60 protein-coding genes, 1 tRNA gene and 1 pseudogene (1 of these 62 running past the window's edge) are annotated in these 54231 nt (G+C 62.9%); 35 read left to right on the plus strand and 27 right to left on the minus strand.

Translation table 11 applies throughout. The features are described 5' to 3' along the window. Positions 1–124 precede the first annotated feature (124 nt). The 4 genes from ACNQOP_RS06390 to ACNQOP_RS06405 are packed head-to-tail and all read left to right on the plus strand — an operon-like array spanning position 125 to position 3911. The gene (locus ACNQOP_RS06390) at positions 125–1069 is read left to right on the plus strand and encodes an ABC transporter ATP-binding protein (protein ID WP_235518154.1); all 945 of its coding nucleotides are present in this window, start codon (positions 125–127) and stop codon (positions 1067–1069) included. 2 nt (positions 1070–1071) lie between these two features. After that, positions 1072–1923, plus strand: coding sequence for an ABC transporter permease (locus ACNQOP_RS06395; RefSeq protein WP_416403697.1), 852 nt, complete (start codon positions 1072–1074; stop codon positions 1921–1923). A 9-nt stretch (positions 1924–1932) separates the two neighbouring features. After that, positions 1933–3222, plus strand: a complete 1290-nt coding sequence (locus ACNQOP_RS06400) for a sensor histidine kinase (RefSeq protein ID WP_416403698.1) — start codon at positions 1933–1935, stop codon at positions 3220–3222. Next, positions 3219–3911, plus strand: coding sequence for a response regulator (locus ACNQOP_RS06405; protein ID WP_416403699.1), 693 nt, complete (start codon positions 3219–3221; stop codon positions 3909–3911). The genes ACNQOP_RS06400 and ACNQOP_RS06405 overlap by 4 nt, the downstream gene beginning before the upstream one ends. On the opposite strand, the gene ACNQOP_RS06410 is transcribed toward ACNQOP_RS06405, so the two are convergent. Further along, positions 3905–4564: an HAD hydrolase-like protein gene (locus ACNQOP_RS06410; RefSeq protein WP_416403700.1), complete on the minus strand. Its 660-nt coding sequence runs from the start codon at positions 4562–4564 to the stop codon at positions 3905–3907. The genes ACNQOP_RS06405 and ACNQOP_RS06410 overlap by 7 nt on opposite strands. A 123-nt stretch (positions 4565–4687) precedes the next feature. Between ACNQOP_RS06410 and ACNQOP_RS06415 the strand changes: the two genes are divergently transcribed. Further along, positions 4688–5137, plus strand: coding sequence for an Lrp/AsnC family transcriptional regulator (locus tag ACNQOP_RS06415; RefSeq protein ID WP_235518158.1), 450 nt, complete (start codon positions 4688–4690; stop codon positions 5135–5137). A 1-nt stretch (position 5138) separates the two neighbouring features. Here the strand turns inward: ACNQOP_RS06415 and ACNQOP_RS06420 are convergent, their stop codons facing one another. From ACNQOP_RS06420 to ACNQOP_RS06430, 3 genes are read right to left on the minus strand one after another with little or no spacing between them, the layout of a single operon-like run. After that, positions 5139–6527, minus strand: coding sequence for an aspartate ammonia-lyase (locus ACNQOP_RS06420; protein WP_416403701.1), 1389 nt, complete (start codon positions 6525–6527; stop codon positions 5139–5141). After that, positions 6524–7954: an aldehyde dehydrogenase family protein gene (locus ACNQOP_RS06425; RefSeq protein ID WP_416403702.1), complete on the minus strand. Its 1431-nt coding sequence runs from the start codon at positions 7952–7954 to the stop codon at positions 6524–6526. The genes ACNQOP_RS06420 and ACNQOP_RS06425 overlap by 4 nt, the downstream gene beginning before the upstream one ends. Beyond that, a complete protein-coding gene (locus tag ACNQOP_RS06430) occupies positions 7947–8993 on the minus strand; it encodes a homoserine dehydrogenase (protein ID WP_416403703.1) in 1047 nt (348 codons plus the stop codon). Before ACNQOP_RS06430 ends, ACNQOP_RS06425 begins: the two co-directional genes overlap by 8 nt. A gap of 287 nt (positions 8994–9280) precedes the next feature. Here ACNQOP_RS06430 and ACNQOP_RS06435 point away from each other — a divergent pair, with 287 nt between their 5' ends. From ACNQOP_RS06435 to ACNQOP_RS06445, 3 genes and pseudogenes are all read left to right on the plus strand, one after another. Then, positions 9281–10723: an amino acid permease gene (locus ACNQOP_RS06435; protein ID WP_416403704.1), complete on the plus strand. Its 1443-nt coding sequence runs from the start codon at positions 9281–9283 to the stop codon at positions 10721–10723. 71 nt (positions 10724–10794) lie between these two features. Next, a pseudogene (gene alr, locus ACNQOP_RS06440) lies at positions 10795–11946 on the plus strand (alanine racemase). A gap of 35 nt (positions 11947–11981) precedes the next feature. Then, complete coding sequence (locus tag ACNQOP_RS06445; protein WP_416403705.1) at positions 11982–12752, plus strand: IclR family transcriptional regulator; 771 nt, start codon at positions 11982–11984, stop codon at positions 12750–12752. Here ACNQOP_RS06445 and ACNQOP_RS06450 read toward each other — a convergent pair. The 3 genes from ACNQOP_RS06450 to ACNQOP_RS06460 are packed head-to-tail and all read right to left on the minus strand — an operon-like array spanning position 12749 to position 14740. Continuing rightward, positions 12749–13528 carry an IclR family transcriptional regulator gene (locus ACNQOP_RS06450; protein WP_416403706.1) on the minus strand — a complete coding sequence of 260 codons (780 nt, stop codon included), beginning with the start codon at positions 13526–13528 and terminating at the stop codon, positions 12749–12751. The genes ACNQOP_RS06445 and ACNQOP_RS06450 overlap by 4 nt on opposite strands. A gap of 25 nt (positions 13529–13553) precedes the next feature. Further along, positions 13554–14294, minus strand: a complete 741-nt coding sequence (locus tag ACNQOP_RS06455) for a cyclase family protein (protein ID WP_416403707.1) — start codon at positions 14292–14294, stop codon at positions 13554–13556. After that, a complete protein-coding gene (locus tag ACNQOP_RS06460) occupies positions 14291–14740 on the minus strand; it encodes a hypothetical protein (RefSeq protein WP_416403708.1) in 450 nt (149 codons plus the stop codon). Before ACNQOP_RS06460 ends, ACNQOP_RS06455 begins: the two co-directional genes overlap by 4 nt. 176 nt (positions 14741–14916) lie before the next feature. On the opposite strand from ACNQOP_RS06460, the gene ACNQOP_RS06465 reads away from it, so the two are divergent. Both ACNQOP_RS06465 and ACNQOP_RS06470 read left to right on the plus strand, forming a co-directional pair. Further along, positions 14917–16224 (plus strand): M18 family aminopeptidase, encoded by a 1308-nt coding sequence (locus tag ACNQOP_RS06465; protein WP_416403709.1) that lies wholly within the window; start codon positions 14917–14919, stop codon positions 16222–16224. A gap of 225 nt (positions 16225–16449) precedes the next feature. Beyond that, complete coding sequence (locus ACNQOP_RS06470; RefSeq protein ID WP_257369929.1) at positions 16450–17865, plus strand: amino acid permease; 1416 nt, start codon at positions 16450–16452, stop codon at positions 17863–17865. A gap of 84 nt (positions 17866–17949) precedes the next feature. On the opposite strand, the gene ACNQOP_RS06475 is transcribed toward ACNQOP_RS06470, so the two are convergent. After that, positions 17950–18609 (minus strand): DUF1345 domain-containing protein, encoded by a 660-nt coding sequence (locus ACNQOP_RS06475; protein WP_416403710.1) that lies wholly within the window; start codon positions 18607–18609, stop codon positions 17950–17952. Between the two features lie 157 nt (positions 18610–18766). On the opposite strand from ACNQOP_RS06475, the gene ACNQOP_RS06480 reads away from it, so the two are divergent. Further along, positions 18767–18849 (plus strand) — tRNA-Leu (locus ACNQOP_RS06480). A gap of 96 nt (positions 18850–18945) precedes the next feature. Here the strand turns inward: ACNQOP_RS06480 and ACNQOP_RS06485 are convergent. Next, entirely contained in the window at positions 18946–19284 is a 339-nt protein-coding gene (locus ACNQOP_RS06485; protein ID WP_284987340.1) for a YnfA family protein, read from the minus strand. A 230-nt stretch (positions 19285–19514) separates the two neighbouring features. Here ACNQOP_RS06485 and rpsF point away from each other — a divergent pair, with 230 nt between their 5' ends. From rpsF to rplI, 4 genes are all read left to right on the plus strand, one after another. Continuing rightward, positions 19515–19820 carry a 30S ribosomal protein S6 gene (gene rpsF, locus ACNQOP_RS06490; protein WP_416403711.1) on the plus strand — a complete coding sequence of 102 codons (306 nt, stop codon included), beginning with the start codon at positions 19515–19517 and terminating at the stop codon, positions 19818–19820. A gap of 50 nt (positions 19821–19870) precedes the next feature. Continuing rightward, positions 19871–20455 (plus strand): single-stranded DNA-binding protein, encoded by a 585-nt coding sequence (locus tag ACNQOP_RS06495; protein WP_211710216.1) that lies wholly within the window; start codon positions 19871–19873, stop codon positions 20453–20455. 128 nt (positions 20456–20583) lie between these two features. Continuing rightward, positions 20584–20823, plus strand: a complete 240-nt coding sequence (gene rpsR, locus ACNQOP_RS06500) for a 30S ribosomal protein S18 (RefSeq protein ID WP_003800144.1) — start codon at positions 20584–20586, stop codon at positions 20821–20823. Positions 20824–20841: 18 nt separating this feature from the next. Continuing rightward, positions 20842–21294 carry a 50S ribosomal protein L9 gene (gene rplI, locus ACNQOP_RS06505; protein ID WP_211710215.1) on the plus strand — a complete coding sequence of 151 codons (453 nt, stop codon included), beginning with the start codon at positions 20842–20844 and terminating at the stop codon, positions 21292–21294. A gap of 100 nt (positions 21295–21394) precedes the next feature. Here the strand turns inward: rplI and ACNQOP_RS06510 are convergent, their stop codons facing one another. Further along, positions 21395–21817, minus strand: coding sequence for a DUF1801 domain-containing protein (locus ACNQOP_RS06510; protein WP_416403712.1), 423 nt, complete (start codon positions 21815–21817; stop codon positions 21395–21397). 57 nt (positions 21818–21874) lie between these two features. On the opposite strand from ACNQOP_RS06510, the gene ACNQOP_RS06515 reads away from it, so the two are divergent. Then, positions 21875–22726 (plus strand): PhzF family phenazine biosynthesis protein, encoded by an 852-nt coding sequence (locus ACNQOP_RS06515; protein WP_257369912.1) that lies wholly within the window; start codon positions 21875–21877, stop codon positions 22724–22726. An 8-nt stretch (positions 22727–22734) separates the two neighbouring features. Here the strand turns inward: ACNQOP_RS06515 and ACNQOP_RS06520 are convergent, their stop codons facing one another. Genes ACNQOP_RS06520 through ACNQOP_RS06530 form a run of 3 tightly spaced genes read right to left on the minus strand, consistent with a single transcriptional unit; the run spans position 22735 to position 25196 of the window. Beyond that, a complete protein-coding gene (locus tag ACNQOP_RS06520) occupies positions 22735–24264 on the minus strand; it encodes a DUF6297 family protein (RefSeq protein WP_284987343.1) in 1530 nt (509 codons plus the stop codon). 4 nt (positions 24265–24268) lie between these two features. Then, positions 24269–24946: an ABC transporter ATP-binding protein gene (locus ACNQOP_RS06525; RefSeq protein ID WP_284987344.1), complete on the minus strand. Its 678-nt coding sequence runs from the start codon at positions 24944–24946 to the stop codon at positions 24269–24271. A gap of 40 nt (positions 24947–24986) precedes the next feature. After that, a complete protein-coding gene (locus tag ACNQOP_RS06530) occupies positions 24987–25196 on the minus strand; it encodes a hypothetical protein (RefSeq protein ID WP_235518190.1) in 210 nt (69 codons plus the stop codon). Positions 25197–25367: 171 nt separating this feature from the next. On the opposite strand from ACNQOP_RS06530, the gene ACNQOP_RS06535 reads away from it, so the two are divergent. Together ACNQOP_RS06535 and ACNQOP_RS06540 are read left to right on the plus strand one after the other, a co-directional pair. Further along, on the plus strand, positions 25368–26285 hold the full coding sequence (locus tag ACNQOP_RS06535; RefSeq protein ID WP_257369908.1) for a diacylglycerol/lipid kinase family protein: 918 nt from the start codon (positions 25368–25370) through the stop codon (positions 26283–26285). A 56-nt stretch (positions 26286–26341) separates the two neighbouring features. Continuing rightward, complete coding sequence (locus tag ACNQOP_RS06540; RefSeq protein ID WP_309993230.1) at positions 26342–27079, plus strand: GAF and ANTAR domain-containing protein; 738 nt, start codon at positions 26342–26344, stop codon at positions 27077–27079. A 7-nt stretch (positions 27080–27086) separates the two neighbouring features. On the opposite strand, the gene ACNQOP_RS06545 is transcribed toward ACNQOP_RS06540, so the two are convergent. Continuing rightward, on the minus strand, positions 27087–27992 hold the full coding sequence (locus ACNQOP_RS06545) for a hypothetical protein (RefSeq protein WP_416403713.1): 906 nt from the start codon (positions 27990–27992) through the stop codon (positions 27087–27089). Positions 27993–28137: 145 nt separating this feature from the next. On the opposite strand from ACNQOP_RS06545, the gene ACNQOP_RS06550 reads away from it, so the two are divergent. Further along, positions 28138–28431: a DUF4287 domain-containing protein gene (locus ACNQOP_RS06550; RefSeq protein ID WP_416403714.1), complete on the plus strand. Its 294-nt coding sequence runs from the start codon at positions 28138–28140 to the stop codon at positions 28429–28431. Between the two features lie 83 nt (positions 28432–28514). Next, positions 28515–28964: an SRPBCC family protein gene (locus ACNQOP_RS06555; protein WP_416403715.1), complete on the plus strand. Its 450-nt coding sequence runs from the start codon at positions 28515–28517 to the stop codon at positions 28962–28964. Here ACNQOP_RS06555 and ACNQOP_RS06560 read toward each other — a convergent pair. Continuing rightward, complete coding sequence (locus ACNQOP_RS06560; protein WP_416403716.1) at positions 28961–29902, minus strand: hydroxymethylglutaryl-CoA lyase; 942 nt, start codon at positions 29900–29902, stop codon at positions 28961–28963. The two genes, ACNQOP_RS06555 and ACNQOP_RS06560, sit on opposite strands and share 4 nt — an antisense overlap. After that, on the minus strand, positions 29899–31149 hold the full coding sequence (locus ACNQOP_RS06565) for a CaiB/BaiF CoA transferase family protein (protein ID WP_416403717.1): 1251 nt from the start codon (positions 31147–31149) through the stop codon (positions 29899–29901). Before ACNQOP_RS06565 ends, ACNQOP_RS06560 begins: the two co-directional genes overlap by 4 nt. 60 nt (positions 31150–31209) lie before the next feature. Between ACNQOP_RS06565 and ACNQOP_RS06570 the strand changes: the two genes are divergently transcribed. The 5 genes from ACNQOP_RS06570 (at position 31210) to ACNQOP_RS06590 (ending at position 35057) form a co-directional block, all read left to right on the plus strand. After that, positions 31210–31722: a GNAT family N-acetyltransferase gene (locus ACNQOP_RS06570; protein WP_416403718.1), complete on the plus strand. Its 513-nt coding sequence runs from the start codon at positions 31210–31212 to the stop codon at positions 31720–31722. A gap of 83 nt (positions 31723–31805) precedes the next feature. Further along, on the plus strand, positions 31806–32885 hold the full coding sequence (locus ACNQOP_RS06575; RefSeq protein ID WP_416403719.1) for an alpha/beta hydrolase: 1080 nt from the start codon (positions 31806–31808) through the stop codon (positions 32883–32885). 58 nt (positions 32886–32943) lie between these two features. Continuing rightward, positions 32944–33906 (plus strand): alpha/beta hydrolase, encoded by a 963-nt coding sequence (locus ACNQOP_RS06580; protein ID WP_416403720.1) that lies wholly within the window; start codon positions 32944–32946, stop codon positions 33904–33906. A gap of 91 nt (positions 33907–33997) precedes the next feature. Next, positions 33998–34624: an FMN reductase gene (locus ACNQOP_RS06585; protein WP_416404075.1), complete on the plus strand. Its 627-nt coding sequence runs from the start codon at positions 33998–34000 to the stop codon at positions 34622–34624. 82 nt (positions 34625–34706) lie between these two features. Next, complete coding sequence (locus ACNQOP_RS06590; RefSeq protein WP_416403721.1) at positions 34707–35057, plus strand: zf-TFIIB domain-containing protein; 351 nt, start codon at positions 34707–34709, stop codon at positions 35055–35057. Positions 35058–35063: 6 nt separating this feature from the next. On the opposite strand, the gene ACNQOP_RS06595 is transcribed toward ACNQOP_RS06590, so the two are convergent. Next, entirely contained in the window at positions 35064–35639 is a 576-nt protein-coding gene (locus tag ACNQOP_RS06595) for a hypothetical protein (RefSeq protein WP_284987355.1), read from the minus strand. Between the two features lie 7 nt (positions 35640–35646). After that, the gene (locus tag ACNQOP_RS06600) at positions 35647–36120 is read right to left on the minus strand and encodes a hypothetical protein (RefSeq protein WP_416404077.1); all 474 of its coding nucleotides are present in this window, start codon (positions 36118–36120) and stop codon (positions 35647–35649) included. A gap of 592 nt (positions 36121–36712) precedes the next feature. On the opposite strand from ACNQOP_RS06600, the gene dnaB reads away from it, so the two are divergent. Next, positions 36713–38098 (plus strand): replicative DNA helicase, encoded by a 1386-nt coding sequence (dnaB, locus tag ACNQOP_RS06605; protein ID WP_235518206.1) that lies wholly within the window; start codon positions 36713–36715, stop codon positions 38096–38098. A gap of 12 nt (positions 38099–38110) precedes the next feature. On the opposite strand, the gene ACNQOP_RS06610 is transcribed toward dnaB, so the two are convergent. From ACNQOP_RS06610 to ACNQOP_RS06630, 5 genes are all read right to left on the minus strand, one after another. Continuing rightward, a complete protein-coding gene (locus ACNQOP_RS06610) occupies positions 38111–38494 on the minus strand; it encodes a VOC family protein (RefSeq protein WP_416403722.1) in 384 nt (127 codons plus the stop codon). A gap of 90 nt (positions 38495–38584) precedes the next feature. Continuing rightward, positions 38585–39043: a ribose-5-phosphate isomerase gene (locus ACNQOP_RS06615; protein ID WP_416403723.1), complete on the minus strand. Its 459-nt coding sequence runs from the start codon at positions 39041–39043 to the stop codon at positions 38585–38587. A gap of 9 nt (positions 39044–39052) precedes the next feature. Beyond that, a complete protein-coding gene (locus ACNQOP_RS06620) occupies positions 39053–40795 on the minus strand; it encodes a dihydroxyacetone kinase family protein (protein WP_416403724.1) in 1743 nt (580 codons plus the stop codon). 36 nt (positions 40796–40831) lie between these two features. After that, complete coding sequence (locus tag ACNQOP_RS06625; protein ID WP_416403725.1) at positions 40832–41605, minus strand: SDR family NAD(P)-dependent oxidoreductase; 774 nt, start codon at positions 41603–41605, stop codon at positions 40832–40834. A gap of 28 nt (positions 41606–41633) precedes the next feature. Beyond that, positions 41634–42476 (minus strand): sugar phosphate isomerase/epimerase family protein, encoded by an 843-nt coding sequence (locus ACNQOP_RS06630; protein WP_416403726.1) that lies wholly within the window; start codon positions 42474–42476, stop codon positions 41634–41636. 203 nt (positions 42477–42679) lie between these two features. Here ACNQOP_RS06630 and ACNQOP_RS06635 point away from each other — a divergent pair, with 203 nt between their 5' ends. From ACNQOP_RS06635 to ACNQOP_RS06650, 4 genes are all read left to right on the plus strand, one after another. Continuing rightward, the gene (locus tag ACNQOP_RS06635; protein WP_416403727.1) at positions 42680–44017 is read left to right on the plus strand and encodes an MFS transporter; all 1338 of its coding nucleotides are present in this window, start codon (positions 42680–42682) and stop codon (positions 44015–44017) included. Positions 44018–44079: 62 nt separating this feature from the next. Then, the gene (locus tag ACNQOP_RS06640) at positions 44080–44973 is read left to right on the plus strand and encodes a transketolase (RefSeq protein ID WP_416403728.1); all 894 of its coding nucleotides are present in this window, start codon (positions 44080–44082) and stop codon (positions 44971–44973) included. Further along, positions 44970–45989: a transketolase family protein gene (locus ACNQOP_RS06645; protein WP_416403729.1), complete on the plus strand. Its 1020-nt coding sequence runs from the start codon at positions 44970–44972 to the stop codon at positions 45987–45989. The genes ACNQOP_RS06640 and ACNQOP_RS06645 overlap by 4 nt, the downstream gene beginning before the upstream one ends. A gap of 111 nt (positions 45990–46100) precedes the next feature. Further along, entirely contained in the window at positions 46101–46754 is a 654-nt protein-coding gene (locus ACNQOP_RS06650) for a GntR family transcriptional regulator (protein ID WP_235518223.1), read from the plus strand. 68 nt (positions 46755–46822) lie between these two features. Here ACNQOP_RS06650 and ACNQOP_RS06655 read toward each other — a convergent pair whose 3' ends face one another. After that, positions 46823–47797: an acyl-CoA thioesterase gene (locus tag ACNQOP_RS06655; RefSeq protein WP_416403730.1), complete on the minus strand. Its 975-nt coding sequence runs from the start codon at positions 47795–47797 to the stop codon at positions 46823–46825. Between the two features lie 157 nt (positions 47798–47954). Between ACNQOP_RS06655 and aztD the strand changes: the two genes are divergently transcribed. Beyond that, complete coding sequence (gene aztD, locus ACNQOP_RS06660; RefSeq protein WP_416403731.1) at positions 47955–49259, plus strand: zinc metallochaperone AztD; 1305 nt, start codon at positions 47955–47957, stop codon at positions 49257–49259. A 206-nt stretch (positions 49260–49465) separates the two neighbouring features. Here aztD and ACNQOP_RS06665 read toward each other — a convergent pair whose 3' ends face one another. Beyond that, complete coding sequence (locus ACNQOP_RS06665) at positions 49466–49900, minus strand: DoxX family protein (protein ID WP_416403732.1); 435 nt, start codon at positions 49898–49900, stop codon at positions 49466–49468. Between the two features lie 69 nt (positions 49901–49969). Beyond that, a complete protein-coding gene (locus ACNQOP_RS06670) occupies positions 49970–50557 on the minus strand; it encodes an antibiotic biosynthesis monooxygenase (protein ID WP_416403733.1) in 588 nt (195 codons plus the stop codon). A 42-nt stretch (positions 50558–50599) separates the two neighbouring features. Between ACNQOP_RS06670 and ACNQOP_RS06675 the strand changes: the two genes are divergently transcribed. The 4 genes from ACNQOP_RS06675 to ACNQOP_RS06690 all read left to right on the plus strand — a co-directional run bounded on the left by ACNQOP_RS06675 (position 50600) and on the right by ACNQOP_RS06690 (position 53581). After that, positions 50600–51940: an MATE family efflux transporter gene (locus ACNQOP_RS06675; protein ID WP_416403734.1), complete on the plus strand. Its 1341-nt coding sequence runs from the start codon at positions 50600–50602 to the stop codon at positions 51938–51940. Between the two features lie 9 nt (positions 51941–51949). After that, on the plus strand, positions 51950–52534 hold the full coding sequence (locus ACNQOP_RS06680; protein ID WP_416403735.1) for a DUF308 domain-containing protein: 585 nt from the start codon (positions 51950–51952) through the stop codon (positions 52532–52534). A gap of 69 nt (positions 52535–52603) precedes the next feature. Continuing rightward, on the plus strand, positions 52604–52951 hold the full coding sequence (locus ACNQOP_RS06685; RefSeq protein ID WP_257369880.1) for a hypothetical protein: 348 nt from the start codon (positions 52604–52606) through the stop codon (positions 52949–52951). A 180-nt stretch (positions 52952–53131) separates the two neighbouring features. Beyond that, on the plus strand, positions 53132–53581 hold the full coding sequence (locus ACNQOP_RS06690) for a hypothetical protein (protein WP_257369879.1): 450 nt from the start codon (positions 53132–53134) through the stop codon (positions 53579–53581). Here the strand turns inward: ACNQOP_RS06690 and ACNQOP_RS06695 are convergent. Beyond that, on the minus strand, positions 53578–54231 hold the 3' portion of the coding sequence (locus tag ACNQOP_RS06695; protein ID WP_416403736.1) for a class C sortase. The gene runs 303 nt beyond the window's last position; the window shows 654 of its 957 coding nt (coding positions 304–957); its start codon lies beyond the right edge, outside the window; the stop codon is at positions 53578–53580. The genes ACNQOP_RS06690 and ACNQOP_RS06695 overlap by 4 nt on opposite strands.

Here is a 54231-nt window from a genome sequence, read left to right on the forward strand (position 1 = left end):
ACCCTGACTGGACCCTGAATCATCCCTGAGACAGGCGATTTGCGTTCCCTCCGTGAGTAGCGTGGTGAGTACATTCAAAACTCACCTGCACACAGATGGTGTGCTCCGAGGAGGGAACGCTTCCATGATCGAAGCAAAAGGCCTGACCAAGGTCTACGGCGAGAAGACCGCCGTCGGCGGTGTCAGTTTCACTGTCCAGGCCGGACGTGTGACGGGCTTCCTGGGCCCGAACGGTGCCGGCAAGTCCACCACCATGCGCATGATCATGGGACTGGATGCTCCGACGTCGGGTTCCGTGACGGTGAACGGTGAGCCGTTCGTACAGCACAAGGCACCATTGCGCGAGATCGGTGCCCTCCTGGACGCCAAGGCAGTCCACACCAGCCGCACCGCCTACAACCACCTGCTTGCGATGGCCGCGACGCACAGCATTCCGAAAAGCCGGGTGCGCGAAGTCATCGAAATGACCGGTTTGGGTGACGTTGCCAAGAAGAAGGTCAAAGGCTTCTCGCTCGGAATGGGTCAGCGCCTCGGGATCGCCGCCGCGCTGCTGGGCGATCCGCAGACCATCATCCTGGATGAGCCGGTGAATGGCCTCGATCCTGAAGGTGTGGTCTGGGTCCGCAATCTGGTCAAGTACCTGGCCTCGGAAGGCCGCACAGTCTTCCTGTCCAGCCACCTCATGAGTGAAATGGCGCTCACGGCAGACCACCTGATCGTCATCGGCCGCGGCAAAATCATTGCCGACGCCCCCATCGCGGACATTATCTCGGGCAAGGGCCAGGTACGGACACGTGTCCGCACCGACCAGCCGGAACGGCTCATGCAGCTGCTCGCCGGAACCGGAGTCTCCGTGGAAGTCCACGAACGCGAGCTCCTGGAAGTTTCCGGCCTGGATCCCCGTGGGATCGCCCGGGCGGCCCTGGACAACCAGGTCATGGTCTATGAGCTGACCCCGCTCCAGGCGAGCCTGGAAGAGGCTTACATGGAACTGACCAAGGACGAGGTCGAATACCACTCGCACATCACCACCGGGGCCTCGGTTCCCGCTCAGGCCGGAGGGAAATAGACATGAGCACCACCACTTTGGACCGTAAGTCCATCCGCAACTCCGTGGGTCCGGGACCGGCCTTCCACCGGGTCCTGAACTCCGAATTCATCAAGTTCCGTACCCTGATGTCCACGCTGATCCTGCTGGCTTCCACCGCCGTGGTGATGGTGGGCTTCTCCGCCCTCGGCGCGTGGGGAACCGGCCAAATCACCAGGCAGGCGACGGAGGATCCCCAGGCCGCTGCAGCGATAGCCGCGCAGGGTGGGGACCTGGCTGTCACGGTACCTACGTCCGGCATCGTGTTTGCCCAGCTGATTCTTGGTTCCCTGGGCGTGCTGCTCATGAGCTCCGAATTCACCACGGGCATGGCCCGCTCCACGTTCGCTGCCGTACCCCGGCGGTTGTCGCCGTTCCTGGCAAAGCTCATTGTGGTGATGGTGAGCGCTTTCGTCCTCACCGCAGTGGCGACCTACGTTGCCGGACTTGTGGCGCTGCCCATCCTGAACAACTACGATCTCAAACTTGACCTCGGCAGCTCGCAATCGGTCAAGCTCCTGCTGGTCAACAGCATCTACGTGGCGGCCGTGGCAGCCATCGGCATGGCCCTTGGCACCCTGGTCCGGAACTCCGCCGGCGGCATCATGAGCCTGGTGGGACTGTTCTTCGTGGCGCCCATCGCCTTCCAGCTGATCCCCGGCGATTTCTTCAAAGAGGCCAGCAAGTACCTTCCCGGCAACACCATCAGCCCGCTGACCGCCGTCGAGCACGTCCCGGACACGCTTGAGGCGTGGCAGGCCGGACTGGTCCTGGGCGCTTGGGTAGTGGTGCCGGTGGCCTTGGCCATGATCCTGCTGAAGAAGCGGGACGTCTAGGCTCGATCCATGACTGAAGCTCTGCAGGCGAAGGACGCGTCGGCCACCCTGGCTGACGCGTCCTTCGCTGAAATCGCCCAGCGCCGCAGGGGCAGGCTCCGCCGGTACTTCTACAAGCACCCACTGGCGATGGATGCCGTGGTGGTGCTCTGCTACGTGTTGCTTGCCCTGCCCACCATCATCACCTCGGTCATCGACTCCAAATGGTTCGTGGTGGCGCTGCTGCTGATGATCGCCGTGGCCTTGGTCTTCAGGCGCCGTTACCCCATGCCGGTGGTAGCCGCCGTCGCGCTCCTGGAAGTTGCGGCAGCCATCGTGAACCCGTGGGGCTCGAACGTCTCGGTGGGGCTATGGTTTGCCCTTTATGCGCTGGCATCGCTCAAGCGCCGGGCGGTTGCGCTGGTGGTTTTTGCCGTTGCCAGCCTGCCGCTCAGCCTGCTTTACCTGTTCATGTGGACAAGTCCGAGCCAGATGAACACGCTGCAGGAAGTCCCCGAGAACTTCCACCTGATCAACAACATTGCCACGGCAATAACCATCATGCTCTCCAACCTCCTGGCTACCGGGATCGGCATTTCAGTGCGCCAACGCAGGGAACATGAGGGAGAGATTGCCGCCTGGGCTGCAAGGACCACCCAGCTGGGCAAAGTTACTGAACGAAACCGGATAGCGCGCGAGATGCACGACGTCGTGGCCCACTCCCTGACGGTGATGATCAGCCTGTCCGACGGCGCAGCCGTAGTGGTCAAGAAAGACCCGGAACGGGCGGGCGAAGTCCTGAACGAACTGTCGCGGACCGGTCGGGCGGCCCTGGCTGACATGCGTCGCGTGTTGGGTGTACTGCGTGACGATTCGGGACGGCCGGCGCCCCTCTCGCCACTGGAGTCGGGTCATAACCTGGCCAACCTCCTGGAGGGATTCCGGACCGCCGGGCTCCCGCTGCATTACGCGCACACGGGTCCGGGATTGCCGTCCGATCCGGCGTTCCAGATCACCGTCTACAGGATCGTGCAGGAGTCGCTCACCAACGTCCTGCGATACGGCCGCTCGCTCAGCCGGGTTGACGTGCAGGTGGCGCGCGACGGCGATTTGGTCACCATCGACGTCAACGACGACGGCCGCGGAACCCGCGACGGCGGCAGCGAACCCGCGGGCAGCCTGGGCACTGGGCAGGGAATCGCCGGAATGAATGAACGCGCCGGAATCTATGCTGGAATCGTTACTGCCGGTCCAGGAAAAAGGGGTGGCTGGGCGGTCCACGCCGAGCTCCGCTGGAACGGCGACAAGGGGGAATCATGACAGGTGACGTCATCAAAGTGCTGCTGGTGGACGATCAGCCGCTGCTGCGGATGGGCTTCCGGCTCATCCTGGAAGGCGAAGCCGACTTCACGGTAGTGGGCGAGGCTTCGGATGGCTTGGAGGCCGTCCGGCAGGTTGAGGCGCTTCAGCCCGACGTTGTGCTGATGGATGTCCGCATGCCCGCCATGGACGGGATTGAGGCGACGCGTCGCATCTCCAGTTCGGGGTCGGATGCACGGGTCATCATCCTCACCACTTTCGATCTCGACGAATACGCCTTCAGCGGCCTGCAGGCCGGGGCATCGGCATTCCTGCTCAAGGACGTGGCCCCGGCTGAGTTGGTTCACGCTGTGCGCCTCGTAGCCAGCGGCGATGCCGTGGTGGCCCCGCGGGTGACCCAGAGACTCCTGGAGACGTACGTCCGTGGAGGAGCCCTGCCCGGCCATTCAGCCAGCCCGCACCGTGACCCGCTCCTGGACGAGCTCACCCCGCGCGAAACCGAGATCCTCACTACCATCGCCGAGGGCCTGTCCAACGCGGAGATCGCCCACAAGTTCTTCCTCTCCGAGGCCACGGTCAAAACCCACGTCCGCCGGATCCTGAGCAAGCTGCAACTGCGGGATCGGGTCCAGGTCGTGGTCTATGCCTACGAAACCGGCCTTGTGGTGCCGAGCAACCCGGACTACTGACCCGTCGTCGAATGCTGCATGGTTCCTTGGAGCAACGGTATGAGCCCGCTGGGAGACGAAGCTGCAGCAATGGCGTTCGCGGATTCGTGTGGCTCACCGTAGCCCCAGAGCGCAAAAACGGTTGGCATCCCGAGTGTGGCCGCTCCCTCGACGTCGTATATGCGGTCGCCCACCATGACGGGCCGCGAGGTGTCGACGCCGCGTGAGCGGAGCCTCCGCAGCGACTCCGCGATCACAGCGTCCTTCCGAGACCGCTCCAAGGCATCCGAGGCGCCGCAGACATCCGTAAAGTAATGGTCCACACCGAAATGCCGGGTTAGTCGGATGGCTTGATCTTCCACTTTTGACGTAGCCACGGCCATCGGCATGCCCAGTGAGTGCAACTGCTGAAGGAGTCCCTCAACGCCTTCATAGAGCCGGGCCTGGAGCGCTCCGGCCTTGGCGTAGGCGACCCGATAGTGTTGCAGCGCTGCGTTCGCCCGGTCCTCGTCCAGCCCCACAACGGTCCGGAAAGAGTCGATCATGGGTGGGCCAACGAACCGGCGCAACTGGTCCGGACCCGGGACGGTTGCTCCTACGGACGCCAGCGCTTCCGCCGCACTTGTCGTGACGCCCCTGGCCGAGTCCACCAGTGTTCCATCCATGTCGAACAAGACGCATGAGTAGCGTTCCGGGAGTGGTTTGTGGTGCTCGGGACGTATCATCTTCTTCGTGGCCTTTCGGTCAAAAGACAGGAGCCTCGGGGCTCCTGGCGGGTTATTTTTTGGAAGGGATTCATGGAGCGAGCGGGCCTCGACGGCATCGATCAGAGGATCCTTTCAGAACTCACCAGGAACGCCCGCGTACCGCACGCGGAGCTGGCAGGGAAGGTCCTGCTTTCCAGGAACGCTGTCCGTCAGCGGATCGAGCGCATGGAGCGGCAGGGTTACATCCAGGGCTATACCATCGTCGCCGGAGCCGAGACCCAGGATCTTGTGTCCGCCTTCCTGATGGTTTACCGCAAGGACCGCATGCGGGGGGCCGATGTCCTGAGTGAGCTCAGGGCGATCCCCGAAGTCGTTCTCTGTGATGTCCTCAGCGGTGACTTTGATTTGATGGTTCGCGTCGAAGCCCGCTCCCACGGCAGGGTGCAGGAAATCTGGGAACAGATTTCTTCCCTCCCCGGTGTCACGGACACCGTCACGGCCATGACGTTATCGAATGTGATCCGGCGGGTGTCGCAGTAACTCAGCGTGCACGCGTGGACGCTCCCTCCAGAATCAGTGCGGCAGCGTCCCGTTCCATGAGTCCCATCGACGTGACGGCGTCGATCACCGTTACGCGTCCCGTCAGCGCCCTGTTGGCCACCTCCGCCGCGGCGGCGTAGCCCAGGGCGGGTATCAGCGCGGTGGCCAGACCCGCCGATCCCGCGGCCCGCCCGCCAAGCAGGTCCTCGTTTGCCGTGATGCCCTGGATGCAGTGGGTCCTGAGGATCCGCGCGCCGTTGGTGAGCCAGGAAAAGCCCTGCAGCAACGCGTGAGCCATGACGGGTTCAAAGGCATTTAGTTGCAATTGGCCGTTGTCCGCGGCCATGGTGACGGTGGTGTCCGCACCCGCGACAGCAAAGGCGATCTGGTTCAGGGTCTCGGGAATAACCGGATTTACCTTGCCGGGCATGATCGATGATCCAGCCTGACGGGGTGGCAGTTGGATCTCCCCGAAGCCATTTTGCGGTCCGCTGGACAGCAACCTCAGGTCGCTGCTGATTTTGGAGATCTTGATGGCGGAGCGCTTCAGCATCCCGGACACATGCATGAAAACCCCGACGTCGGATGTCGCCTCGAGCAGGTCGGCCGCCGGTACCAGGGGCAGTCCGGTAATTTCGGCGAGGGCTTCAATGGCCCGCTCCCGGTAACCGGGCTCGGCAGTAATCCCTGTGCCGATCGCGGTGGCTCCCAGACTGCATTCGAGCATGAGCGCCGCGGACTCCCGCAACCTGCATCTGTCTTCTTCAATCGTGGCGGCGAAGGCCCCAAACTCTTGACCCAACGTCATGGGGACGGCGTCCTGCAGTTGGGTGCGCCCTATTTTGGCCACGTGGGCGAATGCTGCTCCCTTCTCCCGAATGGACTCCGTCAAGTGGCCGAGTTCGTGGTCGAGCTCCTGGACGGCGGTGATCAGTGCGAGCTTGATGGCCGTGGGGTAGACATCGTTGGTTGACTGGCATTTGTTCACGTGGTCGATGGGGTGCAGATGCTGGTAGCTGCCACGGGGATGCCCCATGGTTTCCAGCGCCAGGTTTGCGATCACTTCGTTGGCGTTCATGTTGGTGCTGGTCCCCGCGCCGCCCTGGATCATGTCTACGCAGAAGTGCTGGTGGTGGTGCCCTTCTTCGATGTCCTGGCAGGCAAGGCCGATCGCGTCGGCCACGGCGGGTTCCAGCACCCCGAGGCTGGAGTTGGCGCGTGCCGCTGCCCGTTTTACCTCCGCCAGGGCTACTACCAGCCCGGGATACCGTGAGACAGGGGTCCCGCTGATGGGGAAATTGTCCAGGGCCCGGGCAGTGTGCACTCCCCACAGGGCGTCGGCGGGTATGCGCATGGACCCAAGGGAATCTGATTCGAGGCGATTCGTCATAGCCGGGCCGTGCTGTTCTTGATGCAGATGACCTTGGGCTGGGTCATTTCCTCGTAGGCGAAGTGAACGCCTTCACGGCCCAGACTTCCGTACTTGAACCCGCCAAAGGGCATGCCGTCGAAGCGGTAGTCCGACGAGTCGTTGATCATGACACCACCGGCCTGGATCTCCTTGGCTGCCTTCATCGCGTCCCCGAGGGATGCAGTGAAGATTCCGGCATGGAGACTGAACTCGATGGAGTTGGCGATCCCGATCGCTTCCTCGAGGCTGTCCACAGGGCGGAGCATCACCAGAGGGCCGAATACTTCCTCAGACCACAACCGGCTGTCTTCCGGCACCTCCTCAAGAACCGTGGGGTGGAGGATGTTCCCCGTAGCCACGTTGCCTGCCAGGACAACTGCGCCGCGCTCCAGTGCCTCGTGGACTTTCACCTGGACATCCTGCAGGGACCGTGGGGTGATCATGGGTCCCACGTCCGTCAGTTCGTCGGACGGGTCGCCAACCACCAGTTCCTTGGTCGCGGCGATGAAGAGCTCCCGGAATTCGGCGTAGACAAGCTTGTCTACCAGGATCCTCTGAACACCGACGCAGTTCTGTCCGGCGGCCCAGAACGCACCGGAAACGCAGGACGCCACCGCTTCCTGGAGGTCTGCGTCCGCCATGATGATGACCGGTGCGTTGCCGCCCAGGTCCATGGAGAGCTTCTTGAGTCCGGCTGTCGAGGCGATGGCCTCTCCGGTGGAGAAGCCGCCGGTAAATGACACCATGCGCACGTCCCGGGCAGCGATGATCTTCTGGGCAATGTCTCGGTCCCCATGAACAACTGTGAGGACTTCCTGCGGGAGTCCGGCCTCCAGGAGTGCCTCGGTGAGCAGCTGAGCCGAAAGGGGCGTAAGGGCCGAGGGCTTGAGAATAACGGAATTTCCGCCTGCGATGGCAGGCCCGATCTTGTGGGCTACAAGGTTGAGGGGGTCGTTGAAGGGCGTGATTGCAAGGATGATGCCCAACGGCTCGCGGGAGAACCAGCCGAGTCGGTCCTCCGATCCTTCGTAGGCGTCGAAAGGAACGACTTCACCGGCATTGCGGCGCGTTTCTGCCGCCGACAGCCGCAGTGTGTTGATTGCACGGAGAACCTCCTTGCGGGCCTGCCTTATGGTCTTGCCGGCCTCAGCGACGATGGTTTCGGCAAAGAGCTCCCGACGGTCTTCCACCAGGTTGGCGGCCCGGTCGAGTATTTTTCCGCGCGCGTCCCGGGACAGTTCCGCTGCCACTTTGGCACCCGCACGGGCAGCGTCCAGGACACTGTCGACGGCGGTGGCATCGGTCAGCGGAACGGCGCCAACAACGCGCTGGTCGTAGGGGCTGGTGACATTCTGGAACATCGGCAGGGCTGATGCCTCAACGGTGCTGGGTGCGGACTTAGGCATGGGAGAGAACCTCCGAGGTGTGGTGCATGGCGATGATGTCAGAGAGCAAGGCGTAGGCAGTTTCGACGCGTCCGGCCCCGGGCCCGGAAACCATCACAGGGCCCAAAAGATCGGTGTTGAACGAAACCGCGTTGGTGGCGCCGGAGATTCCGGCAAGTTCATGGGCCAAGGGCACAGCAACGGCCTTCACGCCGGCTGTCACTGCCCCGTTCGCGGACCTCTTCGCGGAGCCGATGAGCTTCCAGCGGAGTCCCTGGCTGGCAGCATGTTCAATGTCATCGCGGCTAAGGGAGGAGATGCCCTCGCAGGAGACGTCCTGCAAGGTTATGTCTGCCCCGAGCAGTTGGTTGGCCAGGATGAGCACTTTGAGCCGGACGTCGTAGCCCTCGATGTCTGCCGCAGGGTTGGCTTCTGCGTACCCCAGATCCTGGGCTTCCCGAATAGCGGCATCCAGGTCCAGGCCTGATTCCATGCGACCGAGCACGTAGTTGCTGGTTCCGTTCAGGATTCCTTCGAAGCCGTCTACCTTCAAGCCGGCAAACATCTTCTTGGCGAGGCGGATGACAGGGGTGCCACTCATGACTGCGCCTTCGAATTCGAAGTGGACCCCATTGCTGGCGGCCAGCGCAGCAAGTTCAGGGCCTCGGAGTGCGACGGGTCCCTTGTTGGTTGTGCAGACGCTTTTGCCTGATTCCAGGGCCCAGCGGACGTGCGAAACGGCGGGTTCGCCGTCGTCGGGATTTGTGAAGGTGGCTTCGCAGACGATATCTGCCGTGCAGGAACGGATCACGGCTTCGTTGTTGGTGTCCCGGGAGCCGCCGTGGTCTGCAAACGTTTCGTTGGCGCCAAGGTTGAGTGCCATCTCAATGTCGATGCCTTCGGCCTGGACCAGGGAGCCGAGCCGGAGATCGGTGATGGCCACAACCCTGAGGCCGAATCCCAGCTCCGAGCGGAGGGCATCTCCGCGGGTGGCGATGATTTCGGCGAGGGTCCGGTTGACGCCGCCAAAGCCGATCAGCGCGAGGTCGTAGGTTTTCATGGTGCTCCTCAGGTAGGTGGAGGGGTGATGCTTCCATCCTGCGGGCCCCTGATGTCCGTCCAGCCATGCTGAATCGCCCTAAAGAATGGGCAATCTGACCATTTGACTGCCGATCTGACTGCGGCCTCTGCCGGGAGCTATGTGCGCTATACGCATTAACAAATGTTTTTAATGACCACTCAGCGGGATTCTGTGTTACCTTCATCACTACAAACGCCATCCCGGCACCCCGACCCCGGACTTCAGGGCGTACCGTTCGCATCCGACTCATATCCCGGAGACACCACATGGAATCTTCAGCACCCGTGCAACTTGACCATCAACCTGAGGCGGTCGACGCTCCGGCCGAAACCGGACTGCGCCGATCGATGGGGCCACGACACCTCATCATGATCGCGATGGGAGGTGTCATTGGATCCGGTTTGTTCCTGAGCTCCGGCTACACGATCTCCCAGGCCGGTCCCCTCGGGGCTGTCATCGCCTACTTGGTGGGTGCATTCGTGGTCTACCTCGTGATGGCATGCCTTGGCGAGTTGGCCATCGCCTACCCCGTCTCAGGTGCCTTCCACATTTACGCATCCCGATCCATCGGCCCAGCCACCGGATTTGCCACGGCTTGGCTCTACTGGCTCTGCTGGGCAGTGGCCATCGGCTCCGAATTCACGGCATCAGGGCTCCTCATGCAGCGCTGGTTTCCGGACGTCGAGGTGTGGGTGTGGTGCCTTGTCTTCGCGGCCATCCTGTTCGGATTCAATGCCGTATCTTCCAAGTTCTTCGGGGAATCCGAGTTCTGGTTCGCCATCATCAAAGTGGGCGCGATCATTGCCCTGATCGTGTTGGGTGGCGCAGCCCTTTTTGGATTCCATCCCCTCTCCGATTCCGGCAACCATCCCTTCCTGCTTGAGAACTTCAACACCTCCGGTGGATTGTTCCCCAACGGCTTTACCGGAGTCCTGGTGACAGCCCTGGCGGTCTTCTACGCCTTCTCCGGATCTGAACTCATTGGCGTGGCGGCCGGGGAGACAACTGATCCCGCGCGGAACATTCCCAAGGCCATGCGCAGCACCGTCGTCCGGCTGCTGATCTTCTTTGTTGGTGCCATCGCGGTCATTGCCGCAACCGTCCCGTTTGACCAGGTGGGACTGGACGAGAGCCCCTTCGTGACAGTGTTCTCGTCCGTTGGAATTCCCTACGCCGCTGACATCATGAACTTCGTCATTATCACGGCCCTGCTGTCGGCCGGGAACAGCGGATTATTCTCCTGTGCCCGGATGCTCTACTCCTTGGCAGACGAGGGACATGCGCCGAAGGCCTTGAAAAGGCTCACCCGCCGGGGCATACCGCTTGTAGCTCTCTCGGTCAGCATGGTTGGCGGCCTTGCATCGCTGATCAGCAGCGTGGTTGCACCGGAAACCGTGTACCTCGCCTTGGTCTCCGTGGCCGGTTTCGCGGTCGTCGGTGTGTGGATGTCCATCACTGCGTCCCACTTCTTCCACCGCCGGGCCTTTGTGCGCAACGGCGGAAGCGTGAAGGACCTTGCTTACAAAGCGCCCCTCTTCCCATTGGTCCCGATCCTGGCCTTCGCGCTCTGCTTGTTTTCGCTGGTGGGCATTGCGTTTGACCCACAGCAGGTCGCCGCCCTGTACTTTGGTGTTCCTTTTGTCGGGGCTTGCTACGCCTACTTCCACTTCCGGTACCGCCGCCCGGCGAAGTCCAGTCCGGCGTCGTGAATCCACATCCACTGAGCCTTGCGGCTGGGTCCTTGGCCCGGCCGCAAGGTGCTGATTCGGGGGAATTGACGATGCAGGTCGTGAACCACCGGCCAAGGATCGAAAACCTTGCCAGCTGGCTCGAAATCAACGGCAACGCCTTCGAGTCCAATGTCCGGACAGTGCTGGGAATCCTGCAGGACCGGGCCATGCTCTGCGCCGTGCTCAAGTCCGATGCGTACGGCCACGGGGCCGGCCTCCTGATTCCTTTCCTGGTGCGCCTGGGCGTGCCGTACATCGGTGTGGGCTCGAATTCCGAAGCAGAGGCGGCTCGCGCCAATGGCTACACAGGGAGGTTGTTGCGGGTCCGCGCTGCTGCGCCCCAGGAAATAGCCGCGGCCATGGCCCATGATGTGGAAGAACTTGTGGCGGATCCTCAGAGTGCTTGGGAAATGAGCCGGATTGCCGCCGAGACCGGACGGAAGATCAGGATCCACCTGGACATCAACTCCTCCGGCATGAGCAGGCACAGCCTGGACGTATCGTCGCCGCTGGGCCGGGCAAGTGCCGTGGCAGTAGTTGGCCATCCGCAGCTGGAGCTCGCTGGGATCATGACGCATTTCCCCTTGGACGATGTTGAACACATTGAGCAAGGGCTTTCGCGCTTCAAGGCCGAGGCCATGTCCGTTTTGCGATTGGCAAAGGTGCCCCGCAGCCAGGTTCTGCTCCATGCAGCAAATTCGTTTGCCACGCTGAATGCGCCGGCAACCTGGCTGGACATGGTGCGGACAGGGGCCGTTCTATACGGCGATTCGGACCCAAGCCACCCGGGTTTCCGGCGCTGCCTGGCCTTCAAGGCGCGGATCGGATCCGTAAACCATTATCCGGCGGGAAGCAGGGTGGGCTACGGCCACACTCATACCCTGCAAACGGATTCAAAGCTGGCCACCGTCACGGCGGGGTAGGGCGACGGATACCGGCGTGCACTTGGCGTGGGCGGATCCGTTGTGGTGCGGAGCCAGCGGGTGCCGGTTGTTGATGCGATCTCCATGAATTCCATGGTGATCGACGTCTCCGCAGTGCCGGAGGCGCGGCCAGGTGACGAGGTGGTGCTGTTCGGCAGCCAGGATGGCGTGGAAATTTCCGCAGGGGAACTGGAGTCGGCAAATCGCGGGATACTCGCGGACCTGTACACGGTGTGGGCGAAGGACTCCCGAATCCTTGTGGCAGACACGCCCATGTGAGAATGGCGTGAGCGCGTGGTGGAAGGAGTGGATTTGTGGATACGTCACCCGAAGCGTCCTCTTTGGCCCAAGGCCTTCGCCTCGTGCGCCTGATCACGGACCGCGAAAAGCAGGGCCGTCAGCTTTTGGGTGTCTCCCAACTGGCCGCCGAATTGGACATGGAGCAAAGCAGGGTCTCCCGCTTGGCCCAGGAGTTGTGTGATCTGGGCTTGTTGGAACGGGTGGACAGGGGCCCCTTCCGCACAGGTTCGGGCTTCCTGGGCCTGGCAGCTTCGCTCAACAGTGGCTGGGTGCAGAAGTCACGGGCAAAGCTGGAGGAGCTGGTGTCCGCCTTTGGCTTGCGATCGCGGCTCTCCGTCCGCGACGGCGTCAGGGTCCTCCTCTTGCGTGCATCCACGAACAACTCATTCCCGGGCGGCTACGCAAAGCCGGGTATGGTGACGCCCGTCTGGTGCACGGGAGCGGGCAGGGCCTTGCTGTGGGATCACTCGCCCAATGAGCTGGAATCACTTCTCCGCGACGTGAATTTCATCGGTGTGGGCGGTCCCGCGGCGGCACATTCCGCGCCGGAAGTCCGTGACCTCATGGACCGTGACAAGTCCCGCGGATTTGTTGTCGCCGCCGAGGAATTCGAGCATGACGTGTGGGAATTGGCCGTACCGGTCCGGGCCGACGACGGGAACATCGTCGCCGCCCTCAGCGTCCTGGGCAACCGTTCCAGTATCGAGAAGGCGGCGCCGGAGATCGCCGGGGTGCTCCATGAAACATCCCAAGGACTTGGTGCCCACGGCACGGTACTGACCTAGGGCCGGTGTGGAGACGCGGCCCGGCCACCCACCATTGCTTCCAGCCACTCGCACCATGAGCGGAGTGCCATGGCGTGGCTTTCACGTTGCGGCTCAACCCTCGTCCTGGGGCCAACGATCTGGAGCGCGGCAACGATCTCATTCTTGAAATCGCGGACTGGCGCGGCCAGTGAATAGAGTCCGGGTTCGGCCTCTTCATCAACGATCGAGTACCCGCGTGCCCGGGCTTGGTTGAGCCGGTCCAGGAAGTCGTCCACGGATGAGGGCGTGTTGGGTCCGTGCTTGACGAATTCCACGGTCTTGAAAAGCGTCCGGACTTCCTCATCCGGCGCATCCCAAAGGAGCGCCTGGCCGGCGTCACTGCAGTAGGCCGGATAGGGCCGGCCCAGCCAGGAACCTACCAGGTTGGCGCTGGCAGGTACCTGCTCACCGATGGTGACCGTACTGTTTCCGCTCAGCACGCCCAGGAAGCAGGCTTCGTTGGTTTCGGCGGCCAATCCTTCCAGCGCGGTGAGTCCGTCGGTCTTCAGCCGTTGCTCGGTGACCAGTTGGGCGTCGGCCAGGACTGACCAGTCCAAGCGGTATTCCCTGTTGTCGGTGCGGGCAAGGAAACCCTCCTGCAAAGCCCCCTTGAGGCTTCTGGAAACCTGGCTGCGGTCCTTCTCCAGGTGGGCCGCGACGTCGGCAACCGTACCGCCGTCGTGCCCTTGCGCGTGGCGCGCCCCTACCGCGAGGATTGCCATCATCCCGCGGCCCATGCTGGAGGTCTTTGACATGGAACGATTCTAGCGACCCGCAGCCCTAGTGAATGGCGAAGACCCTTGCCGGGAAGCCGCTCCCGCCCAGGGGTTTGGCCCAGCTTGCCACCAGGACGCCACCGGATTCGGGCAGGCCGTCAAGATGCGCCAGGAGTTCGATCTGCCATTTGTCCTGTGCAAGGACGTAGGTTTCCAGGCTGAAGTCCTGCCGGGACGTGGCCATGCCAGGGTCCGTGTCGGTCTGTTCGTGTCCAACCGCAGCCACTCCCCGCTCTTCGATCAGGCACTGGAGGACCTCTTGCGACCACCCGGGAGTATGGCTCGTTCCGGATTCGTCCTTGTTGGCCATGGCCTCAGGGTCGGGCCACCGTTGGCTCCATCCTGTGCGGAGGGCGACGAACGAACCAGCGGGAATGGTGCCGTATCGTGATTCCCAATCCTTGATGTCGCCCAGTGTGGGCGTGGCATCAGGGCCCCTGCGCACGCGGTGGCTGATGTCCAGGACAACCAGCGGAAGCACCATCTGGTCCACGGGTATCTGGTCCAGGGTCCGGCCACCACGCACAAAATGCGATGGCGGATCCACGTGGGTACCCCATTGGCCCACTATTGAGTAGCGGTGGGCCGTGAAGCCGTCGCCCTTCTCCATATCGAAGAGCGCCTCGCGGGATTCATCCGGGAAAGCAGCAAACCGGGGCTGGCCGGGATGGAACGCGTGGGTGAGGTCCGTGAACGTTCGGTCGCGGAGCAGCGGCGCGAGTTCCTGCCAGAGTCCTGTGGTCATGACGCCACCCGGCTTTCGCCTACGGGGGTCAGGGCGCTGCTGGAGACGTTCAGGGGTCCGGACACTTCGATCACCGGGACCTCCCAGGGGTGGATGTCCACAATCCGTTGGACCAGGCGGTGGACAGCGTCTTCATCCAGGCAATCATCAAAGTAGGAGGTGAAGACGAAGGTCGGCGAGATGGTCCGTTGGCCCACACTGCCCAGCGTGGGGTTTGCCCCTTCCGCAACGGTGAAACCTTCGTAACCCGCGGAGGACTCGAAGACGTGGTGGTAGTTTCCGAACCCGCCCAGCTCGGGGCACTCCGTAAGCTCCTGCAGGAGGGATGAGATGCCGCTGTCCGCTTCCAAGGCGGCGAGGTTGCCTCCGGCCAGTTGGGTCATGGTTTCGACCGGGATGGGCCAGTGGATGCGGAGCTTTCGCACCGGTTTCAATTGGATCTTCATGGGAGGAGCCTTCCGTGGGTGTGCCTTCTGAGAGCCATAGTGGCACAACGTGACGTTCATTACAAGCATATGAATTTGCTTATATTGCACACACCTCGATTCGGGGCTCAAGGAGGGGTCACATCCCCCGCACAGCCGCCCAAGCCGTCGTCCCAAGCGGGGCTAGACTCGGGGGCATGCCTTCGAATGCCTCAGCCGCAGTTGACCACATCAAGGACCTTGGCGCTTACGTTTCGGCGTCCCCCTCGAGCTTCCACGCCGTGCACGAGGCCGCACGGCGGCTGGACGATGCCGGCTTTACTTCCCTGGACGAACTGCAACCGTGGGAGGGGGGCGCTGGCAGGTTCTACGTCATCCGGGATGGTGCACTCATCGCGTGGGTGACCCCCGAAAACGCAAGCCCCACCACCGGATTCAACATCCTGGGTGCACACACCGACTCGCCTTCCTTCAAACTCAAGCCAAAGCCCACTACGGGAAAATACGGATGGCTCCAGGCCGGCGTCGAGGTTTATGGCGGACCGCTCCTGAACTCCTGGCTGGACCGGGAATTGCAGCTCGCGGGCCGTTTGGTCCTGCACGATGGCACGCAGCACCTGACCGCCACGGGACCCCTTCTGCGCTTCCCGCAATTGGCCATTCACCTGGACCGTGGGGTCAACGACAACGGCCTGCACCTGTCCAAGCAGCAACACATGAATCCCGTCTTTGGACAAGGAGACCCTGCAGGCGAGGATCTCCTGGCACTGCTGGCCGAACGCGTCGAGGGCGCCACTGTTGATGCCGCGGACATCGGCGGATACGACGTCGTGGTGGCAGACACGCAAGCCCCTGCGGTCTTTGGGGCCAAGAATGAGTTCTTTGCGTCAGGGCGGATGGACAACCTTTCCTCCACACACGCTGGCCTGGTGGCCTTGATGGGGCATGCTGCAGCCACCCCGAGTGACGGCCCGATTGCCGTCCTTGCAGCCTTTGACCATGAAGAGATCGGGTCCAACTCCCGCTCAGGTGCCTGCGGGCCGTTGCTGGAGGACATCCTGGTGCGCATCTCCGACGGTCTTGGCGCTTCGGTGAGCCAGCGGCGACAGGCGCTGGCGGCGTCGTTCTGCGTTTCCGCGGATGCGGGCCACGCCGTCCACCCGAACTACGCGGAAAAGCACGATCCCGCCAACAAGCCGGTACTCAACGGCGGTCCTTTGTTGAAGATCAACGCCAACCAGCGTTACGCCACGGATGCCACCGGCGCCGCCCTGTGGGCCCGTCTGTGCAAGGAATCCAACGTGCCGTACCAGGAATACGTGTCAAACAACGATCTGCCCTGCGGTTCCACCATCGGTCCGCTGACCGCTACCCGACTCGGCATCAGGACTGTGGACGTGGGCATTCCGCTGCTCTCCATGCACTCGGCGCGGGAGCTCTGCGGCGTGGAAGATCCCAAGAGCCTCGCGGCAGTTTCGCAATTGTTCTTTGGGGCCACCCTCTAAGCTAAAGCCTCAAGCACTCATTTCAAGGGTGTTGCGGATGTTTCCTGCAGGAAACTTTGGTTGCCTAAAGGTTTACATTTTGTGCGTCTCTCTGTTTTCGGGAAGCCTAAAATGTTCGGTTGCACAGGAAAGTCGTCGGTGTAGCGGGTTAACGTGATTGAGTCATGTGGCCCGTGGCACACCCACAGTGGCCAACCTCCAAGACCTGAAGGACGGCGCCGATCCATGCACGCTGACCAACAACTATCGAAGTCCCTGAAGCCCCGACACCTCTCCATGATCGCCATCGCCGGCGTCATCGGAGCCGGTTTGTTCGTCGGCTCCGGCGCTGCCATCCAACAGGCCGGCCCGGGCATCCTCGTGGCGTACCTGGCCGCAGGCCTGGTGGTCATCCTCGTCATGCGCATGCTCGGTGAAATGGCTGCGGCGAACCCGGAAACAGGCTCGTTTTCCACATACGCCGACAAGGCCCTTGGCCGCTGGGCGGGCTTCAGTATTGGCTGGCTCTATGCGTGGTTCTGGATCATTGTGCTCGGTATCGAAGCGACGGCGGGTGCCGCCATCATGCACCGCTGGGTTCCCGGCGTCGATCAGTGGGTCTGGGCGTTGGTCCTCATGGTCCTGCTGACACTGACCAACCTCGGTTCGGTGAAGTCCTACGGTGAGTTCGAATTCTGGTTCGCTTCCATCAAGGTCGCAGCCATTGTCATCTTCCTGCTGGCGGGCATCGCCGCGATCCTTGGGCTGATGCCGGGCGTGTCCGCACCGGGCGTGAGCAACCTCCTGGACCAGGGTGGATTCATGCCCAACGGCCCCGGCGCCGTACTGGCGGGCATCCTCGTGGTGGTCTTCTCCTTCTTCGGCGCGGAAATCGCCACGATCGCCGCTGGTGAATCCGAGAACCCCGTGGACGCCGTCAAAAAGGCCGTGAAGTCCACCGTATGGCGCATCCTGATCTTCTACATCGGTTCCATCGCCATAGTGGTCACCCTCCTGCCCTGGAATGACGCCTCCGTTGCCAAGAGCCCCTACGTTGCAGTCATAGAGCTGTACGGAATTCCGGGCGCCGGCACCATCATGGACATCGTTGTCCTCACGTCCGTGCTCTCCTGCTTGAACTCCGGCCTTTACACGGCAAGCCGCATGCTGTTCTCACTCTCACAGCGGGGCGATGCCCCCAAGTCCTGGATGAAGATCTCCAAGCGGGGTGTTCCGGCCGCAGCAGTGCTGGCATCCACCGTGGTCGGCTTCATCACCGTGGGCCTGAACTACATCGCTCCTGACACCGTGTTCCTGTTCCTGGTGAACACCTCCGGTGCCATCGCCCTGTTCGTATGGCTGGTCATTTCGGTGTCGCAGCTGATCCTTCGGCGCCGCATGGGCGCTGCCGCGAAGGACCTGGAACTCAAAATGTGGTTCTTCCCCTACCTCACCTGGATTGCCATTGGTGCCATCGTGGCCCTCGTCATCGGCATGGTCATCATCGAATCCACGCGTGAGTCGCTGTTCCTCTCGCTGGGGCTGGCCGCGGTAGTCGTTGCCATCGGCGTGTGGCGGTACCGCAAGCGTGGGGCCGCCGGCCTCGAGGCGACCACCACCGAAGCCGAGCGCGCAGACATCGGTTCCGGGCCGGCGTCGTAACAGTCTTTCCGCAGTGGGGCAGCCACCGTCAGCATTCGACGGCGGCTGCCCCACTTTGTGGTTAACGGAGGCCTGGGTGGCCGTCTACTGGGCCAGCCCGATAACCAGGTTGATGGTTGCGGCCAGGATGACAGTGCCGAACAGGTACGACAACAAGCTGTGTTTCAACGCCTCGACGCGGATCCGGTGGTTGCCCAGGTTGGTGTCGGACACCTGGTAGGTCATGCCCAAGCTGGTGGCGAGGTAGGCAAAATCCGTGTACTGGGGTGGCCTGTCCTGGTTAAAGCCGATGCCACCCACCGCACCTCCGGCATCAGGTTTGGGGCTGTAGTAGAGCTCGGCATAGCGCAGGGTGAAAAGAGTCTGGACGAGCATCCAGGAGAAGGCGACGCAGGCCAAGGCAAGCGCACCGGAGCCCAGTCTGCTGCTGTCGGACTCAGCGTGTGAATTGACGATTACGGCCGCAGCAGCCGCGATGCTGGCAAGGTTCGCCACCAGGATCAGCAGGTCGGTGACGCCGCGGGACGGGTCTTCATTGGTGGCGTGCCGGCGGGTGTCGTCGGGATCCATGCGGCCGATCACCAGCCACACCCATGCGACGTAGATGAACGCGGCCGTGGCCCATCCGACTGCAGGGGCGTCCACCCAATTCCCAGCGATACCCGTGGCAATAACAGCTGCCGCTCCAGCGATGATCATGACGAGGAAGCGCAACCTGCTGCGTCTGACTCTGACGTTGCTCATTTGCCCACCATAGTTAGCCGCTGCGGACCCCCGCGCGAACCACGCCCGACCGGATGCCATCAAACGAGCAGGAATCCACGTATTGGCGTTCCTCGTGTTAGTGTCTTTGTCGCTGTCGAGGAGAAAAACGAAACACTGTTTTCCTCCTGATCACCTTGCGCGGGTGGCGGAATGGCAGACGCGCTAGCTTGAGGTGCTAGTCCTCGAAAGGGGGTGGGGGTTCAAGTCCCCCTCCGCGCACAATGAACCCCCGGTCTTCGGACCGGGGGTTTTGTCATTCCATGCCGCGGCATGCGCGTGGGCGCGCGCCTCTATGCGCCGCGCGCCTCGATGCGCCTAGGCGCCGGAGCGGGGTGCGAACATGATCACGCCCACCCCCACAAGGCAGACCGCGGCTCCTATGATGTCCCAGCGGTCGGGGCGGAAGCCGTCAACCAGCATGCCCCATGCCAACGAGCCGATGATGAAGACGCCGCCGTACGCGGCAAGGACACGGCCGAAGTGGGCGTCCGGCTGGAAGGCTGCGAAGAATCCGTAGATTCCCAGCGCGATGATCCCCAGCCCGCCCCACCACCAGGCCCGTCCTTCACGAACGGCCTGCCAGATCAGCCAGGCTCCGCCGATCTCTGCGACAGCGGCCAAAACGAACAGAACAATCGGCTTCAGGACGGTCATGGATCCAGTATTCACTGCATGGCCACCGGTGTTATCCACATAGGACAGCTTCCCGGTTTCCGCCGAGGATCCGGCCGAATAGCTTTGAGTGCAGGAGATGCACTAAGATGTTGAAGTCTGTGTTAGGCCCTCCCGCGGAATTTTCGGTGGGGAGCTGGCACGGCATCGCAAATGAACCTCCTGTTACGGAAATACCGTAACCGCTTAGCCCAAAGGAGGTGGGTTCACATATGCGTCCTTACGAATTGATGGTAATCATCGACCCCGAGGTCGAAGAACGTACCGTAGAGTCGTCGCTTCAGAAGTTCCTCAATGTCATCACCACCGATGGTGGAACCATCGAAAAGGTAGACATCTGGGGCCGTCGCCGTCTGGCGTACGACATCAAGAAGAAGTCCGAAGGTATCTACGTCGTGGTGAACTTCACCGCTGCTCCGGCTACCGCCAAGGAACTTGATCGCCAGCTGTCTCTCAACGAGACGATCATGCGCACCAAGATCATCCGCCCTGAAGACCAGAAGGTTGTTGCTGAGTAATCAGCCCCTTTCAGATCTTTACCCCGCAGGAACGAACAAGGAGGCAGTAGATGGCAGGCGAAACCACTATTACGGTCATCGGTAATCTCACCAATGACCCCGAGCTGCGGTTCACCCCGTCTGGCTCAGCAGTAGCGAACTTCACCATCGCTTCTACTCCCCGGACCTTTGACCGCCAGTCCAATGAGTGGAAGGACGGGGAAACCCTGTTCCTCCGCGCATCGGTATGGCGCGAAGCAGCCGAGAACGTGGCCGAATCCCTGACAAAGGGTATGCGCGTCATCGTTTCCGGCCGTTTGAAGAGCCGTTCCTACGAAACCAAAGAAGGCGAGAAGCGCACCGTTATCGAGCTTGAGGTCGACGAAATCGGCCCCAGCCTGCGTTACGCCAACGCCAAAGTCAACCGTACCCAGCGCTCCGGCGGTGGCCAGGGCGGCTTCGGTGGCGGTAACGCCGGTAATTCCGGTGGCTTTGGAGGTGGCGCTCCTGGTGGAAACCAGGGCGGCGGCAACTCCGGTGGAAACTGGGGTGGCAACAACCAGCCCGCACAGCAGGATGATCCCTGGGCCACGCCCGGGGTCAGCAATGCCGGCGGCGGTTGGGGCAACGGCCCGGATTCCGAACCTCCCTTCTAAACAACACATAAACGTCCGACGCCGGTCGCTCACCGGGACTGCCGAAAGGCACCTTGGCGATCACCGCCGTCGAACACCACCATCCCGTGGATCAATATCCACGGGCTCCATAGAAAAGGAGCTCCACGATGGCTAAGGCTGAACTCCGTAAGCCCAAACCAAAGTCCAACCCCTTGAAGGCCGCTGACATCACTGTCATCGACTACAAGGACGTAGCACTGCTGCGCAAGTTCATCTCCGACCGCGGAAAGATCCGCGCTCGTCGCGTCACTGGCGTTACCGTTCAGGAACAGCGCAAGATCGCCCAGGCAATCAAGAACGCCCGCGAAGTTGCTCTGCTGCCTTACTCCGGCGCTGGCCGCGGCTAAGGGAAGGGATTAACTAACATGGCAAAGCTCATTCTGACCCACGAAGTAACCGGTCTCGGTGCTGCTGGCGACGTTGTCGAGGTCAAGGACGGTTACGCACGTAACTTCCTGCTGCCCCGCGGCTTCGCTCTGACCTGGTCCAAGGGTGGCGAGAAGCAGGTTGAGTCCATCAAGGCTGCACGCGCTGCTCGTGCGCACGCTTCCGTTGAAGCTGCACAGGCCCAGGCTCAGGCACTGTCCTCCAAGAAGGTCAAGCTCGAGGTGAAGGCCGGCGAGTCCGGTCGTCTCTTCGGCACCGTCAAGCCTGCTGATGTCGCTGCTGCTGTTGAGGCCGCTGGCCTCGGCTCCATCGACAAGCGCAACGTTGAACTGCCGAACCACATCAAGTCTGTCGGTTCGTACCAGGCCAACGTTCGCCTGCACGAGGACGTTTCCGCTGTCATCGACCTCGAGGTCGTAGCCAGCAAGTAGTCCCTGACTACAAAGAAGGCCCCCACTTCCGGTTTCCGGTGGTGGGGGCTTTTCTGTGCCCTTATATCTCGGCGGGGTGGCGGGGCAGGGGCGCGGGATGTCAGGGGGTGTGCAGTTCGCTCATGACGTGCTGGTAGCCGGCGTGGACCAGTTCTGACAGGACGCTCCGGTCCACGTCGTCCAGTTTGTTGATGTAGACACAGTCAGTGCTTGTTTTGTATTTCCCAAGTTTCGGCAACAGATCCTCCGCCTCGGGGCTGCCGGTAAGTCCGTACACCACCAGGTTCGCCTTGCGGGGAGAAAAGCCGACGGCGGCGGCGTCTCCTTCGCGGCCACTGCTGTATCTGTAGTGGTAGCTCCCAAATCCTACGATCGTTAGCCCCCACATCACCGCTTCCTGGCCGGTGGCCTGGCGCATCATGTCCAGCAGTTCCAAGCCGTCTTTCCGCCGTTGGGGATGTTCCACCGCTGCCAGGAAGTTTTCCACGGAGACGTCCGTGGGCTGTGTCTTGTTCTCTGCCATGCCGCAGTCTCCCAGACCATGCGTGGACCGGCCACCACCCGGTGGTAGCCTGCATCAGTGACTTCCGGCGCCCCCCGTAACAGACCATTCCACCAAGTAGACGTTTTCTCCGACCGTCCTTACCTCGGCAACCCCCTCGCCGTCGTCGTGGATGCGGAAGGGCTCAGCGGCGAGACCATGCAGCACTTCGCCAACTGGACCAACCTTTCCGAGACCACGTTCCTCCTGCCGCCCAGCGACCCCGCTGCCGACTACAAGGTTCGGATCTTCACAGCCAGCGAGGAGTTCCCCTTTGCCGGGCACCCCACCCTGGGATCCGCGCACACCTGGCTCCAAGCCGGGGGAGTGCCCAAGACGGATGGCGTGGTGGTGCAGGAGTGCGGGGCAGGGTTGGTCCGGGTGAAGCACGACGCCGGACGGTTGGCTTTTGCTGCGCCGCCGCTGACGCGCTCCGGGCCGGTTTCGGACGAGGTACGCGCGCAGCTCGCAGCCGGTTTGCGGCTTCCTGAGGAAGCGCTGCTGGATACGTCGTGGCTGGTCAACGGTCCGGCGTGGATCGGCGTGCTCCTGGAATCGGCCGGGCAGGTGTTGGGCATCGAGCCCGACCTCGCAGCAATGGGTGATTTGAAGGTGGGCGTGATCGGCCCGCACGAGGCGGGTTCCGACGTCGATTTTGAAGTCCGGACTTTCATTGCCCACGACGCGATGACCGAAGACCCGGTGACGGGCAGTTTTAATGCGGGCGCAGCCCAATGGTTGATAGGCAGCGGGCGCGCACCGGACGAGTACACAGCGGCTCAGGGCACGGCGTTGGGCCGCGCTGGACGCGTCCACGTCAAGGCTGAAGACGGCGAAATTTGGGTTGGCGGGGCCTCAGCTACTTGCATCCAAGGGACCGTGCTCTTGTAATGCGTCGTTTACGAGTGCTTAGGGCGGGATAGCGCAACCACCAAGACTATGCCCGCACTGAACACCAGCTGCGCACCAGCCACGAGTGACGGTACGTATCCAAGGTACAAAGCCACCATGAGCGGAATCATGGCCAGGATGGTCACGTCCAGTCCCCGGAGCAGGGATCCCAGCTGGGCGCGGGGGACCGGACCAAAGGGGGTCTCCACCGGTGGCGCGGACCAGTCCGGCTGTGTGCGGATCGCCGCCCGGATACTGCCGGCGCCCATGCCGATTCCTGCCATGGCACCCACTGCAATCAATGCTGGAGTGGAGGCGCCCAGGAAGACCAGGACGACGCTCAGGAGGCCCATCCAGGCGGCCATGGCCAAGCACGGCATGAGCATCCGACTGATTCGTACCAGGGCCGGGTGGAGAGGCAACAGCGCGTCGATTTCGGGAAGCATGGCCGTCTTGCGCGCCACCGTCCCCATGCCCGAAGCCGTGGCGCAGCCGGCGATGACCAGCACTGCCAGTTGAACGAACCCGGGCAGCCCGCCTTCCACCAGGAGCAACGCAACGCTGCCTGCAAACCACATGACCGGCGGGACCAGTGGCGGGTTCAGCCTGAGGAAGGCGACAACATCGGCTCGGATCAATGCCCCGAGCGGGCCACGCGGCGGGCGGGTATAGAACCTGGCCGCACGGCCGCCGTCGACCTTCTTCCGCCCGGCGCCGAGGGCACGGAGTACCTCATTGGAATCCATCATGAACAACGATGCGCCGGCGTGGCCGGCGACGGCACCGCCCCGCACCAGCTCCTCACCGGCCACCCTGCCGGCGCGCGGCCCCACCACGACGACGAGTCCGACGGCGACGACGGCGGCTAACGCTGCCGGCCATGGTGAGGCCGATATCAACGTGGCGGCCGAGCAGGCCGCAAGTAGCACCGCTGCCACTATCCGGCCGGTCCAGCGACCCAGCAAACCGAGCTGCTTAACGGCGGCCATGACCACGGCGATAACGGCTGCTGCTCCGAAAGTTAGCGCAGAGCAAAGATGCTCCAGGGGGTTCCGGTCCGCGGCTGTCACCATGCTGAAGGGTACGTAGGCGATCACGGAACCGGCGGCGGCAAGGGCAGTCTTGCGGAGGAATGGAGGCAGGACCATGGGGCGGCGGTCCAGGGGGAGGGGAAGCCACCAAGAGCTCTCTGGTCCGTTGACTGCCAATGGGCCAAGCTTCCCGGCGAGGTTGCCCACAGCGAGGAGGACAACGAAGGTCAGGCATGTCCACAGGACAGGTTCCGGCAGGACGAGCCAATGTTCCCGGACGATGCTGCCCGAGGTCGAGGCCCTGCCGGCAATTTCGTTGCGCAGCGCCAGGACAAACGAGGCCGCAATAGTCAGGGAAACACCTATGCCCAGGCCCCAGCTGTAGGCGTCAACGAAGCGGTCACCCCACGAGGATCGACTGCGCCGGTAGCGTCGGGCGGACCGGCGGGTGAACCGCACGATCTCGGCCGAGAGTATCCGGCCCTGCCGGGAGACGTCAGTACTCATCGCGTCAGGATCCGGAAATGACCGAAGCGCCGTGCTCAGGATCGAGTTCCCGGACCTCATCACCAATAACCAGGCAGGTGGAAGCAATGGCGAGCAGCAGTTGCGGATCATGGGTGACAAGGACCACAGCTCCACCCTGATCGGCGTGTTCCGCGATGCGCGCACCCACGGCGACGCGCATCTGGGGATCGAGCCGCTGTTCGGGCTCGTCCAGGATCAGGAGGGACGACGGGCGGATCAAACCGGCAGCCAGGAGCAGTCGCCGTCGCTGGCCCGATGACAAGGCGTCGGGTATCGCGTGGGCCCTTCCCAGGAGGCCGAAGAACTCCAGTTCCTCGTCAACCCTGGTCTCGGGGTTCTCCAGCGAATGCCCGCGGGCGATCAGGAGCAGGTGCTCCCGGACTGTGAGGGAGGGAAAGAAGAGGTCGTCATCGAAGACGGCCGCGACCTGGCGGCGGAACGGAACGGCGTCCGGATCAATCAGGAGGCCATTGACCTTGACGTCCCCTGCAAGCGGAGACTGCCGACCGGCGATGGTCCGTGCCACGGTCGACTTCCCTGCGCCGTTGACGCCTACGATTCCCAGTACTTCTCCGGCCGCCACAGAGGCCGATACCTCGCCACATACAGGATCGCCGGCATAGCCCACACTCAGGCTTTCAACCTCAAGAACCGTCCCCATGGTGTAACCCTACCGGGGGTGTTTGGTCCCGGTTGCCAGGTCACAGAACTGGTCGGGCCTCGAGGTCTTCCATGGCCCAGGCAAGAATCTTCAAGTCGAACGGATCGCGCTCTTCGATTCCGAACAGGTAGGCGTCAAAGTCCCACTGTTTGGCATTTCCACCATTGGCCCAGTACCAGGCCCATAAATCCTCAAGGGCGATTTCATGATCCAGGACAAGCGATCTCGCTGTTTCCCGTGAGTCTTGCATTCGAGCCCCCCACCGCTGACACAGCACCGGACTGCGTCAGGCTGATTGTCGTGTACCCCGGCTTCTACGGCACGTTTCATGCTTTCACGTTCACGCTCCATCCGGAACCCCATCACGTTTGCGAATACTATGGGAGCTTCGAGGAAAACAGCCGCCAGTAAGGCCCTCGCAATGAATCAGGAGCACATCGTGGATTCTGCCCGGACCTTTGAGTCGATCGTCATTATTTTCAATCCCAACAGCACGGGGGACGCGCCTGAGTTGGCGCAGCAGCTGCACGACAAGTTAAAGAGTCTCCTCACGTACCAGCCCGAGATCATCCTCCAGCCCACGGAGCATGCAGGCCACGCAGTTGATTTGGCGCGCGAAGCAGCGGCGAAGGGAGGGGACGTCCTTGTGGTTTCCGTGAGTGGCGACGGCGGATACAACGAGGTGGTGAACGGTGTCATGCAGGCCGGCAACCCGCGGGCCGTTTGTGCCGTGAGGGCTGCAGGTAATGCCAACGACCATAGCCGGATTACCGCCTCAAAACCCTTGGAAGAGGCCATTGCCGAGGGTCGGGTCCACTCGATCGACCTTCTCCGGATCCACACGGGCCAAAAAGACCATGAGCCCCTGGAATATGCGCACTCCTATATCGGATTTGGCCTGACCCCGGTTGTGGCCACCGAACTGGAAAAAGGCAGCAAGGGCGCGCTCAAGGAAATGGTCACGGTAATACAGACTTTCTCCAAATTCGAGCCTTTCGCCATCCGCCTGGAGGATGGTAAGCGGCATAAATTCGATAGCCTGGTTTTCGCCAACATTCCGGAGATGGCCAAGTACGCCACGCTGAGCGAAGCGGACAACCTGCCCAAGGACGGTAAATTCGAGGTCATCGTTTTTCCGCACATGCCCAAGTGGCGCGTCCTGCTGACAGCGCTGCGTGCCACCACCCAGGGTTTGGGGGATCAACCGAGCGTCAGCAGCTACGAGTTCACCACCCTCAAGCCGTTGCCGTACCAAATGGACGGTGAAGTCAAGAGGGTGGAAGCGAACGTTACTGTCAGGGTGGAAAGCGCGCCATTAGCGCTCCCGATCATCGGCTAGCCAAGCATTCCTGCCGGACTGTTGTGGCAAGCGGCGGGGTTCTCTAGATTGAGGTCATGGGTGAAGGAGACTGGGCGGGAGAATTCGAGCGGTTGGTCGACCTCATTGCCGGGACCGAGGACGTCAAGGCGTTCCTGGACGGACTGACCGGCTTCGCCGCAGGCATGATGACCAGGGTGTGCGCCGCGCACATTGAGTGTGCGGTGACACTGAGGCGCCGTAAACGGACTGCCACGATTGGAGGCAGCAGCGAACGTGCCCTGATGTTGGACCGGATTGAACAGTCCTTGGGTTCGGGGCCGTGCGTCGACGCACTGGACAGTGGTGTGCCGGTCCTTCTGGGAGATGTTGATTCCGATCCGCGCTGGCCGGAGTATCGGAGCGCGCTGGACGCGGCAGGGATCAAAAGTGCTCTGGGGGTCCCCATGACCTTGGGTCCGGATTCGGCCGCGGTGTTGAATTTCTTCTCTCCTACCCCGGGGGTCTTCACGGAGGAGAGAATTGCCGATGCTGTGCTTTTCGTGGAGATGTCGAGTAAAGCAATGCGGCTGGCCATCAGGATTGCGGCCGCTGATCAGCGCGGGGACGATCTAAAAGCCGCCATGGACACCAGGACAGTCATAGATCTCGCCTGCGGAATGATCATGGCCCAAAACCGATGCACCCAGGGTGAGGCATTCGAGGTACTGCGGCGGGCTTCGAGCGATCGCAACCAAAAACTCCATTCCGTTGCGCAGTCGATGGTGGACCGTATTTCCGGGCAGCCGGATGTCGTGGCCCACTTCGACGACTGAATCCGCGTTATCCGTCACCGCACGCAGCAGTAACGAAGTCGTAGATGCGGCCCCGCAGGTCAACTGACGCCGCGATTTTCAGCAGGCCTTCGCGGTCACCCACTTTGACCCTGAGTGGCAGCAATGTCCCTACCTTGTCCTCCGCCACGGCATGCGGATCGCAGCGTGCCGGACGGATTCCCAATGCGAGTTCCATGGGCGCAGCGCCCTGCCTGATATCGACGTTATGGGGCCACGGCTGGTTGTCGGCTTCGGCCAGCAGGGGTGTCCCGTCGATGCCCTGGATGGTCAGCGTCCGATGGGAGCCGCCGTCGGCTGCAGGCGTTATCAGAAGGCGTACGACGGCGGTGCCGCCGTCAGCTGCAACCTCCAGTTTCGGGTCCAGGACCATGCTGGCGACGTCGGCTGCTTGGGCTGCGAGGCACAGCTCGCCTGCGTTCCGGGGGAGGACGCCGAAGGGGTCGGATGCGTCGGAGGTTTGCGGAACGGGGTCCTTGCCTGCTTCTGCATAGTCGATTTTCGCGGTGAGGTCCGTGCTGGTGTCTTTTGGTGTGTCGCAGGCCGGCGCGGGCAGGGCCGTGGGAACACTCTTGGGTTGCTTGGGCGGCAGGACCAGTCCGCCCTCCGACGGCCTCCACACGATGTCCTGCTCGAACAGGGGTGATTTCAGCCGGGCGCTGCTCACGGTGAGGGACGCATCCGTGGTGTTGGTCAGCTGGATTTGGATTGCCTGTTTGCCGTACTGGTCCCGGGACTGGTTGACCTCAACAGTGATGGCTTTCTGCGAGGTGGCGGAGGGTGTTTCAGCGGCAGGTGCGCCGGTGCCAGGTCCGGTGCATCCGGCCAGGAGGGTCACGGCGCTGAAGAAGACCATGACTGAAGCCGAAGCCCGCATGGTCAGCTCTCCGCGCATGCTGCCAGTGTAGGCGGTTGCATGCTCGCGGACACCCTCTTCTGTCTCGTTGTCGGCGGCATCCAGTAGAGTCGCGCGTACTTGGAATTTTCTTCCCCGCGGACCTCGCCACGAGGGCAGCCGCGACTGACGAAAGGCACTATTCATGTCCTTCCAGGCATACCTCGACGCCGTCGAGGACAAGACAGGGCTGACGCCGAGGCAATTGGTGGAGATCGCGGAAAGCAAGGGCTTCAACGACCCGTCCGTTAAGGCGGGAACCATCCTTGAATGGTTGAAGGCTGATTATGGTCTGGGGCGTGGACACGGGATGGCGATGGTTCATGTCATCAAGAACGGCCCGAAAATCGACAGCAAGCACGTGGGCTCGGATGGCCCGCACCGTGACGACTCGGACCTGCTCTGGCTCGATGGAAAGGCCAACAAGCCCTCACCGTAAATGGGCAATCGCTGGCAGGCGAACACTAAGCATGCTTAGCTTGTGGTAGCGATGATGCGGGGCAACGCGTGGAAGGGCTAAAGATGTCGACAGTGACCGAAGTACTTGACTCATCGGCCGACCGCATTTGGGATGTGATGGCCGACGGATGGCTCTACTCCGGCTGGGTGGTAGGCGCATCGCGGATCCGCGCCGTGGATGATCAATGGCCGCAGGTAGGTGCCCGGCTCCACCACTCGGTCGGCTCCTGGCCGTTCCTCATCGACGACAACACCAGCGTCACCGCCATGGAGCCCGCCAAAGAACTCAAGCTCCTGGCAAGGGGGTGGCCCATGGGCGAGGCGGAGGTGCTCATTACTTTGGAGCCCATCGGAAGCGGCCAATGCAAGGTCTCCATCTCCGAAGACGCCGTCCGTGGCCCCGGAAAGTTCATGCCCAAGGCGTTACGGGATCCCGTGATCGGCGTTCGGAACCGTGAAACCCTCAAGCGCCTGGGATTGATGGCCGTGGGTGGAGCTGGAGGCAAAGGCTAAAGTCCGGGCATTACCCATTCAAAGGCTGCGGCTTTGGATTTGGCACCTTGTGCTGCCTTGGAGCGGTTGGGTTCTCCCAGCTCCTCCAGCAACTTACCGGACAGGCGCACCAGTTCGCCGAAGACCTCCGGGTTTAACCAGCCGGGCCGGGTGGCAAACAGGAGGTCTTCGCTGGAGGTGTTGCCGCTGGCGCCTGGTGCAAACGGGCATCCTCCCAAACCGCCGAGTGCGCCGTCCACCATCGCGGCACCGGCTTGGATCGCTGCCAGCGTGTTGGCCACGCCCAGCCCCCAGGTGTCGTGGCCGTGGTAGACGATCCGGCGCGCAGGGGATTCTTCCCGCACCCGAGTGACCAGATGGGCCACCTGGGCCGGTACTGCTTGGCCCAGGGTGTCGCAGATAACGATGTCCGTGGTGCCAGCGGCCCGGGGATCGTTGGCAATCGCCAGTACACGCTCCTCCGGAACATACCCTTCGAACGGGCACGTGAAAGACGTTGCGATGCACAGTTGAATCGCTCCACCGACCGATCTGGCGATGTCGACGGCTTCCGGCAAGGCAGCCAGGCTCTGGTCGGTGGTCCGGCCAATGTTTGCCTTGTTGTGGGAATCCGAGGCCGACAGGCAGTACTGGAAATTGCGTGCTCCCGCAGCCGATGCCTTTGCTACATGGCCAGGCGTCGCCACCCAGATCCAGCACTTTTCCAGTTCGTCAGCGGTCAGTGCTTGGACAACTTCAAGGGTGTTGGCCATGGTGGGCACCAGGTCGGCCCGTGCCATTGAACCCAGCTCGATCGCTGGTACGCCCAGGCGCAGGAGCTCCCGGACCGTCTCGACCTTCCGTTCCGTCGGCAGGATTTTACCGGTGAGTTGGAGTCCGTCGCGCAGCGTCACATCCCGCAGGATTGCGTTGCCGAACGGGCTGGAAAGGGAGTTCATGGCTGTATTACCTCGTCGCTTCCTGAAGCCGCTTTGATCTGGGCCGCGTCCATGTTCAGGAGGCCACCCAGTACCTCCTGGGTATGCTCGCCGAGGTCCGGCCCCAGGTTCCGGATGGGCAAGGACTGCTCACCGATCACGGGAACAATGCCGGGGAAACCTACGTCGGAGAGGATTTCCTCGCCTGTGGAGACGTCGAATTTCTGGATCATGTTGCGTGCAGCGTACTGGCCGTCCGCACTGATATCGGCCGCTGTATAGATTGGTCCGGCGGGGACCCCGGCCAATTCAAGGGCGGCAAGTGCATCCGGAGCGTCCAGGGTTGAGGCCCACTCTCCGATTGCCTGGTCCAGCTCTTCACGCTTGGCCCAGCGCCCGGCATTGGTTTGCAGCCCGGGATCCTCGGCAAGGTCGGGCCGCCCGATCGTGTGCATGTACCGCTGGAAGATCGAGTCGCCGTTTCCCGCCACTACGATGCTCGCCCCGTCCCGGCACACGTACGCATTCGAGGGGGCGATCCCTTCCATGCGGCCCCCGACGCGTTGCCGGTCCACGCCGTAGGCCTGGTAGTCCGGGATCAGTGACTCCATCATGGAGAACATTGCCTCATTCAACGCCACGTCGATGATGCGTTCGGTGAGTGGAGCCGCGCCAGCCGCGTCCCGGCGTCGTGCTTCACGCTGGTACAGGCTCATCACGGAGCCGAAGGCGGCATAGAGGCCGGCGATCGAGTCGCCAATGGAGACGCCCACCCTAACTGGTGCCCGGTCCGGGTCGCCCACCAGGTTGCGGAACCCGCCGTATGCTTCGGCGACGGCGGCAAAACCGGGCCGTCCTGACAGTGGCCCCGTCTGTCCGAAGGCAGAGATGCGGGTGACGATGAGGTCCGGGTTGGCCTCGTTGAGGACCTCAGGCCCCAGACCCCACCTTTCCAAGGTGCCCGGCCGAAAGTTTTCCAGCAGGATGTCGGAGTTTGCGACGAGCTCCAGCACGGCCTGCTTTCCTGCCTCGGTACGCATGTCCAGGACGACGGACTTCTTGTTGCGGTTCAACGTCCGGTACAGCATGGACGTGGTGCCCTTGTGGAGTCGCCAGTTGCGGAGCTCATCGCCGGTTCCGGGGCGCTCCACCTTGATGACCTCCGCACCGAAGTCGGCCAGCAGCCTGCCGGCGGTGGGTGCGGCAATGTAATTTCCGAGCTCAAGGACCCGGACGCCGTCCAGCGGGGCGATTGCTTCCTGTGTCATGCCTCCCAGACTATGATCTTGGACCCGCACTGCAAGATTTCGCCGCAACTAGGCTGGAACATGACTGTCGTGATCCGCACCGCCGTCGAAGCCGATGTGCCCGGGATTGTCGAGATCGATCTTGCCGCCGGTCGCCTTGACGGTGCGGGCAAAGGGAACTTCTCCTCCAGCATCTCGGCCGCGATTGCAGACCCTGCCCGCTTGGTTCTGGTAGCAGGGATGGCCCAGTGCACTCCGAGGGAAGGTACGCCGGCCGTGGTGGGCTGGGCCAAGACACACCAATGGGATTCTGCTGAGGGAGCTGCGCCCGCGGGCCACTACCTCGCCGGGATTACGGTGCTGCCCGACTTCAGGCGAAGAGGGGTTGCCGGGAAGCTCACCGAGGCCCGGCTTGCATGGATCTGGCAACGTGCCGATAGGGCCTGGTACGTGGTCAATGCCCGCAACCAGGCGTCACTGGCGTTGCACCGGACATTGGGTTTCCTGGAGGTCGCCCGCGGGCCCCGATTCCATTCAGTGACGTTCGACGGCGGCGAAGGAGTCCTGCTCGGAGCGGCACGGCCGCTGGCCTGACGTGGACGCGCGCCGATTCCCCCGCGTGCGCCGGACTTTGCCCTTAGCATGGTCCACAGGTGCACCGACCGGGGGAGTGTGTGATGGGACCGTTGGAATCGATCCAGGCCAGCGCGGGGGAGCGTGTAACAACAGGAACGGGTGCCGGTCCGCGCGCACCCCGAAAGCGCTCGTTGCGCCTGAGGAAACTGGACCTGGCGATCCTCGTGCTGCTGGTTGTGCTTTTGGTGCTATCGGCAACGCCCTGGCCGTCGGCGATGTTGATTCGAAGCGTCTTTGAACGCGGTGCGCAGTCCACCATCGACGAGATGACCCCGTACGTTCCCGATACTCCGCTGCAGGCCCAAACAGGTATCGCCTACAAACCCGGATCCACCTTTGATGCCTTTAGTCCTGCCGGGACTGCCGCAGCGCTTCCGACCATCGTGTGGATCCACGGAGGAGCCTGGATCTCCGGCGCGCAGAGGGACGTTGAGCCCTATCTTCGGATTCTGGCAGCAGAGGGCTACACCACCATCGGCTTGAGTTACCCGATCGCGCCTGAGGCGACGTATCCCACAGCCGTTCGTGACATCAACGATGCGCTCGCCTACATCAAGGCGCACGCAGCGGAGCTGAACGTGGACCCGGTTCGCATCGTTCTGGCGGGGGACTCTGCCGGCGCACAGTTGGCCAGCCAACTGACAACGCTCACTGTGAATCCCGAGTACGCGAACCTCTTGGGAATTGAGCCGGCCCTGCAGAAGTCGGACCTGGCTGCCACCATCCTGCACTGTGGTGTCTACGATCTCCGGGCGATGGCAGATTTGAACGGCATTGTTGCCTGGGGCTTCAAGACCTCCCTCTGGGCCTACACCGGCACCAAGGACTGGTCCGCAACCTATGCAGGTGCCACCATGTCCACAATCGACTTTGTCCAGAGCGACTTTCCACCGACGTTCATCAGTGGCGGAAACGGAGACGGCCTGACGTGGCTTCAGTCGGTTCCGTACAGCAATCGTTTGAAAGATGCCGGCGTTCCGGTGACGGAGCTGTTCTGGCCTGCTGGCCATCAGCCAGAACTTCCCCATGAGTACCAGTTCCATCTGAACTTTGCCGAGGCCCGGGAGGCCCGCGACAAGCTGCTCGATTTCCTGTCCACGAACGCCGCCAGGAAGCAATAGGTTCGGCGGCTGGCCGCCATGTTCAAAATTATCTCCATCATGGAACTATCCTTGAGGTATGGTTCTACGTTCGGCTCAGTCAGAAGTCACCACTCGCCGCACGGCCCTCTTCTGGGCCTCCTGGCTTTGCGCGGCAGCCCTGATATTGGTGCCCGCAGTAATGCTGATCGGGAACCCGGCTGTCCTGCGTGGCCACCCGCTGCTGCCAGCGGTATTGGTGACTGCTGCCGTCGTCGGACTTCTTTGGGCCGCCCTGCTCTGGCGAGGGCGTAATGTGCGCCTGCGCCGCTCCACTCTTCGTGCTGTCGGGGCATGGTTGGGGAGGGCCGCCATCCTGGTGCTGGTGGCAATCCTGGCCTGGCTCAATCCCTTCGCCTATCAGGCGGGCGCGGCCAACGCGGGTCCCACAGCGGAAATTTCCGTGGTTGAATCCCCGACGGCGATCACCATGTTGCCGGACGGAGAGCAAGCTACGGAGGGCCTGGTCTTCTATCCGGGCGCGAAGGTGGAGGCCCGGGCCTATGCGGATATCCTCAAGCCTGCAGTGGATGCCGGATTCCTGGTGGTCATCCTGAAGACGCCCCTGAATCTCAGCCTGCTTGACGGCAACCAGGCCAGGGGCGCCATGTCGGACCATCCGGAAATCTCCACATGGACGGTAGGGGGTCATTCGCTGGGAGGAGTCAGTGCGAGCTCTTTCGCGTTGGCGAACCAGGATGTTAACGGCCTGCTGTTGTACGCCTCCTACCCGCTGGATTCCATGCGTGACCGGGTAGGAATGGAGGTCCTGTCCGTCTCCGGATCGGAAGACGGCCTCAGTACGCCGGAAAAGATCGATGCTTCCCGGGAGCTGTTGCCCGTGGATGCCACGTTCGTGGAGGTCCAGGGCGGTAACCATGCGTTCTTCGGGAACTACGGACCCCAACCTGGTGACGGCGAACCTTCTATGGGTCGCGATGTTGCCCAGCAGCAGATTTCCCAGGCCACGGTGGCATCTTTGACCCAACGTGAGGGGCGCTGAGGCTTCCCGGGAATACTTCCGGACGTGCCCCCGTTCATTGATGTAGATGCAAACGCATGTAAGCTGGATGAACAAGCAACAGGAGAATGCCATGGAAACCCGCCGCATCACCGTCCTTTCCGCCGGACTCGGTGTCCCGTCGTCGAGCCGTCTGCTGGCCGATCAACTGGCCGCCTCCGCCGCGCGTCAGCTGCGGGCGGCAGGGTACGACGCGAAGATCGACGTGGTTGAACTGCGCGACCTCGCCGTGGACATCGCCAATAACTTTGTCACCGGCTATGCTGCGCCACGCCTCGCTGAGGTGATTGCCGGCGTCGAGAATTCCGACGCCATCATTGCCGTCACCCCCGTCTTCAGCGCCTCCTACAGCGGACTGTTCAAGTCGTTCATCGACGTTCTTGACCCCAAGTCCTTGGACGGCAAGGCCGTGCTGCTCGGCGCCACCGGCGGCACTGACCGCCACCAGATGGTCCTCGATTACGCCATGCGCCCCTTGTTCAGCTACCTGCGTACCAGGATTGCGGCCACCGGCGTCTTCGCGGGGCCGCAGGACTGGGGAAACACCGACGACGGCGGCTCGCCCCTCTCGGCGCGCGTGGACAGGGCAGCGGGCGAGCTGGTGCAGTTGCTCAGCGGTCCCCAGCCCGGGCGTAAGGCTCCGGTTCTGGAGTCGCTGCCTTTTGAACAGCTCCTGGCCGGGATCTCAGCGGGCAGGTAACCCGAACAAGCGGGCCGACCTGGCCTTGGTGGATCCGAACTATTCCGTTCCGCCGAACGTTGGGGCAAACATGAAATGTCCTGTGGATTCCATTGACCTGGTGATGAGCGAACGAAGCGGCGTCGAGATCGACTACTGCCCCCAATGCAGAGGAGTGTGGCTGGACCGCGGGGAACTGGACAAGATCATCGATCGCGTGGCGGCCGACTCCGGACCCGCCACGCGACCGGCAGCTGCTCCGTCCCAACCTCCGATTGCCCCGCCGCCCCTCTACAACCCTTTCGAGTCCCGTCCACAGCAGCCACGGTACGACGACCGGGACAGGCGTGACGGCCGTGGAGACTATGACCGCCGTGATGGCTACGATCGCGATGGCTATGGGCGCAAGCGCAAGAAAAAAGAAGGTTTCCTGGGGGACCTGTTCGACTTCTAGGGTTTGCTAGTCGTCCAACAGTTCGATGAACTCGCGGGCCTGTTTGATGGTGATGTCTGAGTGGCGCGTCAAAGCGACGGCAGCGCCCTCAACATCACCGCTTTTTGCGAGCGTCCGGATCCGTCCGTAAATCTCGTCGTTGAGCATGTTGCTGCTCACTTCCCGGGTCACCTCGCCTTTGCTGACGATGGCGCGGTACCGGTAGGGGAAACGCTCCGGCTCGTCATCGTCGTCCGCCAGCAGGTCCTTGGCGGGAGCCTCCGGCGTGAACGGCTGGGGGTGCGCGGCCAGGGCGCCCACCGCGTCACGCGACGCGCGCAGGCCCTCGCCGGTCGCCTGGAGGTAGAGCTTGATGGCTGCCATGCCTTGTCCCCGCGCGATGAGCGAGTAGAGCTGCCGGTGCTGCTCCTGGTTGAGCTTGGCGGCGGATTCCCTCGCCAATTCCACCGGGTCCCTGGGCGGCTTCGACGCTGCTGCGTCCGCCCTGGACTCGGCGGAGCGCTTGGTGAACGAGCGAATAAGCAGGAGTACGCCCGCAATGACCGCTATGAGGATCAGAAGCGGGATGAGGATGGAATCCATGGCGTTGTCAGAGCCGATCTACGTAGTTCTTGGCGGTGAGCAGGTCTGAGTGGGTAGCTTGGCGCAAGACTTTGATGGCCTCGATCTTCTTCCCGCTGCGGACCAAATTCTGCAGCTCGAAAGCAAGCTGCGGGTTCAGTTGTCCATTGGGAAGTACCGCGGGCTGGTGTCCCGTCTGGCCGGCCGCGTGGGATCGGGCAGCTTGGGCCTGGAGAGCTGACCGGTTCTGTTCCGTTTGCTGGCTCTGCTGGGCCTCGTTCTGACTCGGCTTTGTTGTCGCCTCGATGCGGGCCCGCAGAGCCAGTGCAGCCTGCACCTGGGAAGCTTGGTGCGCAGCCGAGCGGGCGGCCAGTTCGCGCTGATACCTCTCAGCGTCCGAGAGCCCGGTATCGCGGGGTTTGAAGGCCGCAGTCAAGGCCAAGAGCAGGCCCACCAGGATCAGGAGTGGAAGGACAATCGTCAGCACGTCACCAAAGTTCATCCCCATGCCTAGAGCTTATGCCAGAAGTTGGTTATCCACAGCACATTCCGTTTCGGGCATAGGCTTCTGAGAGAGCTCTGTCAAATTCGATGCGCGACTGTAAGATGCATCATATTTTCGGCATGTTTAGCGACGCATTGGTGCTCGATGGGCTCGAAGCAGCCGATTGGCTGTGGATGATTTTGTGCCAAATCTTTCTTTAGTCCACAGCCGGATTCCGATGTTTCCGCAGGTCAGAGGCTGGTTTCCGCAGAAAGAATTTCTCTATCCACAGAGTAACCCACAGTCTGTGCACAACGTGGCGGCGCTATTCCACAGGTTATCCACAGGGGTGTTCCGGCACCTCCTGTAACGTGTCTGAAGTGTCCATTTTGGGCACGTTATTCACTGCCGGGATCCCCGGGCCCCGAAATCATGAACGATTGAAGCGCCTCTGCGGAGCTAGCTGTGGATAACTTGTGGATACGGAACGCTATTTTGTCGGACGTGCCTGACAGGGTCAGGAGCAACCGGCGGGATCCCTACCCGCATACAGCGCTTTACGGACCGCCGGGATTGCACACCTGCAGCGGTACACAAATGGAGGACGGCCTTGTCAGTTACGCACTTGGACTCAATCGAGGGCACACGCGCTTCAGACTCGAGCCGGAAACCCCCGCAGGACATCCCGGCTGAACAGTCCGTGCTGGGCGGCATGATGCTGTCCAAGGACGCGATCGCCGACGTCGTCGAAATCGTCCGCGGGCACGACTTCTACCGTCCGGCGCACGAGACCATTTACGAATCCATCATCGACCTCTACGGGCGTGGCGAACCTGCCGATGCCGTCACGGTCTCCGATGAGCTGACCAAGCGCGGTGAGATCAACAGGATCGGCGGTCCCGCTTACCTTCACGAGCTCATCCAGACAGTCCCCACGGCTGCCAATGCCGGCTACTACGCCGAGATCGTGGCAGAACGCGCAGTGCTCCGCCGCTTGGTCAACGCCGGCACCAAGATCGTCCAGATGGGCTATGGCCAGGACGGCGAAGTGGAGGACCTCGTCAACCAGGCCCAGGCCGAGGTCTACGCGGTTGCCGAAAAGCGCACCGCTGAGGACTACGTGGCGTTGAAGGACGTCATGGAGTCCACCGTCGACGAGATCGAGGCCTCCGGCCATCGCGGCGAAGGCATGACCGGTGTTCCTACGGGATTCTACGAACTGGACGAACTGACCCACGGCCTGCACCCGGGCCAGATGATCGTTATCGCGGCACGCCCTGCCGTTGGTAAATCCACCTTCGCCCTTGACTTTGCCCGCTCGGCCGCCATCAAGAACAACCTGGCCACAGTAATGTTCTCGCTCGAAATGGGCCGGAACGAAATCGCCATGCGCCTGCTGTCGGCAGAAGCCACCATCGGCCTGCAGGATCTCCGCAAGGGAACCATCAAGGACGAGCAGTGGTCCAAGATCGCCACCACCATGGGCCGCATGAACGATGCTCCGCTGTTCATTGATGACAGCCCCAACATGTCGCTCATGGAGATCCGGGCCAAATGCCGCCGCCTCAAGCAGCAGCACGACCTCAAGCTCGTGATCCTTGACTACCTTCAGCTCATGAGCTCTGGTAAGAAGGTGGAGTCCCGCCAGCAGGAAGTCTCCGAGTTCTCGCGTGCGCTCAAGCTGCTGGCCAAGGAGCTGCAGGTTCCCGTTATTGCGCTCTCGCAGCTGAACCGTGGTTCGGAGCAGCGTCAGGACAAGCGCCCCATGGTGTCCGACCTCCGTGAATCGGGCTCCATCGAGCAGGACGCCGACATGGTCATCCTGTTGCACCGTGAAGACGTCTACGACAAAGAATCACCCAGGGCCGGTGAAGCGGACATCCTCATCGCCAAGCACCGTAACGGTCCTACCAAGGACATCGTTGTCGCATTCCAGGGCCACTACTCGCGCTTTGCCAACATGGCGGGCGACGCCGGTGGTGGCGGCGGGTTCTAGGACGGTTGCACTTCAATCGAGGAACGGCAACTGCCTGTGCAGCAGGCAGAACTCGTTTCCCTCCGGGTCCTGCAGCACGTGCCAGTGCTCGTCGCCGGTTTGCCCCACGTCGGCAGGCCGGGCTCCGAGGGCAAGCAAGCGTTCCAGCTCGGCTGCCTGGTCCCGGTCCACGGGATTGACGTCGATATGAAGGGGCAGCCTCCCCGTGCGAGGGTTGTTGCTTGGGCTCAGGATGATGGTGGGCTGGAGTCCGCCGAAGCCCCGGTCCGGTGGGCCGATCTCGATAGCTCCCTCATCCCGGTCGAGTTCGACATAGCCAAGGACGGCGCTCCAGAACTCTGCCAAAAGTTCCGGGTCGTTGCAATTCAGGACCAGTTCGCTGATTCGGCAGGACATGGAAGCCAGTGTAGCCAGCGTCTGGGCTGAAGTCCGCCAAAGGCCAGGGCCTCACGCTTAGCGCAGGGCCCTGGCCTTCGAATCGGGTGCCTAGCAGCCTTCGAAGTCGCTCAAGACCTTCACTTTGGCGGCAGACCCGGATGACGGATCGAATGCGTAGCCGATCCACTCCTTGGCCAAGCGTCGTGCCAGCTCCACGCCCACCACTCGCTGGCCCATGGTGAGCACCTGGCAGTCGTTGGAGAGGATGGAGCGTTCCACCGAGAACGAATCGTGGGCCGCCGTGGCGCGGATCCCAGGAACCTTGTTGGCGGCAATGGCCACGCCGATACCCGTCCCGCAGAAGAGGATGGCCCGCTCTGCTTTGCCATCGCGGATCATCTCGCCTGCCGCAATGCCCACATACGGGTAGGGCCTGGTGAAGTCCTCGTCTGCCCTGTTGACACCGATATCGATCACTTCGGTGATCCGGGAGTCGGCCTGAAGATCGGCGAGGATTCGGTCTTTGTAGTCAACGCCGGCTTCGTCGGCGCCCACAATGATGCGCATGGAATTCTCCTAGTTATTTGCTGCAGCGGGTACGGGAACTGCGGTGAAATGGGGCCCGACGGCGGCAAACACCATGGCGAGCGAGATCGCCCCGGGGTCGGGTGTGCCGATGCTCTTCTCGGCAAGCGGCCGGGCGCGCCCCTTCAAAGGACGCAGTTCGGCGGTTGCCTCGGCTGCTGCGGTGGCATCGGCGGCAGCAGCGGACCAGGCCTCTTCCACTGCGGTGCCTGATCCAACGTGGTCCTCAAGCGAGGCAGCGAAGGGCAGTAGGGCGTCCATCATGGTCTTGTCGCCGATTTCAGCCTTGCCCAGGCTGGAGAGCCGCTCGGCAAAGGCGCGGACAGATTCGGCGAGGGCCGCCGGCGTCGGGGTTTCTGCGTCTCCGAGCCGCTGGCCCAAGGCCCGCAATCCGGCACCCCACAGGACGCCTGACGTGCCGCCTGCCTTATCGGCCCACGCGTCGCCGGCGGCAGCGAGCAGTGATCCGGCTCCGGCGCCGAGTTCGAAGGCCCCGCGTGCAGCGTCCAACGCTGCAGCCGACCCGCGCACCATGCCGCGACCATGGTCGCCGTCGCCGGCAATCGCATCCATGTCACCCAGCATCGATTCCGAATCGCGAAGCAGTGCCGCCGTCGTGTCCAGGGCCTGGAGGCACTGGGCGGCGTAGGCGCGGGATTCGGCCGTGGAGGAGTAGTCAGCCTCCGCGACGTGGTCGGGATCGGCTTCGGTGTATACAGCGGAAGAGGCCTCGAAGCCAACCGCACCGCGGCGGTAGGCCGGCGTCAGTGCCGGAGCCGTCCAGTACTGCTCGAGCTCCTCATCCAACCAGGTGAGCGTCAGCGAGGCACCTGCCATGTCCAGGGACGTCACCAACTCGCCTACCTCCGGCATTACCAGGGTGTAACCGGCCTCGCGCAGCAGGGGAGCAACGGTCCGCCACAGGACGAAGAGTTCTTCGTGTTTGGTGGAGCCAAGGCCGTTGAGGATTACGGCCAGTCGTGTCGAACCGGATGCTGGAGTCTCCGCCAGCACGCGGCGGACCAGTTCCTGGCCTAGTTCGACGGCGGTCGGCAGCTCGGTATCGAACAGTCCTGGCTCGCCGTGGATGCCCAGGCCCAGGCCCATCTTCCCCTTGGGAAGGCGGAACAACGGCTGCTCGGACCCCGGGAAGGTGCAACCGCTGAATGCCGTGCCGATGGTCCGCGTGGCATCGTTGGCCTTCCGTCCCACCTGGACAACGGAAGCAAGGTCCAAGCCGGCTTCGGCAGCGGCGCCCATGACCTTGAAGACTACGAAGTCCCCCGCAATACCGCGCCGCTTCTCCGCTTCAGCGGGTGAAGCGCTGGCAATGTCATCGGTGACCAGCACGTTTTCCGTCGCTATGCCCTCGGCGTTGAGCCGTTCGCTGGCCATGCCGAAGTTCATGACGTCCCCGGCGTAGTTGCCGTAGGTGAACACCACGCCAGCGCCGGAGTTTGCCGCCTTGGCCACGGAGTAGGCCTGCTGGGTGGAGGGTGAGGTGAAGATGTTGCCCACCACGGCACCGTCAGCGAATCCCGGCCCGATGATGCCTGCGAATGCCGGGTAGTGTCCTGAGCCCCCGCCGGTGACGACAGCCACTTTGGGCGTGGAAGGGCGGCCGCGGCGGACTGCGCCACCCTCCACCTGGCGGACGAGGTCCGAGTGGGCGTCACAGAAACCGGCGAGGGCTTCGTCAGCGAAGTCGGCGGGATCGTTGAAGATTCTGGTCATGGTGGGTCCTGGTTCTGGTTTCCGGCGGCCGGGGACTTAGTGGATGTGGCTGCCGCCGTTGATGTCGATGGTGGTGCCGGTCAGGTACGCAGAGTCCTCGGAGGACAGGAACGTGATGACCGCGGCGACTTCCTCGGTGGTGGCATTCCGTCCCAGGGGGATGCCGGCGTTGATGGCGGCTTCCTGTTCTTCGGTGCTGCCCACGCGGATGTTGGTGTCCACGGCGCCGGGGGTGATGGCGTTGACGGTCACGCCGGTCTCACCGATTTCCCGGGCGAGTGCCTTGGTGAAGCCGAGGATGGCGGCCTTTGCTGCAGAGTAGGGGACCTTGCCGAACACGCCTCCGCCACGCTGCGCTGAGACCGAGGACATGTTGACGATGCGGCCCCAGCCGTTGGCGATCATGTCCGGCAGGAAGGCTTTGGTGACCAGGTAGGTGCCCGTGGCGTTGACATCCATGACCTTGTGCCACAGCTCAAGCGTGGTTTCCAGGAAGGGAACCGGTGAGGTGATGCCTGCGATGTTGGCCAGGGCCCCGACGGGCGGGAGGTTTCCGGCGGCAACCTCTGCGGCGACGGCGGCCTGGGCTGCGGTGACGGAGGCCTCGTTGGCGACGTCGATTTCGTAGCCGAACGCCGGAACGTTGAATTCGTTGGCGATCTCGGCGGCAACCTTGGCGGACTTCTCGCCGTCGAGGTCCAGGATGACTACGCCCCAGCCCTGGGTGGCGTAGCGGCGGGCGGTCGTCAGGCCGATACCGCGATCGGAGGTGGCTCCGGTGAGGACGGCGGTGCGCTGGGTGTTGGTCATGGTGCTCCTTGGATGGAATGAGAAGGGGTTAGATGAGGTCTGTGATGTAGCTGGCGGCTTTTGCTGCGGCAGCCGGGCGTTCGTCATGGGTGACGTCGCGGGTTTCGAGTTCCAGCGAGAAATGGCCTGGGTAGCCGATGTCCCGAAGCGCGGAAAGCCCCGCGGCGAAGTCGGCGTTGCCGTTGCCGATGCTGAGGTTGATGTTGCCGGGCTCGGTGTCTGTTGCCGGCACGGCGTCACGGAGGTGGACGTGTTTGATGCGCTCGCCGAAGCGGGACACAAAATCCACAGGGTTCCCGCCTGAGGCGACGATGTGGCTGAAGTCCATGACGATTCCCACGTCGGAACCGGCCAACCGGTCCGCGAGCAGTTGCGCGCGTTCGGTGTTCCAGCAGAGCCGGAAGTAGTGGAGGGACTCCGTCCAGAGTTCGACGCCGAACTCCGCCGCACGCTGCGAGGCGTGGATCAGTTCGGCGGCTACAAGCTCGATATCTTCACTCAGGCCGCGCTTGGGCTCGTGGTCTATTGCCCCACAAGGGAGGACCAGTGCCTTCGCCCCGGTCTTGGAGGCCAAAGCCAGCAACATCTCGAGGTGACGTTCCCGGCCTTCCCGGGCCCCGGCGTCGAGCGTTGCGTTCAGGTCCCCGACATCGCCGTTCACCGAACGGACGCTCATGCCTGATTGAAAAACGACGGCGGTAACTGCCTCGACTGCCCCGGCGTCCAGCACGTAGGGCACATGATCGCACACGCCAGGGAGGGCGCCGAGGTCGATCTCCTCGAAGCCTGCGTTGCGCATGGTGTGCAGGGCGGTGGCCAGCTCCTGGTGGCGGAAGCTGATGGACGAACAGCCCAGTCGTTGATGAAACATCGTCGTTGATCCTCTAAGTCGGGGCCTCATCGGTGAGACGCCTTAGTGATGTAAACCACGTTAAGGCCGTTGACTGTCAACAGTCAACCTTTAGAGTCGACTGTTGACATTGCTGGTGTCGTGGGTCACAGTTGACGTATTATGTTGACTGTCGACAGTGGGGTAGCCGAAGAAGCGCCGCACTCTTGAAAGGGAAAGACACTATGAGCAACGAAGCTCTGACCATGCGTGGTCCGGTTCATGGAACCAAGGAAGCAAAGCGCGTCGCCGTCGGATCCGGCGTTGGCGCAGTCATCGAAACCTATGACTTCATCGGTTTCGGCACCGCGGCTGCACTGTATTTCGGTACGGCATTCTTCCCGGGCGCCGACCCGGTGACCGGCACCCTGGCCTCCTTCGCGACCCTCGGCGTCGGCTTCGCTGCCCGTCCCCTGGGCGGTATTATCGGTGGCCATCTCGGCGACAAGCTGGGCCGCAAACCTGTGCTGGTGGCGTCCCTGGTCCTCATGGGCCTGGCTACCTTTGCCATCGGCCTGCTGCCCACCTACCAGCAGGTGGGCCTGTTGGCGCCAGCGCTGTTGGTACTGGTCCGTGTGATCCAAGGTCTGGCTTTCGGCGCTGAGTGGGGTGGAGCCATCCTGATGAGCTACGAGCACGCACCGTGGCGCAAGAAGGGCCAGTTCACGGGCATCGTGCAGGCCGGCTTCCCCGTGGGGCTGCTCCTGGCCAATCTGGTGTTCCTGAGCAGTGTGGGCCTCGGCTCCGAGTGGGCCTGGCGTGTTCCGTTCCTTGCCAGCATCGTCCTGGTGGCAGTCGGCCTGATCATCCGTTCCAAGGTTCCGGAGTCCCCGGTGTTCGAGGACGTCAAGTCCAAGGGTGACATCGTGAAGTCCCCCATTGTCGAGGTCATCAGGACCGATTGGCGCAACATCGTCCGGGGCATCGGCCTGCGCATCGCAGAAACCGCCGGATACGCAGTGTCTGTGACATACATGATCTCCTATCTCCACACCAACAAGCTGGCAGACAAGACCGAAACGCTGGTGGCCCTCTGCATCGCGGCAGGCATAGGCATCTTCGCAACCTACTACTGGGGCAAGCTCACCGACAAAGTAGGCCGCCGACCCGTCTACATCTGGTCCACAGCGTTCGCGGTTGTCTTTGGCATCCCCATGTTCATGCTGGTGAACACCGGATTGTTCCTCCTGATCATCGCCACCATCGTGGTGGCCTACGCCGTGTGCCAGAACTCGCTGGCCGGCGCCCAGGGCGCATGGTTCCCGGAACTCTTCCAGGCCAAGACCCGGTCCTCCGGTGCTTCACTGGCCTACCAGATCTCCGCCATGGTGTCCGGCTTCACCCCGTTCATCACCACCTTGCTCTTCGTCAGCATGGGGTGGATGGGGCCGGCCTTGCTCTTCAGCGCCTACGCAGCCATCGGCCTGTGGGCAGCGCTCTCCACGAGGGAAACCTGGGGCAAGCGTGAGCGGAAGCTCGCCGAAGAAGCCGCCAGCAAAACTCCCCAGACCATAAACGCCTAAAGCAGCCCTCGACGTCGGGCGTCACCCCAGCGGTACACGCCCGGCTCCGAAAGGAATTCCACGTGACACTCTCATCAGTCGAAGCGGCCACCGCGTCCGCTCCCGCCCGCGAACGCGTTGACCGCCTCCGTGCCGCCGCCTACCGAATCCGGCACCACGCCCTGAACATGGGCGAGGTCCAAGGTCAGGGGTACGTTGGCCAGGCGCTTGGAGCGGCAGACATGCTCGCCGCCGTCTACGCCGACCAGCTCAACTACCGCTCCGAGGACCCGCATTGGGCTGACCGCGACCGGTTCCTGCTCTCCACCGGGCACTACGCGATCGGGCACTACGCGGCGCTGGCCGAAGCCGGTATCGTTCCGGTGGCCGAACTCGAAACGTACGGCTCCGACGATTCCCGCCTGCCCATGTCCGGCATGTCCACCTACACGCCCGGCATGGAAATCTCCGGCGGTTCGCTGGGACACGGCCTCACAATCGCCGTCGGCATGGCGTTGGGGCTGCGTCTTCAGGGGTCCGCATCCCGTGTCATCAACTTCCTTTCCGATGGTGAACTTGACGAGGGCTCCACGTGGGAAGCCGCTATGGGGGCGCACCACCACCAGCTTGGAAACCTGACCGCCATGGTGGACATCAACGCCCTGCAGGCCGATGGTGCAACCAACACGGTGCTGCGCACCGAACCGGTCACCGAGAAATGGGAATCGTTCGGCTGGTACACCCAGCGCGTGGACGGGAACGACGTCGGTGCGTTGCTGACGGCGTTCGACAACATCGCCTCGGTTTCCGGTGCGGTCGGGCGACCTTCCGTGATCCTCTGCGACACCAAGGTGGGGCGGGGCGTCCCGCTCCTGGAAACCCGCGAAAAGGCGCATTTCATGCGCATCGAAGAAAACGAATGGCAGATCTGCCGCGACCAGTTGACCGCAGGATACGAAGGGACGGCTTCAGCATGAGCACAGTTACGACGGCGGCGGGCGCGGTTTCAGTGGGGAAGCCGAAGCTCAAGACCTCGGCCATGATCGCGTCCTTTGCCGACCCGGGGCAGAAGACCACGTCCGCTCCGTTCGGCCACGCACTGGTTGCAGCGGCCGAGGCCAACCCTGCGATAGTCGGGTTGACCGCAGACCTGGGCAAATACACCGACATGCACATCTTCGCGAAGGCCTTCCCGGAGAGGTTCTTCCAAATGGGCATGGCCGAACAATTGCTCTTCGGAGCAGCAGCCGGCATGGCAGAAACCGGCCTCATTCCGTTCGCATCCACCTACTCTGTGTTCGCCGCCCGACGTGCCTACGATTTCCTGTGCCTGGACATCGCCGAACCGAACCTGAACGTCAACATCATAGGCGGACTGCCTGGCCTCACCACGGGCTACGGTCCAAGCCACCAGGCCACGGAAGACATGGCGATTTTCCGGGGAATGCCAAACCTGACCATCGTGGATCCCTGCGATTCCGTGGACATCGAGCAGGCCGTCCCGCAGCTCGCTGCATCCGATGGGCCCACGTACCTGCGCCTGTTGCGTGGCAACGTGCCAACGGTCCTGGACGAGTACGACTACACCTTTGAGCTGGGCAAGGCCAAGGTCCTGCGCGGTGGCAACGATGTGGTGTTCGTGTCTTCCGGACTCATGACAATGCGGGCACTCCAGGCTGCGGATGCCTTGGCAGCCCACAACGTGGACGTTGCCGTGGTTCACACGCCAACCATCAAGCCGTTCGACTCGGAAACAGTGCTCGCCGAACTAAACACCGACCGGCTGGCCGTCACGCTGGAAAACCACACCGTAGTCGGCGGTCTGTTCGAAACTGTTGCGTCCGCCGTCGTAAGTGCCGGTCTTGGCAAGCGCGTGGTGCCCATTGCGCTTCCGGACCAGTTCCTCGACGCTGGCGCCTTGCCGACGCTTCACGAGCGCTACGGACTGTCCGTAGATCGGATCGTTGCAAAGGTGCTGGCGGAGCTGGGCTGACTTTCGTGAAGTGGCGGGGCTGGTTTGTGATGCCGGTCCCGCCCTGCTGCCCGTAGTATCAACAGTTAACACCGGACTGTCAGCAGTCGCCCATAGAACCGAGGACACACCATGGCCACCGCATCCCTGCTGGGACTCGAGAAGAAGAGCCTGCGCGAGCAAGCACTCGCTGCGTTGCGGACCGCGATCACCAGCGGGGAACTTGAACCGGGGCGGCACCTCGTCGAGACCGAACTGTCCGAAATGCTCCAGATCAGCCGCGGCACTCTGCGCGAAGCCCTGCGGCAACTGGAGCAGGAAGGCCTGATTTCAGCCGGGGCGCGCGGCCGGATGTCCGTCCGGCACCTGGACGTCAAGGAAATCCGGGACATCTTCGCTGTTCGCGGCGTCCTGGAATCCCTCGCTGCCCGGACCTTGAGCGATATGCCCGACAAGGAAGCCGCGCTGGCAGAGTTGCGTGCCGCCGTCGACACTATGGAAAAGGCCGCCAAATCGTCCTTGGAGGAGCGGATCGAATCCGACCTCGAATTCCACCGCACCCTCTGCCGCCTGTCCGGAAACGAAACCCTGCTGCACTCGTGGGAATCCTTGGAAGGCTCCATCCGGATGTCCATCATGTTCGCCGGCCTGGAACGCGCAACCCGGAACATGAGTGTCGGGCGACATCACGACATTGTTGCGGCCATCGAAACCGGGAATGCGGCCAAAGCACGCGAGACGATCATCGCGCACATGGATGGTGCCGCGGAGAATTTGGTGGGTTGAGCTCTAGCGCGTTCCTAACCCGCTTTGCCGTTGTTGGGCAACGACGTAGGAGCGGGGCAGCGACGGGCTTAGGCGCCGGCTGCCTTCAAAAGGTGATCCGGCAGGCGGTTTCCCGGGGCGCGGCCACGGATTTCCAGTAGTTCCCGGGCATGCGCATGCAACTTCTTGTCCTCTTCCGTCACAGGTTCCCAAGCGGGGATGGGCACGGCCGTCCCGGTTTCATCGCGTGCCACCATCACGGTGAGGCAGTACGTCGTCAGGTTCATCTCGCGGGTCTTTGGATCACCGGAACGGACGTGGACGGCGACGTGCATGCCCTTGGCACCGGTGTAGACGAGTCGCGCTTCGACCTCCACGACATGACCGATCAGCAGCGGCCTGTAGAAGCGAACGCCGCCTGAGAACACGGCCACAGTATCTTTGCCGCAGTAGCGTGAGGCGCAAACGTACGCTGCCTCGTCAATCCACTTCATCACGATGCCGCCGTGAACCTTGCCGCCCCAGTTCACATCCGTGGGGGACGCCATGAACCGCAACACGACGCGCTCGGCTGTCCCGGCATCGGTATATTCCTGCGCGTTCATCGCGTTAACGATCTGCTCACGGACCTCGATGCGCGCCAGCGCGTGATCGCGCTGCTCAATTTCCGCAGGCGTGGACGGCTCAAACTGCGGGACCGGGATCGGCTTGCCGTCAGGACCAACAGCCACGAAGATCACCATGCACTGGCTGTGCATCGTCTCGGGCCCGCCTTTGGGATCCCGGGAGCTGACCACGGTGTGGATGTGCATGGAGGACCGGCCGGTGTAAACAATCGTGGAGGTTACTTCCACCATGTCTCCGCTGTTCACGGGATCGGTGAAATGGATGTTGCCCACGTAGGCCGTGACGCAATAGGACTTGGCCCAGCCCACCGCGGCCGCATAGGCGGCCTTGTCCACCCACTCAAGGACCGTCCCGGCGTCGACAGACCCGCTGTGCCCGACGTCGGTGGGGGCCGCAAGGAAGCGGAGGGTCACAGAATTGCCGGCAGCGTCGCTCATGCTGGAAGTTTACTGTCGGCAGGTTTCTGTTACGTGACTAAGTCGGCGCCTGGTGTCTCCGCCAGCAGACGCGTCATTGCCCGCGCTGGATGGCACTGGCAGCACGCATACAACCTCACAAGTTGCGGTCTAAATGAGAATCAATATCATTTAAGCCATGTCTCATCACGCAACCCTCATGACCCCTGTCCTCACCTCCCGACGGCGCCGTACGCACGTGCGGCCATTAGCCGCCGTCGGACTTTCCGCTCTTTTGCTCACCGCTTGCGCCGCCCCCGGCGGCAGTGCAGGCGAGGCATCCCCTTCAGCCGCTTCGGATGCCGCCCCGAAAGAGGCCGGCGCGCCGACGCCGCGTCTCGTCTATACCCACGACGCCGGCATTGAGGTTCTCGATGCCGCCTCCCTTGAGCGGGTGGGAAGTGCGGAAATGACAGGCTTCAACCGCCTCAACCCGGCCGGCGACGGCAGGCACGTGTTCGTCTCTACCGGCGACGCCTTCCGCCTCTTCGACGCCGGCGCCTGGACCGAACCCCATGGCGACCACAGCCATCATTACGTGGCGGATCCCAAGCTGACGGACTTGGCCTTCGCCGCAGACAAGGCGGGGCATGTGGTGGTGCATGCGAACAGGACCGTGTTATTCAATGACGGCTCGGGCAAGGTGGACAGCTTCACGACATCCGCGCTGGGCGCTGCGGCGGAAGGCGGAAAATTGCCCGCCACGGATAGCTACGTCACGCCGGAGCCGCACCACGGCGTGGCGGTCGAACTGGAGGGCGGCAAGCTGCTGGTGACCCTTGGCAACGAGGAAAGCCGCTCCGGAATCGCCGTGCTCTCCGCCGGCGCCGGGCAGGAGCGGCAGGAAATCGTGCGTAACGAGGACTGCCCTGGTGTTCATGGCGAGGCCGTCGCCGCAGGTGAAGCAGTTGTGGTGGGGTGCGAAAACGGCATGCTGATCTACAAAGACGGCGCCATCACCAAGGTGCCCAGTCCTGATGCCTACGGGAGGTTGGGGAGCCAAGCCGGGTCGGAAAAATCCCCGGTGATCCTGGGCGACTACAAGGTGGACAAGGCCGCAAAGCCCGAACGACCCACCCGGATCTCGCTGGTCAACACCGAAACTGCCACCATGCAGCTCGTGGACATCGGCACCAGCTACTCGTTCCGCTCCTTGGGTCGCGGTCCTGCAGGCGAGGCGCTGGTGCTCGGCTCTGATGGTGGGCTGCGGGTCATCGACCCGCTCTCCGGCGCCGTCACCGCCAACATCCCGGTCGTGGCCGCGTGGGAAGAGTCGGCAACGTGGCAGGACCCGCGACCCACGCTCTTCGTTCAAGGCTCGACGGCGTTCGTCACCGAACCTGCCTCGCAGTCACTTCACGCGGTGGACCTGAACGCCGGCAAGGTGACCAGGTCCGCGAAACTCGACCACGTCCCCAATGAGCTCACGGGGGTCGCGGGCTAGGACGCTCCCTCACGTCCCGCCCGTTAACCGCCGACGCTCCCTCACGTCCCGCCCGTTAACCGCCGACGCTCCCTCACGTCCCGCCCGTTAACCGCCGACGCTCCCTCACGTCCCGTCCGGGAGTGAGAGAGCGTCCCGGGGAGGGGGGTGTTTCGTGAAAGAGCGTCGGGGGGCTTGGGGTGTTTCGTGAGAGAGCGTCGGGGGGCTTACGCGAGGACGCGGAGCTTCGATCCCTTTCGGCCGAAGAGTGCGGCGTCGGCTGAGATCCGGCCCGCGCCTGCCAGTGCCAGTGCCAAGGCGGCGCCGGCGAAGAGCAGCACCAGCTCGTACCCACCGTTGCCGACAAAGATGCCGGCCGGGGCGTGTACCAGGAACAGTGCGCCGAGCATGTCGACGGCCAGGAGGGCGGCGAAGACGCGTGTCAGGAAGCCGATGATCAGCGCGATGCCGCCTACGAGCTCGAGGGTCGCGACGATTGGGGCGACTGCGGAAGCACCCGGAACGCCCATTTGGGCGAAGGATGCCTGGGTGCCGGCGATGGTGAATTCGTTGAACTTCTGCCAACCGTGCGCGGCGAAGAGGAATCCTGCAATAACGCGCAGAATGGTCAGGGCTGTGGTGGTCAAGCTGGACTTGTTCATATCTTCAACACTTCCGAAGATAAGTTGAAGTGTCAACTAATCGTGGCCGATTGTGACTAACGCCGCGAACTAGGAATTCAGCCGTGCCCGGCGCTTCCGTGGCGGCTTCTGAAGCCACGGTTGAAGCAAACGAGTAGTGATTGGCAGGAAAATATACGTCATCAGCGGGGTCAGGATGACGATGTTGAGCAGTACCGCGAGCACCAACGGCCAATGTTGGGTGACCGGGTGGAGCAGGAAATTCGCCAGCAGGCTGAGCGGGAAGAACGGCAGGAAGATGCTGATGGCCTGCTTCCAGCGGGGTGGCGCAACGGTCTCGGGGACCACGACCGAAACATCGCCCGGCCGGGAAAACCAGCCCTCGATTCCCGTGTGCCGTTCCACCCGGGTTGTCTCCATCATGTCCCTGGCGCTGTCTATCCACCAGCGACGCTCCTCGGAATCCTCCCAAGCCTGCAGCGCGCCGGCATTCGCGAAGCGGTACAGCATGTGCCACTCATTCGAGCCCTCGCCGTTCCGCACCCACCCGGATCCGAGGTAGCCCGGCCATTCGCGTGCCAATTCCTGGCCGGCGTGCGCCCAAGCATTCGCCTGCCGGGTATAGCCGGGAAGGATAGTGCGGGCCACGGAAACTGTGACGGGATGCTCGTTGGACACGGCCTCAAATGTACCCGCCACACGGCCCACTAGGCTGGTTTAGTGCCTGAGACCACAACCACCACACCTCGCTCCAATGCCCGCGAGATCCTGCGCCTGGCTGTTCCCGCCTTTGGCGCACTGATCGCCGAGCCCCTGTTCCTCCTGGCCGACTCCGCGATCGTGGGACATTTGGGGGTCGACCAGCTGGCTGGCGTCGGGCTCGCGTCCACTGTTTTGCACACTGCAGTGGGTCTCATGGTCTTCCTGGCCTACTCGACGACGCCGGCAGTCGCCCGGGCGATCGGCGACGGCAAGCTGGGGAAGGCTTTGGCAGCAGGGCGCGACGGCGTCTGGCTGGCGCTGCTGCTCGGTTTGGCGCTCGCGGTGGTCGGCTTTGTTGCCGCCGAGCCCCTGGTGGGTTTCATGGGTGCCGCCGGGGATGTGCGCGTATTCGCCGTAGATTACCTGCGGTGGTCCATGCCCGGCTTGGCCGCCATGCTCCTGATCTTTGCCGGGACAGGCGTTCTCCGCGGACTCCAGGACACCCGCACGCCTTTGCTGGTAGCAACGGCGGGGTTTGCGCTGAACATCGCCCTCAACTGGTTCCTGGTCTATGGGTTGAACCTGTCCGTTGCGGGCTCGGCGATCGGCACCAGCATCGCCCAGTGGGCCATGGCCGCCGTCTATCTGGTGATGGTCGGCCGGAACGCGCGGCGACACGGCGTTTCCCTACGACCCGACTGGCACGGAATCAGGGCCATGACCAGGGTCGGCTCCTGGCTCATGCTGCGAACGCTCAGCTTGCGGCTCGGCATCCTCGCGACAGTTCTTGTCGTCACCGCCCAGGGGGCTGTCAACCTGGCCGCGCACCAGTTGGCCATGACGATCTTTTCCTTCCTTGCTTTTGCCCTCGATGCCCTGGCAATTGCAGCGCAGGCCCTGATTGGCAAGGAACTCGGCGCCGGGAACGCTGGCCGGGTCCGGGAGTTGACGCGCACCATGGTCCGCTGGGGGCTCGGATTCGGCGTGATCACGGGGGCCTTGCTCGCTGTGGCGGCCCCTTGGGCGGGTTATCTTTTCACCTCCGATGCCGGGGTGCGCTCCGCTTTGACTGTTGCGCTCTGGGTACTGGCGCTCGGGCAGCCGTTGGCCGGATATGTGTTCGTTCTCGACGGGGTCCTTATCGGTGCCGGTGACGCGCGCTACCTGGCGATTGCCGGCGTCGTAAACCTGGCCGTCTACTTGCCGCTCTTGTACGTCATCCACCAAGTAAGGCCCGACGGCGAGGCGGGGCTGCTGTGGCTGTGGGCCGCCTTTGCGCTGGGCTACATGCTGGCCCGTGGAGTGACGTTGGGATTGCGGGCGCGGACCGATCGCTGGATGGTGTTGGGTTCGCACTAAACTGGATGGGTGACTCTTCCAAAAACTCCCGCCAAGACTCCCTCTGACGCTGTGGCGGGGCTCTGGAAACCCGTGCTGATCCGTGCCACGGTTGCGCTGGTCTTCGGGGCCGTCACGATCTTCTGGGCTTCGCCTTCTGTGCAGGTCCTTGCCTGGGCCGTGGGGTTGTACCTGCTGGGTACAGCAGCGGCCCTGTGGATGTCGCGGGCCCTGCCGATTGCCGTACCCGTGGTTGTCGCTGCTGGCGGTGCGGGTGCGTTGGCCACCCAGTCGGATGCGGGCGTCGCTTTGTCGGCAATGCTGGCGTTGCTGGTTATGGGCCTGCTTGAGCTGGTCCACGGTTTCCGTAAGCGGGATGTTGTGGCCCGCGACTGGCTCTTTTCCGGCATTATTTCCGTCGGCACCGCTGTGCTGTTGCCGTTCTTCACCGCCTTGGGTGCCCACGCGTTGCTTGGTGTGGCCGGGGGCGGCGCCATCCTTTCGGGAGTGCTGTGGATGCTCTCCGGTTTGACCCTGAGGCACGACGCCCGGACGGCTAACCCTGGGGCTGCGACGGCCTCTGCGTCGGGAGCTTCGCCGGAGGCCGTAAACTAGTAGCTGGACGTTCTACTCGTTGTAGAACTTTTGCAGACCGGCGGGACACCCACCGCCACCATTGGAGGAATGACCGTGGCAGACCAGACACCAGGAGAACCGCGCAAGATGCGGACCTCGGTCAAGGGACCCCTCATGTTCTCCGCGTTCTTTGCAGTGCTGGCCTTCGTTGCCGTACTCATCTTCGCTTCGGGGGGCAGCGCACGGGCGCCCCGGTTCGATCTCGCCTTCACCGGCGCCGGCATCGCGTTCATCGTGAGCCTGGTTGTCGCGGCCATGCTGTCCATGAGCCATAAAGAGAACGCCGACTATCTCGGCAAGGGTTCGGGCGTGAACCTCAGTTCCAAACGGGGCCACGGTGTGTCCGATGTCCCCAACTCGCCCGATGACACGGAAACGCCCGACGCCGGACGCTAAGTTTCAAGCGCTTCCCCACCGAGGTGGGGGAGCGTTTTTGTTGCGCGCACGATCTCCCTTGGCAGGCTGGATCTGCGCCCGCCCTGACATCCTGGTTCCGCAAGGCATTTTCTTGAAGGACCACCGGGAGTAGGGTGAGCCGCACAGCAACCGGCCGGATGACGTTTCTTGGGGGAACTGATGGCTTCATGGCGGGAAACCGCAGATCAGACAGCGCAGGATGATGTGGATTGCCTGCTCAGTGCTGCCCTTCCATTTGCCGTTCGCTGTCTCTCTGCCTACGGGGAGCTGTATCCGTTCGCGGCAGCGATAAAGGAAGACGGCGACCAGGTATACCTTGCCACGGAAGCAATGTTGGCCGATCAGCACCTACCGGCCACGTCCGTGATCGCGGAGTGCTACGACGCACTCGCCGCGCAGCGGGAGGACCTACGGGCCGCCGTCGTTGTTTCAGACGTCCGGCTTGCGGGGATGGGCGGTGACGCCATGCATTTTGCCTTGGAACACTCAGCCGGCTTTGCGCTGGGACTGGTTCAGCCATACCTCCTGGTTCCAGGCAGGGACGTAAGCCTTGGACGAATGTCCTTGGTGGCAGGGGACCGCGTCACTTGGCCGGAGAATGCGGCTTAGCCCAGCAGCGTGTCCGCGAGGTCATCCGTGGGGGTGTCCGGCTTTGAGGATTCCTCCGATTCTTCTGACGGAGCCCTTCGTGGCTTGGTAACCACCACCATCACGATGGAGCTGCCGAGCAGGCCAAGAGCCCACCAGGGGAACCCGGGGTCCAGCGCCTGGCTGGGAACCGTTTGCGCGGAGTCACCCGAAGGGGGGTCGATGCGCTGTCCGCGGACCAGTAGGCGGTGGCTGTTGATGCCCTTGGGAGTGCACGTGACCAAGGTGATCAAATCCTTGCCGGGGACCTTTCGGAGTGCGTCGGTGTCCTCCGGGAGCACTTTCAGGATTTGATCGACTTTGTAGTAGATGGTTTCTCCGAGCACGGTCACAGAGAAGACGTCGCCTTCCACGACTTTGTCCAGATTGTCGAAAAGCGTGGCGTTGACGAAGCCCGAGTGCGCGGTGAGGACACTGTGCGTGTCAGGTCCGCCTACCGGAAGCCCGGACCCGAAGAGGTGTCCGGCGCCCTTGGACAGGGTTTCGTCATCTGTGTCGTGGAAGATGGGCAGGTCTGCGTGGATGGAGGGAATGCTGATGCGTCCCATCATGCCTTCGGGGCCGACGTCGAGCAGTTTCTTATACGCCTCGGAGCCTGCGCCAACAACTGT

It is taken from the genome of Arthrobacter sp. LFS091 (genome assembly GCF_047977885.1).
Classification (GTDB): domain Bacteria; phylum Actinomycetota; class Actinomycetes; order Actinomycetales; family Micrococcaceae; genus Arthrobacter.

What these genes read in the sequence shown, in the direction of transcription:
- ACNQOP_RS06390 (WP_235518154.1), top strand. Translation starts at nt 125, where the DNA reads ATGATCGAAGCAAAAGGCCTGACCAAGGTCTACGGCGAGAAGACCGCC.
- ACNQOP_RS06395 (WP_416403697.1), top strand. Translation starts at nt 1,072, where the DNA reads ATGAGCACCACCACTTTGGACCGTAAGTCCATCCGCAACTCCGTGGGT.
- ACNQOP_RS06400 (WP_416403698.1), top strand. Translation starts at nt 1,933, where the DNA reads ATGACTGAAGCTCTGCAGGCGAAGGACGCGTCGGCCACCCTGGCTGAC.
- ACNQOP_RS06405 (WP_416403699.1), top strand. Translation starts at nt 3,219, where the DNA reads ATGACAGGTGACGTCATCAAAGTGCTGCTGGTGGACGATCAGCCGCTG.
- ACNQOP_RS06415 (WP_235518158.1), top strand. Translation starts at nt 4,688, where the DNA reads ATGGAGCGAGCGGGCCTCGACGGCATCGATCAGAGGATCCTTTCAGAA.
- ACNQOP_RS06420 (WP_416403701.1), bottom strand. Translation starts at nt 6,527, where the DNA reads ATGACGAATCGCCTCGAATCAGATTCCCTTGGGTCCATGCGCATACCC.
- ACNQOP_RS06425 (WP_416403702.1), bottom strand. Translation starts at nt 7,954, where the DNA reads ATGCCTAAGTCCGCACCCAGCACCGTTGAGGCATCAGCCCTGCCGATG.
- ACNQOP_RS06430 (WP_416403703.1), bottom strand. Translation starts at nt 8,993, where the DNA reads ATGAAAACCTACGACCTCGCGCTGATCGGCTTTGGCGGCGTCAACCGG.
- ACNQOP_RS06435 (WP_416403704.1), top strand. Translation starts at nt 9,281, where the DNA reads ATGGAATCTTCAGCACCCGTGCAACTTGACCATCAACCTGAGGCGGTC.
- ACNQOP_RS06450 (WP_416403706.1), bottom strand. Translation starts at nt 13,528, where the DNA reads ATGTCAAAGACCTCCAGCATGGGCCGCGGGATGATGGCAATCCTCGCG.
- ACNQOP_RS06455 (WP_416403707.1), bottom strand. Translation starts at nt 14,294, where the DNA reads ATGACCACAGGACTCTGGCAGGAACTCGCGCCGCTGCTCCGCGACCGA.
- ACNQOP_RS06460 (WP_416403708.1), bottom strand. Translation starts at nt 14,740, where the DNA reads ATGAAGATCCAATTGAAACCGGTGCGAAAGCTCCGCATCCACTGGCCC.
- ACNQOP_RS06465 (WP_416403709.1), top strand. Translation starts at nt 14,917, where the DNA reads ATGCCTTCGAATGCCTCAGCCGCAGTTGACCACATCAAGGACCTTGGC.
- ACNQOP_RS06470 (WP_257369929.1), top strand. Translation starts at nt 16,450, where the DNA reads ATGCACGCTGACCAACAACTATCGAAGTCCCTGAAGCCCCGACACCTC.
- ACNQOP_RS06475 (WP_416403710.1), bottom strand. Translation starts at nt 18,609, where the DNA reads ATGAGCAACGTCAGAGTCAGACGCAGCAGGTTGCGCTTCCTCGTCATG.
- ACNQOP_RS06485 (WP_284987340.1), bottom strand. Translation starts at nt 19,284, where the DNA reads ATGACCGTCCTGAAGCCGATTGTTCTGTTCGTTTTGGCCGCTGTCGCA.
- rpsF (WP_416403711.1), top strand. Translation starts at nt 19,515, where the DNA reads ATGCGTCCTTACGAATTGATGGTAATCATCGACCCCGAGGTCGAAGAA.
- ACNQOP_RS06495 (WP_211710216.1), top strand. Translation starts at nt 19,871, where the DNA reads ATGGCAGGCGAAACCACTATTACGGTCATCGGTAATCTCACCAATGAC.
- rpsR (WP_003800144.1), top strand. Translation starts at nt 20,584, where the DNA reads ATGGCTAAGGCTGAACTCCGTAAGCCCAAACCAAAGTCCAACCCCTTG.
- rplI (WP_211710215.1), top strand. Translation starts at nt 20,842, where the DNA reads ATGGCAAAGCTCATTCTGACCCACGAAGTAACCGGTCTCGGTGCTGCT.
- ACNQOP_RS06510 (WP_416403712.1), bottom strand. Translation starts at nt 21,817, where the DNA reads ATGGCAGAGAACAAGACACAGCCCACGGACGTCTCCGTGGAAAACTTC.
- ACNQOP_RS06520 (WP_284987343.1), bottom strand. Translation starts at nt 24,264, where the DNA reads ATGAGTACTGACGTCTCCCGGCAGGGCCGGATACTCTCGGCCGAGATC.
- ACNQOP_RS06525 (WP_284987344.1), bottom strand. Translation starts at nt 24,946, where the DNA reads ATGGGGACGGTTCTTGAGGTTGAAAGCCTGAGTGTGGGCTATGCCGGC.
- ACNQOP_RS06530 (WP_235518190.1), bottom strand. Translation starts at nt 25,196, where the DNA reads ATGCAAGACTCACGGGAAACAGCGAGATCGCTTGTCCTGGATCATGAA.
- ACNQOP_RS06535 (WP_257369908.1), top strand. Translation starts at nt 25,368, where the DNA reads ATGAATCAGGAGCACATCGTGGATTCTGCCCGGACCTTTGAGTCGATC.
- ACNQOP_RS06540 (WP_309993230.1), top strand. Translation starts at nt 26,342, where the DNA reads ATGGGTGAAGGAGACTGGGCGGGAGAATTCGAGCGGTTGGTCGACCTC.
- ACNQOP_RS06545 (WP_416403713.1), bottom strand. Translation starts at nt 27,992, where the DNA reads ATGCGCGGAGAGCTGACCATGCGGGCTTCGGCTTCAGTCATGGTCTTC.
- ACNQOP_RS06550 (WP_416403714.1), top strand. Translation starts at nt 28,138, where the DNA reads ATGTCCTTCCAGGCATACCTCGACGCCGTCGAGGACAAGACAGGGCTG.
- ACNQOP_RS06555 (WP_416403715.1), top strand. Translation starts at nt 28,515, where the DNA reads ATGTCGACAGTGACCGAAGTACTTGACTCATCGGCCGACCGCATTTGG.
- ACNQOP_RS06560 (WP_416403716.1), bottom strand. Translation starts at nt 29,902, where the DNA reads ATGAACTCCCTTTCCAGCCCGTTCGGCAACGCAATCCTGCGGGATGTG.
- ACNQOP_RS06565 (WP_416403717.1), bottom strand. Translation starts at nt 31,149, where the DNA reads ATGACACAGGAAGCAATCGCCCCGCTGGACGGCGTCCGGGTCCTTGAG.
- ACNQOP_RS06570 (WP_416403718.1), top strand. Translation starts at nt 31,210, where the DNA reads ATGACTGTCGTGATCCGCACCGCCGTCGAAGCCGATGTGCCCGGGATT.
- ACNQOP_RS06575 (WP_416403719.1), top strand. Translation starts at nt 31,806, where the DNA reads ATGGGACCGTTGGAATCGATCCAGGCCAGCGCGGGGGAGCGTGTAACA.
- ACNQOP_RS06580 (WP_416403720.1), top strand. Translation starts at nt 32,944, where the DNA reads ATGGTTCTACGTTCGGCTCAGTCAGAAGTCACCACTCGCCGCACGGCC.
- ACNQOP_RS06585 (WP_416404075.1), top strand. Translation starts at nt 33,998, where the DNA reads ATGGAAACCCGCCGCATCACCGTCCTTTCCGCCGGACTCGGTGTCCCG.
- ACNQOP_RS06595 (WP_284987355.1), bottom strand. Translation starts at nt 35,639, where the DNA reads ATGGATTCCATCCTCATCCCGCTTCTGATCCTCATAGCGGTCATTGCG.
- ACNQOP_RS06600 (WP_416404077.1), bottom strand. Translation starts at nt 36,120, where the DNA reads ATGAACTTTGGTGACGTGCTGACGATTGTCCTTCCACTCCTGATCCTG.
- ACNQOP_RS06610 (WP_416403722.1), bottom strand. Translation starts at nt 38,494, where the DNA reads ATGTCCTGCCGAATCAGCGAACTGGTCCTGAATTGCAACGACCCGGAA.
- ACNQOP_RS06615 (WP_416403723.1), bottom strand. Translation starts at nt 39,043, where the DNA reads ATGCGCATCATTGTGGGCGCCGACGAAGCCGGCGTTGACTACAAAGAC.
- ACNQOP_RS06620 (WP_416403724.1), bottom strand. Translation starts at nt 40,795, where the DNA reads ATGACCAGAATCTTCAACGATCCCGCCGACTTCGCTGACGAAGCCCTC.
- ACNQOP_RS06625 (WP_416403725.1), bottom strand. Translation starts at nt 41,605, where the DNA reads ATGACCAACACCCAGCGCACCGCCGTCCTCACCGGAGCCACCTCCGAT.
- ACNQOP_RS06630 (WP_416403726.1), bottom strand. Translation starts at nt 42,476, where the DNA reads ATGTTTCATCAACGACTGGGCTGTTCGTCCATCAGCTTCCGCCACCAG.
- ACNQOP_RS06635 (WP_416403727.1), top strand. Translation starts at nt 42,680, where the DNA reads ATGAGCAACGAAGCTCTGACCATGCGTGGTCCGGTTCATGGAACCAAG.
- ACNQOP_RS06645 (WP_416403729.1), top strand. Translation starts at nt 44,970, where the DNA reads ATGAGCACAGTTACGACGGCGGCGGGCGCGGTTTCAGTGGGGAAGCCG.
- ACNQOP_RS06650 (WP_235518223.1), top strand. Translation starts at nt 46,101, where the DNA reads ATGGCCACCGCATCCCTGCTGGGACTCGAGAAGAAGAGCCTGCGCGAG.
- ACNQOP_RS06655 (WP_416403730.1), bottom strand. Translation starts at nt 47,797, where the DNA reads ATGAGCGACGCTGCCGGCAATTCTGTGACCCTCCGCTTCCTTGCGGCC.
- aztD (WP_416403731.1), top strand. Translation starts at nt 47,955, where the DNA reads ATGTCTCATCACGCAACCCTCATGACCCCTGTCCTCACCTCCCGACGG.
- ACNQOP_RS06665 (WP_416403732.1), bottom strand. Translation starts at nt 49,900, where the DNA reads ATGAACAAGTCCAGCTTGACCACCACAGCCCTGACCATTCTGCGCGTT.
- ACNQOP_RS06685 (WP_257369880.1), top strand. Translation starts at nt 52,604, where the DNA reads ATGACCGTGGCAGACCAGACACCAGGAGAACCGCGCAAGATGCGGACC.
- ACNQOP_RS06690 (WP_257369879.1), top strand. Translation starts at nt 53,132, where the DNA reads ATGGCTTCATGGCGGGAAACCGCAGATCAGACAGCGCAGGATGATGTG.